Origin of the sequence: Pseudomonas turukhanskensis, assembly GCF_027922365.1 — a bacterium.
In the GTDB taxonomy this organism is placed as follows: Bacteria; Pseudomonadota; Gammaproteobacteria; order Pseudomonadales; family Pseudomonadaceae; genus Aquipseudomonas; species Aquipseudomonas turukhanskensis.
Genome location: NZ_BSFN01000010.1, coordinates 1 through 54,123, shown reverse-complemented (window position 1 = coordinate 54,123; position 54,123 = coordinate 1). Strand labels below are relative to the sequence as shown.

The 54,123-nt window shown below is 61.4% G+C and carries 47 protein-coding genes; 26 read left to right on the top strand and 21 right to left on the bottom strand.

Features of this window, described 5'->3' with window-relative positions; genetic code table 11:
* Window positions 1-172: 172 nt before the first annotated feature.
* From PKE98_RS16905 to PKE98_RS26950, 4 genes are all read right to left on the bottom strand, one after another.
* Window positions 173-2,248 carry a TonB-dependent copper receptor gene (locus PKE98_RS16905; protein WP_271196495.1) on the bottom strand — a complete coding sequence of 692 codons (2,076 nt, stop codon included), beginning with the start codon at window positions 2,246-2,248 and terminating at the stop codon, window positions 173-175.
* A 98-nt stretch (window positions 2,249-2,346) separates the two neighbouring features.
* Entirely contained in the window at window positions 2,347-2,739 is a 393-nt protein-coding gene (locus PKE98_RS16900) for a DUF2946 domain-containing protein (protein ID WP_309298762.1), read from the bottom strand.
* 154 nt (window positions 2,740-2,893) lie between these two features.
* The gene (locus PKE98_RS16895) at window positions 2,894-3,403 is read right to left on the bottom strand and encodes an MgtC/SapB family protein (protein ID WP_309298761.1); all 510 of its coding nucleotides are present in this window, start codon (window positions 3,401-3,403) and stop codon (window positions 2,894-2,896) included.
* A complete protein-coding gene (locus PKE98_RS26950) occupies window positions 3,400-3,552 on the bottom strand; it encodes a PSPA7_2676 family Cys-rich small protein (protein ID WP_309298760.1) in 153 nt (50 codons plus the stop codon). The genes PKE98_RS16895 and PKE98_RS26950 overlap by 4 nt, the downstream gene beginning before the upstream one ends.
* Window positions 3,553-3,778: 226 nt before the next feature.
* On the opposite strand from PKE98_RS26950, the gene PKE98_RS16890 reads away from it, so the two are divergent.
* Genes PKE98_RS16890 through PKE98_RS16875 form a run of 4 tightly spaced genes read left to right on the top strand, consistent with a single transcriptional unit; the run spans window position 3,779 to window position 5,278 of the window.
* A complete protein-coding gene (locus tag PKE98_RS16890) occupies window positions 3,779-3,997 on the top strand; it encodes a hypothetical protein (RefSeq protein ID WP_271196494.1) in 219 nt (72 codons plus the stop codon).
* Window positions 3,998-4,050: 53 nt separating this feature from the next.
* Complete coding sequence (locus tag PKE98_RS16885; protein WP_271196493.1) at window positions 4,051-4,653, top strand: NAD(P)H-binding protein; 603 nt, start codon at window positions 4,051-4,053, stop codon at window positions 4,651-4,653.
* Window positions 4,654-4,672: 19 nt separating this feature from the next.
* Entirely contained in the window at window positions 4,673-4,852 is a 180-nt protein-coding gene (locus PKE98_RS16880) for a hypothetical protein (RefSeq protein WP_271196492.1), read from the top strand.
* A 12-nt stretch (window positions 4,853-4,864) separates the two neighbouring features.
* The gene (locus tag PKE98_RS16875; protein WP_271196491.1) at window positions 4,865-5,278 is read left to right on the top strand and encodes a hypothetical protein; all 414 of its coding nucleotides are present in this window, start codon (window positions 4,865-4,867) and stop codon (window positions 5,276-5,278) included.
* A 127-nt stretch (window positions 5,279-5,405) separates the two neighbouring features.
* Here PKE98_RS16875 and PKE98_RS16870 read toward each other — a convergent pair whose 3' ends face one another.
* Complete coding sequence (locus PKE98_RS16870; protein ID WP_271196490.1) at window positions 5,406-7,907, bottom strand: glycogen/starch/alpha-glucan phosphorylase; 2,502 nt, start codon at window positions 7,905-7,907, stop codon at window positions 5,406-5,408.
* Window positions 7,908-7,993: 86 nt separating this feature from the next.
* A complete protein-coding gene (locus tag PKE98_RS16865; protein WP_271196489.1) occupies window positions 7,994-8,395 on the bottom strand; it encodes a DUF2513 domain-containing protein in 402 nt (133 codons plus the stop codon).
* Window positions 8,396-8,690: 295 nt separating this feature from the next.
* On the opposite strand from PKE98_RS16865, the gene PKE98_RS16860 reads away from it, so the two are divergent.
* Together PKE98_RS16860 and PKE98_RS16855 are read left to right on the top strand one after the other, a co-directional pair.
* Entirely contained in the window at window positions 8,691-9,002 is a 312-nt protein-coding gene (locus PKE98_RS16860) for a hypothetical protein (RefSeq protein WP_271196488.1), read from the top strand.
* Between the two features lie 194 nt (window positions 9,003-9,196).
* Complete coding sequence (locus PKE98_RS16855; protein WP_271196487.1) at window positions 9,197-9,562, top strand: DUF3509 domain-containing protein; 366 nt, start codon at window positions 9,197-9,199, stop codon at window positions 9,560-9,562.
* Between the two features lie 118 nt (window positions 9,563-9,680).
* On the opposite strand, the gene PKE98_RS16850 is transcribed toward PKE98_RS16855, so the two are convergent.
* The gene (locus tag PKE98_RS16850; RefSeq protein WP_271196486.1) at window positions 9,681-10,580 is read right to left on the bottom strand and encodes a LysR family transcriptional regulator; all 900 of its coding nucleotides are present in this window, start codon (window positions 10,578-10,580) and stop codon (window positions 9,681-9,683) included.
* 105 nt (window positions 10,581-10,685) lie between these two features.
* On the opposite strand from PKE98_RS16850, the gene PKE98_RS16845 reads away from it, so the two are divergent.
* The 8 genes from PKE98_RS16845 (at window position 10,686) to PKE98_RS16810 (ending at window position 21,883) form a co-directional block, all read left to right on the top strand.
* Entirely contained in the window at window positions 10,686-12,431 is a 1,746-nt protein-coding gene (locus PKE98_RS16845; protein WP_271196485.1) for an amidohydrolase, read from the top strand.
* Window positions 12,428-13,501 carry a C45 family autoproteolytic acyltransferase/hydrolase gene (locus tag PKE98_RS16840; RefSeq protein ID WP_271196484.1) on the top strand — a complete coding sequence of 358 codons (1,074 nt, stop codon included), beginning with the start codon at window positions 12,428-12,430 and terminating at the stop codon, window positions 13,499-13,501. The genes PKE98_RS16845 and PKE98_RS16840 overlap by 4 nt, the downstream gene beginning before the upstream one ends.
* Before the next feature lie 88 nt (window positions 13,502-13,589).
* Window positions 13,590-14,873 carry an MFS transporter gene (locus PKE98_RS16835; RefSeq protein ID WP_271196483.1) on the top strand — a complete coding sequence of 428 codons (1,284 nt, stop codon included), beginning with the start codon at window positions 13,590-13,592 and terminating at the stop codon, window positions 14,871-14,873.
* Between the two features lie 630 nt (window positions 14,874-15,503).
* The gene (locus PKE98_RS16830) at window positions 15,504-16,037 is read left to right on the top strand and encodes a DUF3087 family protein (RefSeq protein WP_271196482.1); all 534 of its coding nucleotides are present in this window, start codon (window positions 15,504-15,506) and stop codon (window positions 16,035-16,037) included.
* 116 nt (window positions 16,038-16,153) lie between these two features.
* Window positions 16,154-18,421 carry an ATP-binding protein gene (locus PKE98_RS16825; RefSeq protein WP_271196481.1) on the top strand — a complete coding sequence of 756 codons (2,268 nt, stop codon included), beginning with the start codon at window positions 16,154-16,156 and terminating at the stop codon, window positions 18,419-18,421.
* Complete coding sequence (locus PKE98_RS16820) at window positions 18,422-18,898, top strand: response regulator (RefSeq protein WP_271196480.1); 477 nt, start codon at window positions 18,422-18,424, stop codon at window positions 18,896-18,898.
* 23 nt (window positions 18,899-18,921) lie between these two features.
* Window positions 18,922-21,339 (top strand): response regulator, encoded by a 2,418-nt coding sequence (locus PKE98_RS16815; protein ID WP_271196479.1) that lies wholly within the window; start codon window positions 18,922-18,924, stop codon window positions 21,337-21,339.
* Window positions 21,332-21,883, top strand: coding sequence for a biliverdin-producing heme oxygenase (locus tag PKE98_RS16810; RefSeq protein ID WP_271196478.1), 552 nt, complete (start codon window positions 21,332-21,334; stop codon window positions 21,881-21,883). The genes PKE98_RS16815 and PKE98_RS16810 overlap by 8 nt, the downstream gene beginning before the upstream one ends.
* Window positions 21,884-21,950: 67 nt before the next feature.
* On the opposite strand, the gene PKE98_RS16805 is transcribed toward PKE98_RS16810, so the two are convergent.
* Genes PKE98_RS16805 through kaiC form a run of 4 tightly spaced genes read right to left on the bottom strand, consistent with a single transcriptional unit; the run spans window position 21,951 to window position 25,963 of the window.
* Window positions 21,951-23,576, bottom strand: coding sequence for a response regulator (locus PKE98_RS16805; RefSeq protein ID WP_271196477.1), 1,626 nt, complete (start codon window positions 23,574-23,576; stop codon window positions 21,951-21,953).
* A gap of 10 nt (window positions 23,577-23,586) precedes the next feature.
* On the bottom strand, window positions 23,587-23,922 hold the full coding sequence (locus PKE98_RS16800) for a circadian clock KaiB family protein (RefSeq protein ID WP_271196476.1): 336 nt from the start codon (window positions 23,920-23,922) through the stop codon (window positions 23,587-23,589).
* The gene (locus PKE98_RS16795) at window positions 23,919-24,266 is read right to left on the bottom strand and encodes a circadian clock KaiB family protein (RefSeq protein WP_271196475.1); all 348 of its coding nucleotides are present in this window, start codon (window positions 24,264-24,266) and stop codon (window positions 23,919-23,921) included. Before PKE98_RS16795 ends, PKE98_RS16800 begins: the two co-directional genes overlap by 4 nt.
* On the bottom strand, window positions 24,263-25,963 hold the full coding sequence (kaiC, locus tag PKE98_RS16790; protein ID WP_271196474.1) for a circadian clock protein KaiC: 1,701 nt from the start codon (window positions 25,961-25,963) through the stop codon (window positions 24,263-24,265). The genes PKE98_RS16795 and kaiC overlap by 4 nt, the downstream gene beginning before the upstream one ends.
* A gap of 429 nt (window positions 25,964-26,392) precedes the next feature.
* On the opposite strand from kaiC, the gene tla1 reads away from it, so the two are divergent.
* The 7 genes from tla1 to PKE98_RS16755 all read left to right on the top strand — a co-directional run bounded on the left by tla1 (window position 26,393) and on the right by PKE98_RS16755 (window position 33,117).
* Window positions 26,393-27,169, top strand: a complete 777-nt coding sequence (gene tla1, locus PKE98_RS16785) for a toxin Tle1 chaperone Tla1 (protein WP_271196473.1) — start codon at window positions 26,393-26,395, stop codon at window positions 27,167-27,169.
* Entirely contained in the window at window positions 27,166-27,693 is a 528-nt protein-coding gene (tli1a, locus tag PKE98_RS16780; RefSeq protein WP_271196472.1) for a Tli1a family immunity protein, read from the top strand. The genes tla1 and tli1a (PKE98_RS16780) overlap by 4 nt, the downstream gene beginning before the upstream one ends.
* Window positions 27,681-29,960, top strand: a complete 2,280-nt coding sequence (locus tag PKE98_RS16775) for a T6SS phospholipase effector Tle1-like catalytic domain-containing protein (RefSeq protein WP_271196471.1) — start codon at window positions 27,681-27,683, stop codon at window positions 29,958-29,960. The genes tli1a (PKE98_RS16780) and PKE98_RS16775 overlap by 13 nt, the downstream gene beginning before the upstream one ends.
* On the top strand, window positions 29,947-30,510 hold the full coding sequence (gene tli1a / locus PKE98_RS16770) for a Tli1a family immunity protein (protein WP_373877878.1): 564 nt from the start codon (window positions 29,947-29,949) through the stop codon (window positions 30,508-30,510). The genes PKE98_RS16775 and tli1a (PKE98_RS16770) overlap by 14 nt, the downstream gene beginning before the upstream one ends.
* 181 nt (window positions 30,511-30,691) lie before the next feature.
* The gene (locus tag PKE98_RS16765) at window positions 30,692-31,048 is read left to right on the top strand and encodes a hypothetical protein (RefSeq protein WP_271196470.1); all 357 of its coding nucleotides are present in this window, start codon (window positions 30,692-30,694) and stop codon (window positions 31,046-31,048) included.
* Between the two features lie 105 nt (window positions 31,049-31,153).
* Window positions 31,154-32,320 (top strand): zinc-dependent alcohol dehydrogenase, encoded by a 1,167-nt coding sequence (locus PKE98_RS16760; RefSeq protein ID WP_271196469.1) that lies wholly within the window; start codon window positions 31,154-31,156, stop codon window positions 32,318-32,320.
* An 11-nt stretch (window positions 32,321-32,331) separates the two neighbouring features.
* Window positions 32,332-33,117 carry an exodeoxyribonuclease III gene (locus tag PKE98_RS16755; protein WP_271196468.1) on the top strand — a complete coding sequence of 262 codons (786 nt, stop codon included), beginning with the start codon at window positions 32,332-32,334 and terminating at the stop codon, window positions 33,115-33,117.
* 78 nt (window positions 33,118-33,195) lie between these two features.
* Here the strand turns inward: PKE98_RS16755 and PKE98_RS16750 are convergent, their stop codons facing one another.
* Window positions 33,196-34,119, bottom strand: coding sequence for a pyridoxal-phosphate dependent enzyme (locus PKE98_RS16750; RefSeq protein WP_271196467.1), 924 nt, complete (start codon window positions 34,117-34,119; stop codon window positions 33,196-33,198).
* A gap of 247 nt (window positions 34,120-34,366) precedes the next feature.
* On the opposite strand from PKE98_RS16750, the gene PKE98_RS16745 reads away from it, so the two are divergent.
* Genes PKE98_RS16745 through PKE98_RS16730 form a run of 4 tightly spaced genes read left to right on the top strand, consistent with a single transcriptional unit; the run spans window position 34,367 to window position 40,697 of the window.
* The gene (locus tag PKE98_RS16745; protein WP_271196466.1) at window positions 34,367-35,530 is read left to right on the top strand and encodes an efflux RND transporter periplasmic adaptor subunit; all 1,164 of its coding nucleotides are present in this window, start codon (window positions 34,367-34,369) and stop codon (window positions 35,528-35,530) included.
* On the top strand, window positions 35,527-38,628 hold the full coding sequence (locus PKE98_RS16740) for a multidrug efflux RND transporter permease subunit (protein ID WP_271196465.1): 3,102 nt from the start codon (window positions 35,527-35,529) through the stop codon (window positions 38,626-38,628). The genes PKE98_RS16745 and PKE98_RS16740 overlap by 4 nt, the downstream gene beginning before the upstream one ends.
* A 16-nt stretch (window positions 38,629-38,644) precedes the next feature.
* Window positions 38,645-39,325, top strand: a complete 681-nt coding sequence (locus tag PKE98_RS16735; protein WP_271196464.1) for a heavy metal response regulator transcription factor — start codon at window positions 38,645-38,647, stop codon at window positions 39,323-39,325.
* The gene (locus tag PKE98_RS16730) at window positions 39,315-40,697 is read left to right on the top strand and encodes a heavy metal sensor histidine kinase (protein WP_271196463.1); all 1,383 of its coding nucleotides are present in this window, start codon (window positions 39,315-39,317) and stop codon (window positions 40,695-40,697) included. Before PKE98_RS16735 ends, PKE98_RS16730 begins: the two co-directional genes overlap by 11 nt.
* Before the next feature lie 137 nt (window positions 40,698-40,834).
* Here the strand turns inward: PKE98_RS16730 and PKE98_RS16725 are convergent, their stop codons facing one another.
* Genes PKE98_RS16725 through PKE98_RS16715 form a run of 3 tightly spaced genes read right to left on the bottom strand, consistent with a single transcriptional unit; the run spans window position 40,835 to window position 46,943 of the window.
* Window positions 40,835-44,506: a translocation/assembly module TamB domain-containing protein gene (locus tag PKE98_RS16725; protein ID WP_271196462.1), complete on the bottom strand. Its 3,672-nt coding sequence runs from the start codon at window positions 44,504-44,506 to the stop codon at window positions 40,835-40,837.
* On the bottom strand, window positions 44,503-46,233 hold the full coding sequence (locus PKE98_RS16720; protein ID WP_271196461.1) for an autotransporter assembly complex protein TamA: 1,731 nt from the start codon (window positions 46,231-46,233) through the stop codon (window positions 44,503-44,505). The genes PKE98_RS16725 and PKE98_RS16720 overlap by 4 nt, the downstream gene beginning before the upstream one ends.
* 56 nt (window positions 46,234-46,289) lie before the next feature.
* Window positions 46,290-46,943 (bottom strand): GNAT family N-acetyltransferase, encoded by a 654-nt coding sequence (locus tag PKE98_RS16715; protein WP_271196460.1) that lies wholly within the window; start codon window positions 46,941-46,943, stop codon window positions 46,290-46,292.
* 188 nt (window positions 46,944-47,131) lie between these two features.
* Between PKE98_RS16715 and xthA the strand changes: the two genes are divergently transcribed.
* Window positions 47,132-47,944 (top strand): exodeoxyribonuclease III, encoded by an 813-nt coding sequence (gene xthA, locus PKE98_RS16710; RefSeq protein ID WP_271196459.1) that lies wholly within the window; start codon window positions 47,132-47,134, stop codon window positions 47,942-47,944.
* A 15-nt stretch (window positions 47,945-47,959) separates the two neighbouring features.
* On the opposite strand, the gene PKE98_RS16705 is transcribed toward xthA, so the two are convergent.
* From PKE98_RS16705 to PKE98_RS16680, 6 genes are all read right to left on the bottom strand, one after another.
* Complete coding sequence (locus PKE98_RS16705) at window positions 47,960-48,694, bottom strand: proteasome-type protease (RefSeq protein WP_271196458.1); 735 nt, start codon at window positions 48,692-48,694, stop codon at window positions 47,960-47,962.
* 91 nt (window positions 48,695-48,785) lie between these two features.
* Window positions 48,786-49,586, bottom strand: a complete 801-nt coding sequence (locus PKE98_RS16700) for a transglutaminase family protein (protein ID WP_271196457.1) — start codon at window positions 49,584-49,586, stop codon at window positions 48,786-48,788.
* Window positions 49,583-50,533, bottom strand: coding sequence for an alpha-E domain-containing protein (locus PKE98_RS16695; RefSeq protein WP_271196456.1), 951 nt, complete (start codon window positions 50,531-50,533; stop codon window positions 49,583-49,585). Before PKE98_RS16695 ends, PKE98_RS16700 begins: the two co-directional genes overlap by 4 nt.
* Before the next feature lie 2 nt (window positions 50,534-50,535).
* On the bottom strand, window positions 50,536-51,945 hold the full coding sequence (locus PKE98_RS16690; protein WP_271196455.1) for a circularly permuted type 2 ATP-grasp protein: 1,410 nt from the start codon (window positions 51,943-51,945) through the stop codon (window positions 50,536-50,538).
* A gap of 378 nt (window positions 51,946-52,323) precedes the next feature.
* On the bottom strand, window positions 52,324-53,031 hold the full coding sequence (locus PKE98_RS16685) for a type 1 glutamine amidotransferase (RefSeq protein WP_271196454.1): 708 nt from the start codon (window positions 53,029-53,031) through the stop codon (window positions 52,324-52,326).
* 144 nt (window positions 53,032-53,175) lie between these two features.
* A complete protein-coding gene (locus PKE98_RS16680) occupies window positions 53,176-53,517 on the bottom strand; it encodes a ribonuclease E inhibitor RraB (RefSeq protein ID WP_271196453.1) in 342 nt (113 codons plus the stop codon).
* Between the last annotated feature and the right edge of the window lie 606 nt (window positions 53,518-54,123).

Sequence of the window (54,123 nt, the reverse complement as noted above, 5' to 3'; positions counted from 1 at the left end):
TCCCGGCGCAGGCCGGGATCCAGCATTCCGGGCATTACTTCGTTTTGGGCTGCATTACCAACTTGGGACTCTGGATCCCAGCCTTCGCCGGGATGACGGAGCTGGTTGGAAAAAAACCGTCATCCCGGCGCAGGCCGGGATCCAGAATCTTGAGCCTTGCTCCATTACCGGATCAAAAACTGAAATCCACTTTGGTCCACAACGTACGCCCAGGCTCATTGATCGCCACATCATCAGCCGGGTAACCAAACCCTGCATTACCCGCCAGGTTCAGGTGCTCCGCATAGGCCTTGTTAAACAGGTTGTCGACGCCCGTGCTGACTTTGAATTGCTTGCTGATGCGGTACGCCGCGTTCAGCGAGAACACACCAAACCCTGAACTTTCAGCAAAGTCTTGCCCCACCACATTGCCCTGCCCTTCGGCGATCCGCCCCTGCCTGGCCACTACCCGCCCCAGTGCGCCGGCACTAAAGACCTCACGCTCATAATTTAGGCCAAAGCGGGCTTCCAGCGGCGGCATTTGCGGCAGCGCCTGGCCATCGGAGCTGTTCTTGCCCCAGGCATAGGCCAGGGTGGCATCGGTTTTCCAGTTGCTGGTCAGTTGATACGCCACGCCCAGTTCACCGCCCATGATGCGCGCATCGATGTTCTGCACCTGTGTGCTCTCGCCCATCATGCCGGGGCTGTAGGTGAACAGCAGGTAGTCGCGCACCTGGCCGACGTACCCCGAGGCCCAGGCCTGCAGCTTATCGCCGCCGTACTGCACACCCACATCCAGCTGCGTGGTTTTCTCCGGCTTGGCGCCTTCAAAAGCATTGACGCTGCCACTCGGGCCATTGGTGGGGGAGAACAGCTCCCAGTAGTCAGGGAAGCGCTGGGCATGGCCAAGGCCGGCGTAAAGGGTGGTGGGCGAGTCAGCCAGGTCATATTCGTAACGCACAAACCCGCTGGGCAAGGTGTCGCCCCGGGTCTGGTCGGCGGTCGGGTTGGGCATGTTCATCATGCCGACGGTTTGTCGGTAGTCGGTGGCCTCGGCGCGGTCCAGGCGCGCGCCACTGATCAGGCGGGTGCGTTCGGCGGCGTTCCAGGTCAGCTCGGCAAAGGCGCCGTAATTGTGGAACAGCGCGTCTTTGCTCCAGGGGAATTGGTCTGCGTCGGTGTAGCGAGCGGTCATCATGTCGTAAGTGGAGCTGCGCTCGCGATGCTCGCTGCGCAGGGCATCAACGCCGGTGATGAGTTCCACATCCGTCCAGTTCCAGGTGGCCGCCAGCCGACCACCGAGGGTGCGGCGGTCGACGGCGGCGGCCATGGGCATCGGCATGCTGCTGGTGGGGTCCGGGGTGCGCAGACGGAAGTTGTCCATCACGTGATCGGCGTAGTTGTAGTACACCTGCCCTTCGATTTTGCTCAGCACATCGCCCAGGTTGCTCTTTTCGATACGCAGGCCAAGGCTTTCGCGTTTGAACTGACTGCCGTCCATGCCGCGCCCGGCATAGCGCGCCTGGCCATCGCCTTTGCCGGCGGTCAGCTCGATCAGGGTGTCGGCATCGGGCGTCCAGCCAAGCGCCACGTCGCTATTCCACTTGTCCCAGCGCGAGGGCACGGTGTCGTTGTTGCCGTCCTGGTAGTCATCGGAATGGCTCTGGTTGCCAACTAGACGCAGGTAGCCCTGGTCGCTGCCGATGGCGCCGTCGAGCACCTTGTCGAAGCGGCCGTTGGAGCCGGCCAGCACGCTGCCATTCAAGCGCCCACCCAACTTGGAAAACTGCTCCGGCTCACGTTCGAACAACACCGTACCGGCCGACGCACCGGGACCCCACAGCACGGTTTGCGGGCCTTTGATAACGGTGAGTTTGTCGAAGGTTTCCGGCGAGATATAGGACGTGGGCGCATCCATGCGTCCGGGGCAGGCGCCGATCATCAGGCCGCCGTTGGTGCGGATGTTCAGGCGCGAACCGAACATACCGCGCAGCACCGGGTCGCCATTGCTGCCGCCATTTCGCACCACGGAAAAACCGGGGATGGTTTTCAGGTAATCAGCACCGTCGCTGGCCGGCACGGGCTGGCGGGCGTCCTTGGGATTGGTGACCACAGTGAGCGGCGAACTTTGCTGCACCGCCGTGATGATAGCGGCCTGAAGAATATGGGCCGTGTGGTCTTCGGCGACCGTTTCGCTGGTTTCCTGGGCGCTAGCCAAGCCAGACAGCGGTGCCAGGGTGGCAAGCAGCCAGAAGGGTTTGAACGACATGGTGAAATCCTTGCGCAATACGTGAGCGTCAGAGATCCCTGGCGTTAACAGCCGGGGAAACAAGAAAGAAAGCGCGACCGAAACAGGTCGCTAGACGTTCAGACGAAGGGCGAAGCGCGAGGATTAAGCGAAGGCCAGCTATAGCGCGGCGGCGCTTGAGGCCACGTGTTGGCGACGTGGCGGGTGATGGCAGGCGCCGGAAAATAGCTGAGCGACCAACCGGCGCTATTGAGCGCCACGGCTAGGCCGAAGGACGAACATAGCGGGCAACTCATCTGGTCGATATGGGGTTGCTGCTGATCGGTGCCGCTGGCATCGATGGCCGGCCCTCCGTGACCAGCCAGGGTACAGGACCCACCACCCAGGCCACTTAAACTCATGCCGCTCATTTGCCCGTGGTGAATACCGCAGGCGAACAGACTGAACAGCACGCTGGCATACAGCAGCCAGGCGGTCAGCGAGCGGGAGCGTTGGGGGTGGGTCAGGGTCATGGGCAGCGACTTTAGCACCGTGCTTTACGACGCTCCAGAGCCGCTGCGCGCGGTTGATTGCCACAGCCACCAGCAAATCAAAAACGCCCAGCCCAGCCTCCCACCACCGAACCCTGCAGGAGGCTTCAGCCTCGACGGGAGTTAGCCAGAATGCCTAGTTCTCAGGCTCATCCGGCTCCTGATGCTCCTTGTCGAACCGACTGATCAGGTGCGGCACCAGGTTGAGAACGATCAAGCCAAACACCGTGCCCAAGAGCGCCGTGGCCTCACGTCCCAAACCGACGGTAATGCCAATGGCGCACGTCAGCCAGATGCCGGCGGCGGTGGTCAGGCCCTTCACTTCACTGGGCGAGCGTCCTTTGAGAATGGTGCCCGCGCAAAGAAACCCGATGCCTGCCACCACGCCCTGGATCACCCGGCTCATGGCGTCCTGCTCAGCACCCATCTGTTCAGCCGTCATTACAAACAACGCACTGCCCAGGGCCACCAGCATATGGGTACGAACACCGGCGGCCTTGCCGTGCTGTTCGCGCTCCCACCCCAGTAACCCGCCGAGCAGCGTGGCCAGGGCCATGCGCAGGGTAACTCGGGTGGTGTGGGCGATATCGTCGAGATCGGAAAACTCGCCAACTATTGTCGCGAGAATCGACTCCCACATGTTCAAGCAGCATCTCCAGAATCAACCGGCGTGTCCGGTAGGTAGCGGTGGGCGCCGCAGCGCGAACAGCACTGACATAGCAGCAGCTCGGTACCAAACAGCTCGTGCGTCGCCTGCATCCAGGTACAACCTTTCAAAAAGCACATAAAGGTCATCTCACTACCTCCCGCGGGTTCAGCCCGCACGTTCAGGTCTCCTAATTATCGACTGGGCAGTGTCTCGAATGGTTTAACGATTTTTTCGGTGTTGGCTGCAAATAGCCGCCAAAAAGCCGCTTGAAGCACTGAGATAGACGGCAGCGCCACTCAGCGAAAAAGCTGAACCCTTTGCCGCTGACAGGGGCCCAACTGAATAACTGTCACCGTTGGAGGACACCTCGAGATGAGCGGCAACTATCCCTTTGTGGTGCATTACCGGTTGCACGGCCAAGCCCACAGTGTGGAGGTGGAAAGTGCCAGCGAAGCCTTCACCCCAAGCCAGGCCCGTACCCATGTCGAATCGCTGCACACCTCGGTGAACAGCAGCGATATCACGGACATCAGCGTTAGCGCCGGGCAACAGGGCGGTCCGAGTGAGCCGGGGCACAAGCAAGCGTCCTGACAGCTGAAGGCCCAACTACCCAAACCAACCACAACCAAAACGAGTACGCCTAGATGAAAAATCTCGAAACTCCTGCCGTAAAACTCGCTGTGTATGGAGCTCAGAGCAGCGTTGGACACGCGTTGATGGTTGAAGCCCTGGCGCGTCAGTTCGAAACTACGCTGGTGCTGGACGATCTGAACGCAGTGGATGCCCGCCCCGGGCTCAGCACCGTTCAGGGCAATTTGTACGACGCCATCAGCGTCAGCCAGAGCATTGCCGGCAAGGACGCGGTGGTTTGTGTGCTGCCCACTGACAAGGCCGACACGCAGTTCCACCAGACCTTCAAAGCTGTCACCGCCCTGCTCGACGGCTTGCCAGTTGCCGGCGTGAAGCGGTTGTTATTAGTGGGTGACTTCGCCTGGCTGGATGCCGGCAGTGCTGGCCTGACCGAGCCGTTGCAACAGCTGCAAGACCGCCTGATCGCCAGCCCGGTGGTATGGACCCTGTTCGACGCCGTCTCCGGCGACACGGAACCCGGTTTGCTTGGCAGCTTTGCCAGTCAGGTAGTGGATGAGGTGTGCCATGCCGAGAACATGCACCAACGGATCCGCATTCATAGCCAAGCCAGCCCTGCTGCCCCGGCCGCTGATGTCGATGTAATGCCGCAGCCTTGAACGGCTGAAGGAGGACGTTATGCCACCGCAAAGCATCATCTTGCTATTGATTGGAACCTGGCTGCTGGTGGCAGCGGCCGCCTTGTGGGGGATGTTGCGCATCGCCCGTCGTCACCACGAACGCCATCATGCACGGCCAAGCAAACCGGCCATGCGTGCGGCACAGGCACGGCACAAGCCCGTGCATTTAGGCCATTGAGGATGCAGGTTGATGATGGACAGTGAGGCAGTTGGTACCCACGCATTTCTCGACGCATTTATGACGGCGTTACAGGAATGCGCGTTGCCGTTGTTCGAAGAAGCCAAAACCTACGCCAAGCAGGCCGGGCTTGAGGTGCGCCTGGAGTTGCACGGTGCCGAGAAAGCCAGCCCGGGGTTGTGTCTGCTGGTGGCCTACCCCGACGAATCCAGCTTCAACAGTTGCTGCATCACCGCTGAGCCCGAGCAGCAGAAAGTGCTGCACGAAGATTTTTACACCGAGAGCAACCAGCGCCGCGTACAGCGCGGAAAGTTGGCCTCTATCAATCAGATGGTGCTGCACTCGCGGCTGGCGGCGTTTTTTCAGACAGCGTTTGGCTTGCAGCCGGACTACATTGCCAAGCAGCATCCGGCCGGGTTTTGGTAGGGGCGCGCCCTCACCCCCAGCCCCTCTCCCGCACGCGGGAGAGGGGAGGAAAACCGCGGATTAGCTAAAAACACGGATCAAGCCCCCTCTCCCGCTTGCGGGAGAGGGTTGGGGTGAGGGCCGCCTGTCAGCCTTTCTTCTTCTCCGGCGGCATCGCCTTCCAGATATCCTCAGCGTATTCCCGGATCGTTCGATCCGAAGAAAACCACCCCGTACGCGCCGTATTGAGCACCGCCGAACGCCACCACTGGTTGGGGTTCTGCCACAGCTCATCGACCTTGCGTTGCGCGTCCCAATACGAATCGAAGTCCGCACACAGCATGTAGCGGTCATGGTGTACCAAGCCGTCAATCAGGCCGGTGTAACGCTCGGGGTCATCCGGCGAGAACACGCCCTTGCTGATTGCTTCCAACGCGCCATTAAGCCGTTCGGAATTCTTGATCACGTGAATGGTGTCGTAGTCGCCATTGCCCATGCGCACTTTCACTTCCTGGGCGGTCATGCCGAAGATAAACATATGCTCGGCGCCGATCAGTTGACTCATCTCCACGTTGGCACCATCCAGGGTGCCGATAGTCAGCGCGCCATTGAGCGCGAACTTCATATTGCTGGTGCCTGAGGCTTCCATACCGGCCGTGGAAATCTGCTCGGACAAATCCGCCGCCGGAATGATGGTTTCGGCCAGGCTCACGTTGTAGTTGGGAATAAACACAACTTTGAGCAAACCACGCACAGTGGGGTCATCGTTGATGGTGCGGCTGATGTCGTTGGCCAGTTTGATAATCAGCTTGGCCTGGTGGTAACTGGCAGCCGCCTTACCGGCAAAGATTTTCACCCGCGGCACCCAGTCGGTGGTCGGATCGTTGCGAATGGCCTGGTACAGCGCCACGGTGTGCAACAGGTTCAGCAGTTGACGTTTGTATTCGTGAATGCGTTTGACCTGCACATCGAAGATCGCTTCGGTGTTGAGGTCGATGTTCATGCGTTCTTTCACCAGCCGCGCCAATGCCGCTTTGCTGTGTTGGCGCTGGGCGATGAACTGTTTACGAAAGGCCGGTTTTTCCGCGAAGGGTTCGAGTTTGATCAGCGAGCTTTCCGGGCTGTCGAGCACGCCCTGGCCGATATTTTCGATCAGCAATTGGGTGAGCTGCGGGTTCACTTGGTACAGCCAGCGGCGGAAGGTAACGCCGTTGGTTTTGTTGCGGATGCGGTCGGGGTACAGGTTATGCAGGTCGCGGAAAACCGTCTCGCGCATCAGGTCGGTATGCAGCGCCGATACGCCGTTGATGCTGTGCGAACCCAGAAACGCCAGGTTACCCATGCGCACACGGCGGCCATGTTCTTCGTCGATCAGCGACACCGAACGCAGCAGCTCGAAGTCGTGAATGTCTTGCGCCCGCAGCGAGTCGATGTGGTAGGCGTTGATCAGGTAGATGATCTGCATATGGCGCGGCAGCAGGCGTTCCATCAACGACACCGGCCACGACTCCAATGCTTCCGGCAGCAGCGTGTGGTTGGTGTACGACAAGGTCGCCACGCTCAGCTCCCACGCGGCAAACCACTCAATACGGTACACATCCACCAACTGACGCATCAGCTCGGCGACGGCGATGGCCGGGTGCGTATCGTTGAGCTGGATAGCGACCTTTTCCGGCAGCGAATGGATATCGCCATGCAAGCGCATATGCCGGTGCAGCAGGTCTTGTAGCGAGGCCGAAACAAAGAAGTACTCCTGGCGCAGGCGCAGTTCCTGGCCGGCCTCGGTGCTATCGGCCGGGTACAACACGCGGGAAATACTTTCGGCCCGCACCACATCGGCCACAGCGCCCAAGTGGTCCCCGGCGTTGAAGCGTTCCAGTTGCAGGTCTTCCAGCGCCCTCGCCCGCCATAGCCGCAGCGTATTCACCCCGGCACGGCGCCAGCCGACTACCGGCGTGTCATAGGCAATGGCACGGATAATTTCGGTGGGCTGCCAGTGCTGACGCGGGACGTCGTTGCGCTCGGTGACGGTATTGACGCTGCCACCAAAGCCAATGTTGTAGCTCACCTCCGGGCGTTCGAACTCCCAAGGGTTGCCGAAGTCCAGCCAGGTTTCCGTGTGCTCGTGCTGCCAGCCATCGCTGATCACCTGTTTAAACAGGCCATGCTCATAGCGAATGCCGTAGCCGTGACCGGCAATATTCAGCGTGGCCATGCTTTCCATAAAGCAGGCGGCCAAGCGGCCAAGGCCGCCGTTGCCCAATGCAGCGTCGGGCTCCACTTCGCGGATACGTTCGATATCCACATCGAGCTCGGCCAATGCCGCCTTCGCGGTTTCCAGCAGCCCCAGGTTACTCAGGCAGTCCACCAGCAAGCGGCCGATCAAAAACTCCAGCGAAAGGTAATACACGCGTTTCTGCTGCTTGCGATCCACCCGCGCTTCGGACTCTTCCCAGTTGTCCACCAGGTGGTCGCGGGCGGCCAGGGCAATGGCCTCGAACCAGTCGTGGATATAGGCGTTGGCGGGGTCTTTACCGACTGCATATTTGAGCTTGGCGAGAATACTGTGCTTGAAGGCTTGCACGTCGGGGCTGGCGTGGGAGGTGGGCGCGTCTTTTTGCTTTGCAGCGGAGTTGGGTTCAGCGGACATGGGAAGCGTGCCTCGGTCAGATAAATTGAGCGCGAGCGGATGCAGCCCTGCCAGCAGCCCTCAGGCTGTCGGCAGGGCCGGATGAATCAATTAAAGACGGCGTCGTTCTGCGCGTGGCGCGAGACATTGAACGAGGCGCCACTGTCACTGGGGTACAGGGCCATGGTGGTCTTCAGGGCGTCGATGGTGATGCCGCCCAGGTGCTCGGTGAGAAATGCCTTCTTCAGCACCCAGAGGTTTTCATCGCGGATCAGGTCCAGCAGGTCGTGACCTGTCAGCGTGAGCGCCTTGCCGATACGCACCAACTCACCGCTCAGCGGTCGGTGGTCTGCGCATTCCACCAGACCAGCCTGCTCTAGCAAGTGCAGGTGATAACTGACGCTATCGCTGGAGTGGTTTTCGATTCGGTGGGGAAAAAAGTGGTGGCCTTTATCCAGGGCCTCAATGTCCAGCAGTATTTCCCTTACCAGTTCCCAATCTCTCTTCATTGCCTTGGCTCCTCGTCCCCTTTCCGTAAGTCCTTTGCCCAACCGAACAGCCTTCGCAGCGAGCAGATTTGCAGGGGACCGTTACCAATGACCGAAGCCAGTCGACCAACAAGGCTGCGCGCAATAACTGATGCTTGAGCGATTGGCTGACCGGCCCCCTACAGAATAGGTGTGCGTTTTACCCTGAGAGTTCAACAATTTTGCCGGGGAGATGACCGCCTGCCGAAAAACCTGAACTCTGCGCAAAAGCGCTGGTTCAGAACTGTTAACCATCGTCACGCAAAGGAGTTTTTACATGACCAATCCCGGTTACCTCCAACGCCTGCTTGCCGTCGCCGGCGGCATTTTGCTGATCAGGAAAGGCATGGCCGTAAAAGGCGTGATCGGCGCTGCGGATATCGTGCTCGGTTCGGTCGCCATTTATCGAGGGCTGGGCCGGGCCAGTCATGAATTGCCGCCTGCCTACCAGCTCAAGCATTTACCGGAAGTGGCCCAGCGTGTGCCGCGCAAGCCAGTGCGCCGCGGCTATCAACCGCAGGTTTTCGTACCGGACGAACTGGGGCCGGATTTGCCGGTTAAAACCCCTTTTCAGCAGCCTCTCAGTTAAGGGGCAGCTAGGGGGGGCTAGTCGGTAATTGCACTTTGCAAGGTTGCATTTTGCCCGATCATGCAAAGTGCACGACCGAAGCGGCGCCAAAAATATGTAACCTGTTGTTTTATATGCATTTTATATGTCGCGTGATGTTGGCATGCCATCTGCTCTATGTACTCCACCTGAAAAGAATCGATGGAGTACATGGAATGCAACTGGCCATAAAAGAATTCTTCGACGCCTTCCCACAACACACCGTCGCCATCAAACCGCGCCCGGATGGCAGCCTGCTGCTGACGCTGGTAAACGAAAGCGGCAAACCGTTGTGCAAAGCGATCAAAAGCGAAGAAATCCTCAGCCCCGTGCGCATGCAAACACTGATTCGCGAGTTGCACCGTGAGATCAAGATCGAAGCGGGCCTGCTGCGCTGGCGCGGTGATGAAGCGGCCTGGGTAGAGCGTGAATTGCCAACTTATGTAGAAGGGCCGATTCATGTGACCAAGGCCAAGACGTTGGCCCGTCGTTCCAACCAGGAACTGCGTCAGCGTCGGGTACAGAAAGCCGTGGCTTGCTGATACCGTTCTAGAATTTTAAAGATCGAGGCTTCGGCCTCGATTTTTTTGCTCGCGCTTCTGTAGGAGCCCGCTCGCTGGCAAACCCTGCAAAAGAAATTCGCCGCCTGATTGACCCCCCTTACGCCCAGTGCCCGCGCAGGTACTCGATAAACACCTTCACTTTTCGCGTATTGCGCCGGTGCGGCAGATACAGCAAGTGAATCCAGGGCCCGAACGCACTGGGCTCGCGCCACACCTCAGGCATCACCTCAACCAACTCGCCGCGCTGCAAATACGGCCCCGCGCTCCACTGGGGCACAAACTGCAGTCCCTGCCCGTCCAGCAAACACGCCAGCAAAAAATCGTAATTATCACTGGCCAGCCTTGGCTGCGGCTGCGCCAACCTTACCCGTTCCCCGCCCTGCTGCATCCACCAGAAGTGCCGATTCAACAACGGATGGCGAAAGATCAACCAGTCATGCTCAAGGTAATTATGCATCGTCACCTCGGACCCTTTGCGCGCGAGGTACGCCGGGCTTGCACACAACAGCAGATCGTTGGTGCGTAAGGGCTGAGCAATTACGCCCGGAAGATCAATCGGTCCATCACGCAAGGCCAGGTCATAGCCTCCGTCCACCAGGTCTTCATAAGTGTCGCTGAGCTCCACTTCCAGGTGCACCTGGGGGTGGTCGCGCATAAACCGGCAGCACACCCGGGCGAGAAACGCCGGCCCATAAGAAGGCGGCGCGGTAATGCGCAGGCTGCCGCGCAGTTCATATTGCAACTGCTCGACGCCCTCACCCGCCAACTGCAACTGCATCAACGCCTGCCGCGCGCCGTCAAGGTAGATATGCCCGGCTTCGGTCAGCGCCATACGCCGTGTGGTGCGCTCGAACAGGCGGGTGCCCAGCTCGGCCTCCAATTGCGCCACCGCCTTGGTCAATGCAGACGGGGTTTTGCCCACGTGTTCGGCAGCGCGGCTGAAGTTGCCGTGTTCGGCGGTGGCGACAAACAGGGTTAACGCGCTCAGCTTGTCCATCTATCTATTCCTGACAGGCACAGAAGTTGTGCGAACAGTGCCGTTTCTCCAGGCCCTGGCACTGGTTAGCCTGCGCGCAGACTAACAAAAACCCGGAGCACCACAATGAAACCCTTTGCTCGCCTGCTCGTCGCCAGCGCCATCACCTGTGCCTCATTGGAAACAATGGCGGCCGTCGACCTGATTCTGCACAACGCCAAGGTGTACACCGCCGACCCCGGCCAACCGCTGCAACAGGCCATCGCGGTGGAACACGGCAAGGTGCTGATGGTGGGCAGCAATGCGCAGGTGCTGGCGCTCAAGCAGCCGGGCACGCAGGTGATTGATCTGGGCGGCAAGGTGCTGATGCCGGGCTTTATCGACTCCCACGCCCACGTGGTGAAAGGCGGCTTGCAGATGCGCCAAGCCAACCTGGATAACCAGGACGTGCCCCTTAACGAACTCGAGCAGCGTCTGCGCCAGTGGCGCGACAACGGCAAGGCGCGGCTCGGTGCATTTCTCAGCGTGGGCGGCGTGCCCAGTGGCTATTGGAACCAGATCGCCGAGCTGGAACAGCGCTTCAATCAAGGCCAATGGGCGACCACCCCCATCCTGCTGGTCGGCGGCGATTACCACACCGGCTGGGCCAACCGCGCCATGCTGGCAAAAGCCGGTCTCGACGCCGCGCGCGTAAAAGCCCTGCAGGGCGAAGAACGCGCCACCATCGGCCATCATGACGACGGCCAGCCCAATGGTTTTCTTGTGGACGCCGGCTTGTACGCCGCGCAGGAGTTGCTGCCGCTGGCCAGCGATGAAGAACTGCTCGCCGCCGCCACAGGCGCCCAACAGCACTACCACGAGCTAGGCATTACCAGTTGGATGGAGCCGCTGGCCAACGAAAACCCTGGCGGCGCCATCCATAACGATTCGCTCGGCGTACTGCCGGCTTACAAAGCCCTTGCCGAGCAAGGCCAACTCAAGGCCCACGTGGCAGCCCTGCTGATGGCCGATTCCAACGCCACCCCGGCCGACCTCGACGAGCTGGACAAGGTCCGCCAGCAGTTCCAGCACATCCCCAACCTCACCCTGCCCGGCATCAAAGTGTTTGCCGATGGGGTGGCCGAGCACCCGGCGCAAAGCGCGGCGCTGCTGCAGCCGTACAAAAACTCCGGCAAGAACGGTGAACTGCTTTTTGACCCCCAAGGCTTTGCCAAACTGGTGGACGCCGCCGATGCCCGCGGCTGGCTGGTGCATGTGCATGCCATTGGCGATCGTGCCGTGCGTGAGTCGCTGAATGCCGTGGCGTTTGCCCGCAGCCATCGACAAAGCGGCATCGCCCATTCCATCACGCACCTGCAGCTGGTGAACCCCAAGGACTTCGAGCGCTTCAAAGCCCTCAACGTGATCGCCTCCATGCAGTTGTACTGGGCCGCTGCCGACGAACTGAGCGTGGACCTGGTGAAACCCTACATCGCCGCCATGGCCTACCAATTCATGTATCCGGCGCGTTCGTTGCTTAAGCATGGCGCCACCCTTGCCGGTGCCAGTGACTGGCCGATCACCACTGCCAACCCGTGGCAGGCGATTTACCAGGCGGTGAGCCGCAAGGGCCCCAAGGGCGTGCTGAATGCTGGCGAGGCCATCGACCGTGAGGTGATGTTCCAGGCCTACACGCTGAACGCGGCCAAGGTGCTGCGTCTGGAGGAACAAATCGGCTCACTGAAACCGGGCAAGCAGGCCGACCTGATTGTGCTCGACCGCGATGTGTTCAGCGTGCCGGAACACGACCTGCGCGACACCCGCGTGCTCTATACCTATTTCGCAGGCAAGCCGGTGTTTGCCCGCAGCGCCACCACAGGAAACCCGCAGTGAAACTTTCTACCTTCATCACCGACACCACCAACCCACAGCAGCGCGGCCAGCAGATTGGCCAACGCTGGGCCACGTCGATACAGCGTACCTGCGCGTTGTACCTGGACTTTTTCAATCAAGTGGATATCGACCCGCGGCGCGTGCAGCCCTTGGCCGAAGCCAGCCTGAGCGCCCTGCAAGGCTGGGCACCGGACCTGGCTGCCGAACTGGAAGCCACCGCTATCGGCGCTGGAGTGCCGCTGTGGCAACTCGCGGCGCTCAATGCCCGCACCGAAATCCTCGCCACCATGCCGGCGGCCAAGGGCGAATGCTCCACCGCCGTCTTTGCCCCGGCTGGCAGCGAGGCGCCTCGCACGGTGCAAACCTGGGACTGGCACGATGCACTGGTGCTCGAAGGCTTGTTGTTGCAGCTGAACAGTGCCAACGGCATGCAGGTAAAGCTGTTCACCGAGTTCGGCATGCTCGGCAAGATCGGCGTGAACAGCGCTGGCGTCGGCCTGCATTTCAATATCCTGCACCACGCCAGCGACAACGCCAGCGGCGGTGTGCCAGTGCACGCCATTGCCCGCTGCGTGCTGGAAGAAGCGCGCAGCGTGGGCGAAGCCATCGCCCTGGCCCGTTCGGCACGGGTGAGCGCCTCCACGGTGCTTACGGTGTTTTCGCGCACCGATACCGCGCCGCGAGCGGTCTGTATCGAACTGTCCCCAGCGGCGACCGCCGTGGTATTACCGGGCGGTGACGGCTGGCTGACCCACACCAACCATTTTCTCGACCCCGCACTTAGCCAAGGCGAACGCTCGGCCGATCTGGCCGACACCCACGCACGCCTGGCTCACGTTAACCATGCACGGGCCAGCATGGCCGTTGACGATCTGCGTGAACGGGCAACAGCCATGTGCGGCGCCGCTGGCGAACAGGCGCCGATCTGCTTCCACCCGGACCTCACCCAGGCGCCGACAGAACGCTGGGAAACACTGCTCACCGTCGGCATCGACACCGTCACCAGCGAGCTGCTTTACCACGCTGGCACTCCCATGGCTCTGGCCAGCCAGGGCTACCAGCGCTTCTGATTTCCGGACTACCTCAATCTCCTGCCAGGGGCGTCAATTGGCCTGCCCCTTGGCCCCGTACATTCCAAAAACAATATGGGCAGGCGTTATGACTAACCACTTACCTCCTTCGGCGCTGCGCACGTTCTTTGTGTCCGGCATGGGCACTGCATTGGAGTTTTATGACTTCGTGATTTATGGCGTGGCTGCTGCGCTGGTATTTCCCCAGGTGTTTTTCCCCGACCTGGACCGGCTGACCGCCACCCTGTTGGCCTTCGCCGCGTTTGGTGCTGGCTTCTTCGCCCGGCCATTGGGCGGCATGGTGTTTGGCCACTTCGGCGACAAACTCGGCCGCGAAAAAATGCTGGTCATCACCTTGCTGCTGATGGGCATGAGCACCCTGCTTATTGGTTGCCTGCCCAGCCACGCCAGCATCGGTGCGGCTGCGCCGGTATTGTTGGTGCTGCTGCGCCTGGTGCAAGGCTTCGCCGCCGGCGGCGAATGGGGCGGCGCGGCCTTGTTTGGCATCGAATCGGCGCCGGCCGGCAAGCGGGGGTTGTGGGGCAGTTTTACCAGTATGGGCATTGGTATAGGCGGTATTTTCGGCTCATTGGCCTTTGCCGTGGTGGGTTTGGCCTATGACGACAACCTCGTCGACTTCGCCTGGCGCATTCCGTTCTGGCTCGGCGGTGTGCTGGTACTTGTTGGGCTCTACGTGCGCGTGCAAAACAACGCGCAACGGCCCCTGTCAAAGAACCAGACCGTGCGCCTGCCGCTGCTCGCGGCAATAAGGTTGCGGCCGCGGCAAATGCTGCTGTGCACCGGCATTGCCTTTGGTTACGTAACCATCGCCTATATCGGCAGCACCTTCTTCCTCGCCTATGCCACCCAGCTCGGCTACGCCAGCACCCAGGCGCTGCTATTCGATATCAGCCTGTCGGTGGCCATCGTGATCAGCGCGCCGTTGTTCGCCACCCTTTCCGACCGCGTTGGCCGGCGCCGGGTGATGATTGCCGGGGCGATCTTTATGGCGGCAGGGTTCTTCGCCTTTTTCGCCTTGGTGGGCCAGCACAGCCTGCCACTGGCCTGCTCCGGTTATGTGCTGGTGGGCGCGTTGATGGGCGCGACGCAAGGGCCGATACCGGCGTTTTTGGCTGAGCAGTTTCCGCAGCATATGCGTTACTCGGGGATGTCCGCGGCCTACCAGATTGGCGCGGCGCTGGGGGGTGGCACAGCGTCGAGCGCCGCCACGGCCATTCTTATTGCCAGCGGCAATAATCCGCTGGGAGTGGCGGTATATGGCAGTGTGGCGCTGGCGATTGTGGCGCTGTGCTCTTATGGGCTTCGCGAGACGGCGCATATGTCGTTGGCGGAGTTGGATGGCAGTAATTAAGGTCGGCGTTTGTCACTCAAGTCTGGGTCCCTGCCTTCGCAGGGACGACGGAGGTTTTTTCATCGCTCACCGTCATCCCCGCGCAGGCGGGGATGCAGAATCCTGAAGCAAACCCTGCCCTCCAATCCACCAGTTGATGGACCGAGTCAGCGTACGCGTCGTTGGCCAAGTGGAACGCCAGTTTCTAATGCCTGCGTCCGCCACGAAAGTCTGGGTCCCTGCCTTCGCAGGGACGACGGAGGTTTTTTCATCGCTCACCGTCATTCCGCGCAGGCGGGGATGCAGAATCCTGAAGCAAACCCCGCCCTCCAATCCACCCGCGTCCGCCACGAAAGTCTGGGTCCCTGCCTTCGCAGGGACGACGGAGGTTTTTTCATCGCTCACCGTCATTCCGCGCAGGCGGGGATGCAGAATCCTGAAGCAAACCCTGCCCTCCAATCCACCCGCGTCCGCCACGAAAGTCTGGGTCCCTGCCTTCGCAGGGACGACGGAGGTTTTTCATCGTTCACCGTCATCCCCGCGTAGGCGGGGATCCAGAGTCCCGAAGCAAAGCCCAGCGCTCCAAAACCACCGCCCGCTCGCGATAGGTAATAATGCGCCCCACGCATCCCCTGCCAGAGTCGCCCTCCCATGTTCGAAATCCAGCCGCAAAACCCCGAAACCTACCGCCAGCAAACCCGCCGCAGCACCCTGGTCATTGCCGTGATCTTTATCGCCCTGGCCATGCTGCTTTCCAGCCTGGCGGTGATGCTGTTCGGCACCCCGGGCGGCGATAACTTCCGTTGGAATGCCGGCGGCGTGGCGCTGGCCGTGGTGGTGCTGGCGGCCCTGTTCAAACTCAAGCTGTGGTCGCAACCCTGGATGAGCGCGGCGGTATACGGCTGGCAACTCAAACGCGCGCTGATGAGCATCACCAATGTGATGCACCAGGTCGAGGCCGGGGTAAAAGCCCGGCAGCCCGAGGCCATGAAGCTGCTGCGTTTCTATCACCAGGGCATCACCCAGATGTACCAACTGGATGCCAACACCAGCTCTCTGAGCCAGATGACGCACGAAATTGATGCCCATAAAGAGGCGATGCTGGCCGAGGGCCTGGAAACCGACCAGTCACGCCTTCACCCTCAGTGGTTGGTAGCGGTAAAGGCGCTGCCGAGGGCAAAATAAGCCGCTTGTCTTGGCGTTAAAAATTTCTGAAACCATTTTTCGCACCCACAGCTCTCATCAGGTGCCAAGCCGTATTGCCAGCCCATTTAACGGGGCTTGGCCTGAAAGGACGCAGTATGACCACCCTCGCCCCCGACTCGCTGACCGCCGCCGTAGAGCGCTGCGCTGACGAACCGATCCATATCCCTGGCGGCATTCAGCCCCACGGCTTTCTGATCGTGGCGGGCGAGGCTGACCTCAAGGTGCAACAGGTCAGTGCCAACGTGCGCGACTGGCTGGGCCTTGAACCCGAGGGTCTGCTGGGCCTGGCACTCACGGAGCTGATTGGCGAACCCGAGTTGCCGGCACGGCTGGCCGGCTTGTCTGCTGAAGACCCCAATCCCTTCCATCTCGGCGACGTGCGTTTTACCCAGGGCAGCGCCGAGCAGGTATTTGCCCTGATGGGCCATCGCCACGACCAGCAACTGATTCTCGAATTCGAGCGTGCCAGTAACCCTGGCGAGGCGTACGGCATTCTCTATCCGCTGATGCGCACCTTTGTTGCCGAGTTGCACGCAGCCAAAGACTTGCAGGCCATCTGCGAACTGGCCGTGAACGAGCTCAGCCGCATTACCGGCTTTGGCCGAGTGAAAGCCTACCGTTTCGATGATGCCGGCAACGGCGATGTGCTGGCTGAACATGCCGAGCCCGGCTACGCCAGTTACCTGGGTCATCAGTTCCCCGCCTCGGATATTCCGGCCCAGGCCCGCGCCCTGTATTGCAAAAACCTGATTCGCCTGATTCCCGATGCCAACTACGTGCCTGCGCCATTGGTGCCAGTGCTCAACCCGGTGAGCCAGCAGCCGCTGGACCTGGGCTTTGCCTCGCTGCGCAGTGTGTCGCCGGTGCACCTGCACTACATGCGTAATATGGGCACGCTGGCTTCGATGTCAGTGTCCATTGTGGTACGCGACCGGCTCTGGGGCTTGATTTCCTGCCACGACCACCAGCCCCGTCACCTCAGTCACAAAACCCGCACCACCTGCGAGTTGCTGGCACGCATTCTGGCCCTGCAGATCGATGCCACCGAGGCCGGGTTGCAAGCGCAGCGCAAGCTGGAGCTGCGTCACCTCACTGTGCGCCTGCTGGCCGGCATGGCCGACTACGACAGCGTGACCGAAGGTTTTAAAAACCTGCCCGAGGTGGTGCTGGCCTTTGCCCAGGCTCAGGGCGCCGCCGTGGTGACCGCCGACACCTGCGTGCGGGTCGGCGATGCGCCCGAAGATGCCCAGGTGCTGGAACTGGCCAATTGGCTCGGCAACCAGACTAACGGCCCGCTTTTTACCAGCGACAACCTCAGCCGCGACGTGCCCCACCTGCCGGAACTCGCCGCCCACAGCGCCGGCGTAATGGCGGTGTCGATTTCCAAACTGCATGCCCACTACCTCATCTGGTTCCGTCATGAGCGGGTTAAAACCGTGAACTGGGCCGGCCAGCCGAAAAAAGAACTCGACCAGGTCAGCGGCGCTCTGTCGCCGCGCAACAGTTTTGACACTTGGCGCGAAGTGGTCCGCGGCCACAGCGCGCCGTGGGACACCGCCGAATGTGAAGGCGCGCTGGAGCTGCGCAACGCGGTGCTCGGTATCGTGCTGCGCAAGGCCGAGGAGATGGCGCAACTGGCGGGCGAGCTGCGCGAGAGCAATAAAGAGCTCGAATCGTTTTCCTACAGCGTTTCCCACGATTTGCGCGCCCCGCTGCGCCATATCGCCGGCTACACCGAATTACTCGGCGAACTGGAAGGCCAACAACTGAGCGAGCGCGGCAAGCGATTCCTGATGAACATCAGTGAGGCCGCACGGTTTGCCGGCGTGCTGGTGGATAATTTGCTGAGCTTTTCGCAGATGGGGCGCGCGGCGCTGCATGTGTCCGATGTCGACCTCGGCGCGCTGGTGGCCTCCATCCGCGAAGAAATGCGCCCGGACTACGATCAGCGCGACGTCGAATGGCGCGTGGCGCCACTGCCAGTTGTGGTGGCGGATGCCTCGTTTATTCATTTGGTGCTGCGCAACCTGGTCAGCAACGCGCTCAAATACACCAGCCGCCGCGAACACGCCATTATCGAAATGGGCGCGCACCAGGATGCCGACGAAACCGTCTTTTTTGTTCGCGACAACGGCGTAGGCTTCGACATGCAGTACGCCAGCAAACTGTTCGGCGTTTTCCAACGCCTGCACCGCATGGAAGAGTTCGAAGGCACCGGCATTGGCCTGGCCACTGTGCGACGCATAATCGAACGCCATGGCGGCCGGGTATGGGCCGATGGTCGGATCGACCAGGGCGCTACGTTTTTCTTCGCCCTACCCCGTTTGACATACACCACTCCACTTGAAGACCGGAACACCTAAATGCTCAAACCCATCCTTCTCGTTGAAGACAACCCCAACGACCTGGAACTGACCCTGGTGGCGCTTGAGCGCAGCCAACTGGCCAACGACGTCGTGATCAAACGCGACGGCGCCGAGGCCCTGGATTACCTGCTGCGCCGTGGCGAGCACGCCGACCGCGCCGATGGCAACCCGGCCGTGCTGCTGCTGGATTTGAAACTGCCGAAAGTCGACGGCCTGGAAGTACTCAAGACCGTGCGCGAAACCCCGGCACTGCGCAGCATTCCGGTGGTGATGCTGACCTCCTCGCGCGAGGAACCCGACCTTACACGCGCCTATGAAATGGGCGTGAACGCCTACGTGGTCAAGCCAGTCGAATTCAAGGACTTCGTCGCCGCCATTTCTGATCTCGGCATCTTCTGGGCCGTACTCAATGAGCCGCCACCTGGCTCGCTGCGCCTCAAACGCACGCGCAAAAACGACGACACGCACGACTGACAGACTCGCCGACAGGAAGGTTAATGCCCGCGTCAAATCACATCAGCCTGCTGCTTATCGAGGACAGCCCGCACGATGCCGAGCTCGCCCAACTGGCGCTGGAGCGCGCCGGTTACCAGCTCGATGTCGAATTGGTCTACGACCACTACGGCGTGGTGGAAGCCCTGCAACGGCGCGAGTTCGACCTGATACTGGCCGACTTCGTGCTGCCGGGTTTCTCGGGCGGTCTGGCCTTGCAGGAAGCGCAACGCCTGGCGCCGAAAACCCCGTTTATCTTTCTGTCCGGCATCTACGGCGAAGAAAACGCCGTCAATATGATGCGTGCCGGCGCCGTTGATTATGTACTCAAGCAAAACCTGTCGCTGCTGCCCAAAGCGGTCAACCGGGCCATGGCCGAAGTCAACGAGCGGCGCCGTCGCCAGCAAGCCGAGCAGGCCCTGCAGGAAATCGGCGCGCGCGCGCGTCTGGCCGTGGAAGCGGCGGGCCTGGGCATGTGGGACTACGAGCCGGCGAGCGGCCAACTGCGCTGCGACCAACGCTACCGCGCCATGTGCGGCCTGGACGGCGATGAAGCCCTGGACATGAGCGTGTTCGAGCGCCTCTGCCACCGCGACGACTTGCCTGTACTGCGCGCCAGCATCGAAGCCGTCACCCACGACCCCAGCCACCCCGATTTCGCCACGCCTTACCGCATCACCTTGCCCGACGGTCGTGAACGTTGGCTGGAAATGCGCGGCCAGGCGTTTTTCGACCAGGGCCGTTGCACCCGGTTTGTCGGCGTGGTGATGGACATTACCGAGCAACGCGCCGCCACCGAAGCGTTGAAACAGATGAACGAAACCCTGGGCGAGCGCGTACAGGAACGCACGCGCGAGCGCGACCGCACCTGGGAGTTGTCGCGCGACTTGCTCGCCGTCACCGGTTTCGATTCCACCACCCTGGCCGTAAACCCGGCGTGGTACAGCATTCTTGGCTGGAAACAGGACGACCTGCTCGGCCTGCCGCTGGTTGCCATCACCCACCCCGACGATGTGCGCAGCAGCCGCGTGGCCATGGCCACTGTGCGCCGCGGCCAGGTAGCCGACCGTTTCGTCAACCGCCTGCGCCACCGTGATGGCAGCTACCGCTGGATCGCCTGGAGCGCCGTGCCGGATGCCAGTCGCGCTTACGTGGCCGGCCGCGATATCAGCCAGGAAATCGCCAACATCGACAAACTGGCCGACGCCAACACCGCTTTGCGCAAGCAGATTCAGGAGCGCGAAAACGTCGAAGCCACGCTACGGCAGATGCAGCGCCTTGAAGCCGTGGGCCAACTCACGGCCGGGGTGGCCCACGATTTCAACAACCTGCTGACGGTGATTCTCACCAGCACCATGTTTTTGCAGCGCGACCTGGAACGCGGCAATGTGCCGGCCGAAACCAGCCTGCGGCGGGTAAACCATATCCGCACCGCCGGCGAGCGCGGCGCCACCCTCACCGCCCAACTGCTGGCCTTCGCCCGTCGTCAGCAACTGGCACCCGCGCCGCTGAACCTCAACGAAACCCTCGACAACCTGCACACCCTGCTCAAGAGCACCCTGGGCGGGCGCATCAGCGTGGCCATTCAAGCGCAGGCCGATCTCTGGCACGCGCTGGTCGACCCCACGCAGATCGACATGATCATCCTCAACCTGGCCATCAATGCCCGCGATGCCATGAAAGATGGCGGCCAACTGGTGCTGGCCACTGCCAACGTCAGCATCAGCCAGCCGGCACAAAGCGCCGAAGAGCCGGGCCCCGGCGATTACGTCATGCTCTCGGTGTCCGACACCGGTACCGGCATGAGCGCCGAAGTGCTGCAAAAAGCCTTCGAACCCTTCTTCACCACCAAGGAAGTGGGCAAAGGCTCGGGCCTGGGGTTGGCACAGGTGTTCGGCTTTGCCAAGCAGTCCGGCGGCGGCGCGCGGATATTTACCGAAGTTGGCGTGGGCACCACCGTGCAGGTGTACCTGCCACGTACCGAGCCCAAGCCCGAAAATGGCAGCAACGATACCAGCGACCACGACAACGAACTGCTCAGCGGCGACTACCGCATTCTGCTGGTGGACGATGACGCCGCCGTACGCGACGTAACCGCGCAAATGTTGCAGCGCCTCGGGTTCCAAGTAGTAGAAGCAGACTCCGGCGCCCGTGCCCTGCAACTGCTGGCCACACTGGAAGTGGACCTGCTGCTGGCTGACTTCGCCATGCCCGGCATGAATGGCGGCGAACTGGCGCGGGTGGTGGCGGTGCAGCAGCCGCAACTGCCCATCGTATTTATAAGCGGCTACGCCGAACTTGACTCGGTCGGTCTGGGCGACAGCCCGGTGATTCAAAAACCCTTTACCGAGGAACAGCTGGTGCGCAAACTCCTGCAAGCCCTGCGGGCGGTAGTTCCCAAAGCGGCGCCCAAACATGGATAGCCTGCGCGCACGCTTGCGCCGAATGGGCGCCGACCTGCACCAACAGGTCGACGACGCCTACTCGCAACTGGGCCTGGAAACCGCAGAAGGGTACCGCCATTTTCTCCAAGCCCACGCCGCCGCTCTGTTCAGCCTGGAGCCTTGCCTGGAGCAGAGCGGCGTGGCCGAGCTGCTCGAAGACTGGCCCGAACGCCGTCGCAGCGAGGCCTTGCGCGCCGACTTGCAGGCCATGAACTGCGAGCCTTGCACATCCTTGGCCATGGCGCCGAACGCCAGCGCGGCGTGGTGCTGGGGCGCGTTGTACGTACTGGAAGGCTCACGCCTGGGCGGCAAACTGCTGGCCCGCCAACTGCAAGCCGCTCAACCCGGCGCGCCAATGCGCTACCTCGACCACGCCGCCGACCAAAGCCTGTGGCCACGCTTTTTACAGCGCCTAGAAAGCCAAGCCCAGGGCAGTGACGAAGGCGAATTGAAGCGTGGGGTTGAGGAGGCGTTCGGGGTGTTTATTCGCGCGGCGCAGGGGCAAATGGCTGGGGTTGTTTGACCCAACAAGCTTCGCGACGCCGAGTTCGCCAAGCACGCCAGCTACGCCAAAAAGCATCGCGTTTGATCTACCCGAATTGCTCGAGCATTTCGCTCAATCGGTCGATGGTGAACGGTTTGCGCAGCACCGTGGCACCGCTGCCGACGGCGGCTTGCAGTTGAGCGCTGTCGGAAAAGCCGCTGATAAATATCAGGGGCAAGTCGGGGTGTTTTTCCTTTAGCAGTTTGGCGACTTCAGCACCGTTCAGGTGGGGCATTGCGAAGTCGAGCAGCACGATATCCGGCAGTTGCACGTCTATCAGCTTCAGCCCCGCCAGGCCGCTTTCCGCTTCGCGTACCTGGTGGCCGAGCACTTCCAGCATATCGCTCACCACTCGGCGGACGTCGTGGTCGTCGTCAATCAGCATCACCCGCTTTCCGTTTTGCTGCAGCGCGGGGGGAACGGCAATGGCCAGGTGTTCAGCGTGTTCGCCTTCCTGGGTATAGGGAATGCTAAGAAACACTTGCGTGCCGGCCCCTGGCGCCGATACCAGCTGCACCCAGCCATTGGATTGCTCGACGATGCTTTGCACCTGCGCCAGCCCCAGCCCGGTACCGGCGCCGATACCTTTGGTGGAGAAAAAGGCGTTGAAGGCTTTCAAGCGCACTTCTTCGCTCATGCCCACCCCGGTGTCGGCAATGCACACCTGCATCAGGCCATGGGGCGCGCCCTCAGCCGGCTGCGGGTGATGTTGAGTGGTGATATTCAAGGTGCCGCCGGTGGGCATGGCGTCGCGGGCATTGAGGGCCAGGTTGAGGATGGCCAGCTCAAGCTGTGTGGGGTCGCTAAGCACCAACTGGTCGCTGGGTTCCAGGTTGAGCTTGATGCGCACCGTGGTGCCGATGGTGCGCACCAGCAGATCGGTCATGTCGCGAATCACGGTATTGACGCGCAGCGGTTGCAGTTCCAGCTTCTGCGAGCGGGAAAAGGCCAGCAATTGCGCAGTGAGCTTGGCGCCACGGTCGGCGGCTTTCAGACCCGCTTCGGTCCATTTCACCACTTTTTCAGAGTTGGGCCGGCGGGCGATCAGGTCCAGGCTGCCTTTGATGCCTTGCAGCAGGTTGTTGAAGTCGTGTGCCAGGCCGCCGGTGAGCTGGCCTACCGCTTCCATTTTCTGCGCCTGGCTTAACCGGGCTTCGAGCAGACGCTGTTCGGTGAGGTCGGTCACCACGCCACAGATAATGGGCTCTTCGCTGCTGTCCAGGGCCAGGGCGCGGAAGGACAGGTAGGCGGGAAACAGCTGGTCGTCTTCGGAGCGCAGGTCGAATTCGGCGCGCACCGCTTCCTCGGCGCTGTCGGCCAGGAACTGACGAAAGCGTTCGCGCTCGGCGGTGGCGATAAATTCGCTGAAATCGCGGGCCACCACACGCTCCAGTGGCCGGTGCACGATTTCACCCAGGCGCTCGTTGCCGTAGAGCACAAAACCGTCGAGCGACAAGGTAACGGCGCCCTCCTGCATCTGCTCGATCAGCGTGCGGTAAGGGCGGTCGGCGCTTTCCAGGGTGTAGACACTGACGCCCTCCCCGGTTTCGATAAACAGCGCGTCCACCGCGCCGGTGCGAATCGCTTCAAGGGTTTCGTCGGCCTCACGAAGCTTCTCAGTGAGTGCCTGAATATATTGCTCGTCGGTTAATCCGGGTGCGCGTTCGATCATAAGCGGGCCCTCACTCGATACCCAGTGCGCTTCGCAACGTCGCGGTGTCGGACAGGTCTCCGATCAGCAACCGCGTGGGCAAGGGTTTGAGTTTCATCAGTGTGGGCACCGCAATAATTTGCGCATCGCGCGCGGCGCCCGGGTTCTGATAGATGTCGATGACTTCCAGCGTATAGGCGCCGGCCATCTCGCTATCGCACAGGCTGCGCAGGTTCTGTATGGCCCGGGTAGAACGAGTGGTATTGCCGGATACATACAAACGCAGCTCACATATCTCCACTGGGGTGCTTCCACCGTCGGCTGACGGTGTGGATGACTGTTGCGTTTCGGGCGGCAGGTGGCTCAATTGTTTGGCTCTGGGCGAATATCCAGCCCGACCAGTACTTTGTCGGTGTTGGATAAATCGCCAATTATTTTCACCAGCGGCGTAGGCAGGTGCCGCACCAAGGTCGGTAAGGCGAGTATCTGATCGCCTGCCGCCAGTTGAGGAGTTACGCGCAAATCAATCACTTCAATGCTGTACACCCCAGCGAGGTATTCCTCACAAATGCGCTGCAAATTACGCAGTGCGGTGACGGATTTTGGAGTTTGCCCGGCGATGTATAACCGCAGGGCGTAATGGCCAGGCTGGCCAATGGCACTCGGGTTGATCGGTTGCGCATCGGGGTTGGGCGTATCGGTGACGGTCATTCGGCTACTCCTCGTGCCAGGGCCAATTGCTGACGAATGTCGTCGTCACTTTGCAATTGGCGGCTCTCATCAACGTCCAGCAGCGACTCTTCCTGCTCCTGGGCGTCCAATGCGGCGCGCATTTCGGCGATCTTGCGTTCCAGTTCGTTGCGGTTTTTCTGCTTCTCGCGCTTGCGCTGCTCGATCAGTTGCTTGCGTAGCACGGCTTCACTGCGTTCGCGTGCTTCCTGGTTCAAGCGGGCAGAACCGGTGAGCACGCCGTGGGGGCCGATGTAGGGTGAGACCAACGTGATGCCGCGTTGATCGATGTGGTATTCGCGCACCTGGTTTGAGTGCCCCATGCCACGGGCCTTGAGCACATACAGCAGACGGTTGTATTCGCCGTCAGCCTCGACACTGGACAGCGAAACCCAGGTATCCATCAATGAAGAAATGGCCCGGTCCAGCTCCCCACGAATGGTTTTTGCATCGCTGAGGCTGGTGAACACGGCGGTAATGTTGCGCTGTTTCAACAAGTCGACCAGGCGCAGCAAGGTGGCATGCACTTCCGATTGCGGACCGTGGAAGGCCGAGATCGGGTCGATGATGACGGTGTGCGGTTGGAACTCGGTGATTTCCCGGTACATGCGCGCCAAGTGCACTTCCAGGCCGTAGAGGCTCGGGCGCGCCGACTCCACTCGCAGAAGATCCTGGTCGATATAGCCTTTAAGTTTGAGGCCCACCGAACCGAGGTTGCGCAACAGCTGGCTCTCGGCTTCTTCAAAAGAGAACATCAGGCAGCGCTCGCCACGCTGGCAGGTTGCCTGGACAAAACTGGCGGCAAACGTGGTTTTACCGGTGCCCGCCAACCCCGAGACCAGCACACTGGAACCTCGGTAATAGCCGCCCTTGTCGAGCATGCGGTCGAGGCCAATGATGCCGGTCGGCACAATGTCTTCCAGTGCCTGATGGTCAAGCCCAGCGGCGGTGATGGGCATCACCGTGAGCCCTTGCTCGTCGATAAAGAAGGGGTATTCGTTGGTGCCGTGGGACGAGCCGCGGTACTTGATAACCCGCAGCCGGCGGGTCGTGATCTGGTCGGCCACACGGTTGTCCAGCAGGATCACGCAATCGGACACGTATTCCTCAATGCCAAAGCGGGTCAGCAGGCCTTCGCCGCGCTCGCCTGTCACCACGGCCGTCACGCCGCGTTCTTTCAGCCAGTAGAACAACCGCCGCAATTCGGCGCGCAGCACGGCGGCATCCTTGAAGCTGGAGAAGAGCGCTTCGATGGTGTCGAGCACCACGCGCTTGGCGCCAATGCTGTCGATTGCATAGCCCAGTCGCACAAACAGACCTTCGAGGTCGTACTCGCCGGTCTCTTCGATTTCGCTGCTATCGACATACACGTGGTCAATGGCCAGCAGCTTCTGGTCCACCAGAGCTTGCAGGTTGTAGTCCAGGGAGCCGACGTTTTCGATCAGGTCCTGGGTGCGTTCTTCAAAGCTCATGAACACGCCGGGCTCACCGTGCTGGGTGGCGCCGTTAACCAGAAAACTCATGCCGAACAGGGTTTTGCCGCAGCCGGCAAAGCCACAAATAAGGGTGGGCCGCCCCTGCGGCAGGCCGCCCAACGTAATTTCGTCGAAACCGGTAATACCGGTGGCCACTTTCTTCAGTGTGGCGGTTTGCGCAGTGGCAGATGGCGTCTCGGCCAATTCAGGTCACCTTTGGCAATATGAGTGATGGTTGCAGCCGTCTGGCTTGCAGCCCCTAAGCTCTGGGACTGCAAGGTTTTGAAAAAGGTCATTTTTTCATAGCGCTTTGATGGCATTGGATAACGACTGGCCAATGCTCGGTCTCCGTTTACAAAGCGCTAATGCCGGTGAAATCGTAAGGATTTTCCAGATCAGTCCGGACGCTTCGTTCGAACCGTCCGGCTGCACTGCGTGGCGTTCGCGAGCTCTACTGCGCCGCACGAATCAAGGACGTATTCCTCCCCTCCCCCTTGGCTCGACGCCGCCAACCTGGCGGCGATTATTTGCGCCCAGCGCCGAGGTTTGCATGCCGAACGAACAAGCCCTTCTTTCCCCTTCATTTCTTATGACATGCCAGCGGCAATGCTCCGCCGCCAGGGAGGTACACGCATGACGCCTGTGCCAATCAGCCCCTGGTTCGACCTCTTACAGCAAGACTGCGCTCACACGCCGGGCACTCAGCTGTTTTTTATCCTTGACCAGGCCTGCTGCCCCGTTCCGCTGTGGCGCAACATCACCAGCGTGATTTCCCCGCAGGCCGTTCACTCGTTGTTTACGGGTTTACCTGAAGCCCACCTGATCGACCTGGCACCCTTGTTGATTGAGGTCGACCTGAACGAGCCCCTGCAGCGGCTTTGGTTCGAAAACCTGCTTACCACGGTGGACCCCCGTTCAGGCGTGCTCGCCCTGCATTCACCCTGGCCTTTTCGCGACCTGTGCCAATTTTTCGGGCACTGCATGGAGGCTCGTTTCGGCGGTGCTGTCGGGCTCTTTCGCTACTACGACCCGCGAATTTTCCCCCCACTGATGCGCGATGTGCTTGAACCCGAACAACGGCAACGGCTACTGCGGCCCGCTATCAGCTGGTGCTGGCTTGACCGCGATGGCATGCCGCAACGCCTGGCAGGTCTGGCCGAGCCGCCAGAGTTCGTGGACAAGCAGGACCCGTTCGAACTTACTGACCCGCAGTTGGAAACCCTGGGCTGCGTGGCTGACGCCACTGCCGCCTTGAGGACGTTCGTCGATGGGGTGCCCGATTGCGAGTCTGAACAGACCTTCCAACGCTGCTACGCCGCCATGCTGGAGGCCACGCGCATAGGGTTGATTGTTGACAGCCAGCGTCAGGCCTTCGCACTGGAGCAACTGAGCAAGGGAGAGCCGGTATGAACGCTGACACTCGGGGATTTGCCGGCGTTGTCGGCGCGGCAGTGGCCTGCGTGCTAAGCGCGTTTTTTTGTAAAACGGCCCAGGCTGGCGCGCTGTATGGCATCAACCATACGCATTGGGCAATCAACCGCTTTAGCGTGGATGGGCAACCGGCCTATGACGTGGTCGGGCCGTATCAGCGCGGGGGCGGCGGATGGGGATATTCGCCGCCGGCGCGGTGGGTGCCGGGGATGACAGTGCGGGTGGATTGGGAGACGGGGGTGGCGTATGCCGATGACAATCCAGGATTCGCCGATTGGCCCAAATACTTGGAGTGGAAAAAGTGGCTGGACGCTCAAAAGCGTCACCTTAGCAAGCTAGTGCCGGTGCCGAACTACACCGGCCAGAAAGTATGCGGCCTGACCGTTCATTTTCTGCCCTGTGATGAACTTCAGGTCACCACGTCCTGCCTCGCCTACGGCAGCTCCGACTACCCGATAAAAACCGCGCTGCACCTGCCGGAGCCAACCTCATGCCCACAGTGACTCGCTCGCCGGTTTGGTATCCGCCGCAGTTTCCTGAGGGAGGCCGCCTGCCCAGGCGTGCCGCACAGGTCGAAAAAAACTATCGGATGCATGACCAAATGAAAGTCGACTACCACGATTCCTTGTGTATCGCGGCGGGCCGGCGCGTATTGAAACCCTGTTGTGAAACCGTGCACGTCAGTTTGTTTTTCGATGGTACCGGCAACAATCTTTTCAACGATCTCTACCGCTCTGCAGTGCCCCACCCCACCAATATTGCCCGGTTGTTTCGCGCCACCATCGGCAATGGCTATGCCGGCGGCGCAGCGGGCGCCAAAGGGCTCACTGACCCACCCGGCACCGGGCTTAACAACTACTTCAAGTACTACATGCCAGGCGTGGGCACGCCCTTTCCGGAAGTTGGTGATCTGGACTACACCGCCACAGGCTTGGCGTTTGCCCGGTACGGCGAAGAGCGGATCAATTGGGGGTTGCTGATGGTGCTGGATGCACTGCGCCAACTGCTGGAGCTGCCAAGGCTGGACGATGCCACGCTGTTGAGATCGGTTAGGGCCATGGGCGAAATAGCAGGTATGCAAGGCCGTACTCGGCGCCGTAACGAATTCAATCGTCAGTTGCATGCCATGGCGGCGCCCCTGCGTATCGCCCTCCGGCAGCCCTCGCAGGGAAGGCCCAAACTCGTGGGCCTTCGCTTGTATGTGTATGGGTTTTCACGCGGTGCCGCCGGGGCCCGGGCGTTTGTGAAGTGGCTGCACGAGTTGCTAAACCATGAAGACCCAACCCAGCCCGCGATTGTGCTCGATGGGCATCGCCTGCCGGTTCAGGTGCAATACCTGGGGCTGCTGGACACCGTGGCTTCCGTGGGGATAGCCGATCCGATACCAGGGGCCGATGGCCATATGAGCTGGGCGGACAACACGCAGCAACTCCCCGGCGGTAACGCTCTAGTCAAACGTTGTTTGCACCTGGTGTCAGCCCATGAGCAGCGATTGTGCTTCCCGTTGGACTCGATTCGCCGTGAAACGGGTGGGTATCCGGTTAACAGTCAGGAAGTGATTTATCCGGGCATGCACTCGGATATTGGCGGAGGGTATCCGCCTGGGGACCAAGGGAAAGCAGTCGGAGAGAGTGATGGACTGCTGCTTTCTCAAATCACCTTGCACGAGTTGTATTCGGACGCTTTTTCTAACGGCGCCCCCTTGAAAGTTCCAAAGGAAGCTATACCGAGTCGCTTAAGTCATGAGCTTTGGAGGACTATGGAGTTTGATATGACGGAATCATTTCGTGTTGCCAAAGCTTTGACGGACCGCTTCAACGCCTGGCGCCACGTAACGCTAGGTCTTCCCAAAGCGCTCGAACCCCTCCCACAAAGCGAAACCGAGCACTACCAACCCATCCTCGCCACCGACACGCTTGAGCAAGCACACAAACACCAACTCGGCTGGCTCACCGCCTGGCGTATCGACCGCTACGCCTTCGCCAGCCTGGAACAAACGCCGTTCTATCGTCGGGCATCCGATACCCACAGCGACCCCATAGCCCTGGCTCAAGCCAGGGAAGCGCGCAAGAACGCGCAGAAAAAGGTCGAGCAGGATCGTAAAAGCTATGCCTACGCGGCGCAGCGCGGGGTTGTCGAACCCAAAGTGCCAGACCCGGGCGTCAAGGATTTCGATCCAGACCTGGGCAAAACCCAACTGCGTGAAGCGGCTCTTGAATTCGGCAAAGATTTTCGCAACGCCAACCATCTGCGTTTTGTTGTCGATCGCCTGATACCCGCCTATATGCCGCCCATTAACGTGTACGAGGTGATCCATGTCGATGCCGGTGTTGAATGCCTGCATATGAAGGCGGCAGGTCGAGCGCGGGTCGGCCAGCTCTTTCCACCACCGTACGGCTTTTACAACCACATAGACGACAACCACCGCGGGCGGGTGGACGAAACGCTTAACGCCAACCAGCCAATAGGCCAGCTCCGCGCCTTGTTCGACGATCAGGTACACGACTCCCGTGCCTGGTTTTTCTACTCGTGGGGGCGCGAGCCTATGGGCAGTTACTTCCGTGAGCGAATGGTGTTTTTTGGCGAACCCAACCGGCGCGAGCTGGCAATAAACGATCAACAGCAGCGGGCATTACTGGCCGCTCACCTGCTGCCAGCACCACCGCCGGTTATGACACCCGAGCGGCTAGCCCAAATACAGGAAGAGTCGGAAGAGCGCTTTCGCCTCTATCGCGCCTCACTGGTGGAGGGTGCAAATGAATCCGCTTAACTGCCGGTGGATCTTCCGGGGTCCGATACGTAAGGGCGCTGTATCGTTATGGGCACTATGCACAGCAGCGCTAATGCTCTCATCAAATCCAGCAACCGCCGGGGCGCTCTATGGCATCAACCATACGCATTGGGCAATCAACCGCTTTAGCGCGGATGGGCAACCAACCTTCGATGTGATCGGCCCCTATCAACGTGGCGGCGGTGGATGGGGCTTCTCCGCGCCGACACGCTGGACGCCGGGGATGACTGTACGAGTGGATTGGGAAACGGGTGTGGCTTACCCAGATGGCTTTCCAGGTTATGCAGATGACGCCAAGTACGAGACGTGGGCAAAAAAGATTCGCATGCAAAAACGCCAACTTTCCAAACAAGTCTCCCTCCCCGACTACACCCACCAGAAAACCTGCGGCCTGACCGTGCATTTTCTGCCCTGCGACGACATCCAGGTCACCACCTCCTGCTACGCCTACGGGCACCCCGACTACCCCATCAAAACCCCGCTGCATTTGCCGGAGCCCACTGTCTGCCCCGGCACCGCCTCGCGCTGATTGCAAAAAAACACATGCAGATTGCATGCAGCACACAAGGCCACCATGCAGTTTGCAAATGCCACTCTGATATCAAACAAACGTAAATTATTGATTTACATAACATTATCACCAGAACAAAATCTGGCACGTCGGCTGCTCTGTTGTTTGCATCTCAAAAAACAAAATGGAGCGAAAGACCATGCAACTGGCGATCAACTATCTGTTTCAATCCTTCCCCGATCAGGAAGTAGCCGTTACTCCACGCCCGGACGGCACGCTGGTGTTGCGCCTGCAATGCGGTGAGCAACAGATCACCAAGGTGATCGCCAGTGAAGCGGTATTCAGCGAAGTGAAAATCAAGGATGTGGTGCGCGATATACAGCGCGATATGAAGCTGGCCTCGGGCGAGCTCTGCTGGAAAGGCGCCGGCGCGCAGTGGGTGTGGCAACGCCTGCCCACGTATGAAGGCCCGATTCATGTCACCAAAGCCAAGCGTCTTTCCCAGCGTCCGCTGGCGCATATGCGCCCGCATCTGAACGCTGCCATGTCGGCTTGAGCCTAACGCTCGACATCCCCGGTTTACCCTCCCAGCGACAAACTTGCCCGGCGCTTTGGCGCCGGGATTTTTTTGGCTGGCCGCCCCCTCGTTGGAGCACTCCCCATGCGCGCACTCACCTACCACGGCAGCCACAACGTTCAAGTCGATACCGTTGACGATCCCGTGATTCAGGAGCCGGACGATCTTATTTTGCGGGTCACCGCCACCGCCATTTGCGGTTCGGACCTGCACCTGTATCGCGGCAAGATTCCGCAGGTTAAACACGGCGACGTGTTTGGCCATGAGTTTATGGGCGTGGTCGAGGCCGTGGGCAGCGAGGTGACCGCAGTGGCGGTTGGCGACCGTGTGGTGGTGCCGTTTGTGATTGCCTGTGGCAGCTGCTTTTTCTGCGAGATGAACCTGCAGGCCGCTTGCGAAACCACCAACCCGGGACGCGGCGCCATTCTAAATAAAAAGCAGATTCCTTCGGGTGCGGCCCTGTTTGGCTACAGCCACCTGTATGGCGGCCTGCCCGGCGGCCAAGCGGAATTTGTGCGGGTGCCCAAGGCCAACGTTGGCCCGTTCAAGATCCCCGACGAGCTGGACGATGAGCGTGTGCTGTTTCTCTCCGACATCTTGCCCACCGGTTACCAGGCGGTAATCAATGCTGGCGTAAAGGCCGGTAGCACCCTGGCTATTTTTGGTGCCGGGCCCGTAGGCCTGATGGCGGCGGCGTGCGCCCGTATGCTTGGCGCAGATCAAATTTTCATGGTGGACCAGCACCCCTATCGCCTGGAGTACGCGCAGCGCACCTACGGCGTAATTCCAATCAATTTCAGCGAAGTGGATGACCCGGCAGAGGCCATCATCGAGCAGACCGTGGGTTCGCGTGGCGTAGACGCGGTGATCGACGCCGTCGGCTTCGAAGCTAAAGGCAGCACCACCGAAACCGTGCTCACTGCACTGAAACTTGAGGCCAGCAGTGGCGCCGCATTACGCCAGTGCATCGCCGCCGTACGCCGGGGCGGCACTGTGAGCGTGCCGGGTGTGTATGCCGGTTTTATTCACGGTTTTCTGTTTGGCGATGCGTTCGATAAAGGCATCACCTTCAAGATGGGCCAGACCCATGTACACGGGTTGTTGCCGACCTTGCTCGAACATATTCAGGCTGGCGAACTGCACCCGGAAATTATCATCAGCCACCGCTTGCGCCTTGCCGATGCCGCGGAGGGCTACAAGCTGTTCGACAAGGCCGACGATGAGTGCCGTAAAGTCATTCTGCGGCCCTGAGGTGCGCGCCTGTGGCCAACCTGCGTATCGCGACTTACAACATCAACGGTATCCAAAGCCGCCTCCCTGCCCTGCTCGATTGGCTGGAGCGCGAGGCGCCGGATATCGTCTGCCTGCAAGAGCTCAAGGCGGCCCACAACAAATTCCCTGCCAGCGCCATTCGCGAGGCGGGGTACGGGGTGGTATGGAAAGGCCAGCCTGCCTGGAATGGCGTGGCCATTCTGGCCAAAGGAATGGAACCGCTGCAGGTGCGCGATGAGTTGCCCGGCGATGCCCACGACACCCAGAGCCGCTATATAGAGGCCGCCGCCCATGGTGTGCTGGTGGGGTGTTTGTATCTGCCTAATGGCAACCCACAGCCGGGGCCCAAGTTCCAGTACAAGCTGGCCTGGTTCGAACGCTTGCTGAGTCATGCCCAAGGGCTGTACGACAGCGGCCACCCGGTGGTGCTGGCCGGTGATTACAACGTGGTGCCCACCGACTTCGATATCTACAACCCCAAGTCCTGGCTCAAGGACGCCTTGCTGCAACCCGAAAGCCGCGAGTGCTACCAGCGCCTGCTGGCCCAGGGTTGGACCGACGCCCTGCGGGCGCATTTCCCCGAGGAGCAGGTGTTTACCTTCTGGGACTATTTTCGCCAGCACTGGCAGCGCAACTCCGGGCTGCGCATTGATCACTTGTTGCTGAGCAAAGGGCTGAAGAAGAAGCTGGTGAATGCCGGGGTGGATCGCTGGGTACGCGATCAGGAACACGCCAGCGACCATGCGCCAACGTGGATTGAGCTCAAACCTGTGTAGCCGCTGCTTCGCGCCCCCCTGCGATCGCGCACCAATCACAGCGGCAGCGGCGGGTTCGAGCTCTACCTTTCACCGGGCTCAGCTTGCCTGTTTACGCCACTGCTGAATCTGCTCAAGCGTGGCCGTAGCGCCGCCACACACCACCACCAGCGGGCGCTGGAAATCGGCGGTCAGAGCCCTGTCTGCGCTGTACAGCATTGCCAGCGCGGCACCACAGGCCGGCTCCACCAGAACACGATGGTCGTGCAGAAACTGCTCGCAGGCTTGCAGCGCTTGCAAGTCGGTGACGGTCGCGCAGCGGATGGCGTGGGTTTGGGTGAGGGCAAAGGCATTTTTGCAAACGGCTTTGGCGCCGAGCGAGGTGGCAATGCTGGTGATGGCGGGCAACTCAATACGTTGGCCAGCGGCCACTGATTGCGCCAGCGAGTCGGCGCCGAGTGTTTCCACGGCCAGCACGGGCAACCGGCCCAGGCCATTGCGCTCAAGACCGGCGATCACGCCAGACAAAAGACCGCCGCCGCCGACCGCGACAATCACTGAATCGAAATCGACACCTGCGTTTACCACTTCATCGATCAGGCTGCCGTGGCCGGCCCACATATCGGCGTTGTCGAAGGGGTGGATAAACGCGGTGCTGTCGTCCAGCAGCGACTGTGCCCGTGCGTTGGCTTCCATCCACGACGCGCCGTGCACGATCACCTCGGCGCCTTCCTGCTCAATCAGCGCCTTGGCGCGTGCCGTGGTGGTTTCCGGCACCACCACGGTAACGGGGATATTCAGCTGGCGGCCGGCATAGGCCGCAGCGATGCCGGCGTTACCGCCCGAGGAGGACACAAAGCGGGTTTTGCCCTGGGCCGCGTAGGCTTCGCACACCGCGCCAATACCACGAATCTTGAACGAACCGACCGGTTGCAAGGCCTCCATTTTGAGCCACACGGTTTTACCGGTGTGCAGGCTGAGGGGACGCGATTGCAGCAAGGGGGTTGGGAGATGCAGCGGCATGAATAACCTCGGACAAAGAAACAAGGGCCGCAGGATAACTGCCCCGCGTGCGTAGGGCGAATATCCGCATCGCGGATATCCGCCGTCTCGCGCCTAAGCATTTCCGAACCCGCGGATATCGCCTGAAGCGATGTTCGCCCTCCCTCGAAACTGACATTCCGGTCATTTAGCCGTCACCCTCACGACCGCCTTGTTCGGTTATAACGGCAGGCTAGCTTTTCCCTATTTCCCGTCCTGGCGTTTCGGCATGCGCACTCGCAGCAAACTTGTAGTTTTCGTTCTGGCCCTGGTGGTAATCGCCGTGGCGGCAAAGAGCTTTATGCCAAAAACGGCGGCGGGCAAAACTGCTGGCCCAGTGGGCATTCCCGTGCATGTAGTGGCGGTCAAACAGCAGGATGTGCCGCGCTTTATCAGTGGCATCGGCACCGTGCTGTCGCTGCACAGCGTGGTGGTGCGTCCGCAAATCGATGGCGTACTGACCCAGCTGCTGGTCAAGGAGGGCCAATGGGTGAAAGCCGGCGACCTGATGGCGCAGATCGATGACCGCGCCATTCGCGCCAGCCTCGACCAGGCCAAGGCGCAACTAGGCCAGGCGCAGGCCCAGTTGCACGTGGCCGAGGTCGACCTCAAGCGCTACAAAGTGCTGAGCGTGGACGATGGCGTGTCCAAGCAAACCCTCGACCAGCAGCAAGCCCTGTACGACCAGCTCAAGGCCACGGTGCAAGGCAACCAGGCCTCGATTGCCGCCGCGCAGGTGCAGCTGTCCTATACCCAGATCCGCTCGCCGGTGGCCGGCCGCGTGGGGATTCGCACCGTCGACCCCGGCAATTTTTTGCGGGTCAGCGATGCCCAGGGCCTGTTCAGCGTGACGCAGATGGACCCGATTGCCGTGGAGTTCTCCCTGCCGCAAAACCTGCTACCGACCTTGCAGCAATTGCTTAATGCGCCCGCTCCAGCGCTGGTCAATGCCTACCTCAGTGATCATGAACAAAGCGGCAGCTTGCTGGCCCAGGGGCAATTGCGCCTGATCGACAACCAGGTCAGCGCCACCACCGGCACGCTACGGGCCAAGGCCGAGTTTGCCAATGCCGCGCAAACGCTGTGGCCGGGCCAACTGGTGACGGTGAAGGTGCAAACGGCCATCGACAAGGACGCCCTGGTCGTACCGCCGCAAGTGGTGCAGCGTGGGCTGGAGCAGTATTTCGTGTACCGGGTAAACGGCGACGCGGTGCAAAGCGTGCCGGTGAAACTGCTGTATCAGGACAGCGAGCTGAACATTATCCAGGGCGTGCAGCCGGCGGATATACAAGCCGGCACGGTACTGGTTCGCGATGGCCAGTCGCGGTTGAAACCCGGCGCGAAAATCGAAGTGCTGAGTGACGAACCCACCACCACACCGGTGCAGCCATGAAGGGCCGTGGCTCGGTGTCGGCCTGGTGTGTCGACCACCCTGTCGCCACCTTGCTGCTGACCTTTGCCCTGGTGTTGCTTGGCGCCATTGCCTTTCCCCGCTTGCCGCTGGCACCGCTGCCGGAGGCCGAATTCCCGACCATTCAGGTGAGCGCGCAGTTGCCCGGTGCCAGCCCGGACACCATGGCTTCGTCTGTGGCCACGCCTCTGGAGGTGCAGTTCAGCGCCATCCCCGGCATGACCCAGATGACCTCTACCAGCGCCCTGGGCTCAACCACCCTGATTCTGCAATTCACCCTGGACAAGAGCATCGACGCCGCCGCCCAGGAAGTGCAGGCAGCCATCAACACGGCCGCCGGCAAACTGCCGCAAGACATGCCCAGCCTGCCCACCTGGCGCAAGGTGAACCCGGCTGACAGCCCGGTGCTTATCCTGACCGTCAGCTCCAACCAGATGCCCGGCACCGAACTCAGCGACCAGGCCGAAACCATCCTCGCCCGCCAGCTCAGCCAGATCGATGGCGTGGGCCTGATCAATATCACCGGCCAGCAGCGCCCGGCCATTCGCGTGCAGGCCTCACCCGACAAGCTTGCGGCCCTGGGCCTTACCCTGGCCGATCTGCGCACGGCGTTGCAGCAAACCAGCCTTAACCTGGCCAAGGGTGCGCTGTATGGGCAGTCGAGCATCTCTACCATCTCCACCAACGACCAGCTGTTCCACCCCGAGGAATACGGCCAGCTGATCGTTTCGTACAAGGACGGCGCGCCGGTGCGCCTGCACGATGTAGCGCGGGTGGTCGATGGCTCGGAAAACGCCTATGTGCAGGCCTGGTCCAATGATCAGCCGGGGCTCAACCTGGTGATTTTCCGCCAGCCCGGCGCCAACATTGTGGAAACCGTGGACCGCATCCAGTCCGAGCTGCCGCGCTTGCAGGCCATGCTCTCGGCCTCAGTGAACGTGTCGGTGCTCAACGACCGTACGCAAACCATCCGCGCCTCCTTGCATGAGGTGGAAATCACCCTGCTGATTGCGGTGTGTCTGGTGGTGGCGGTGATGGCGCTGTTTCTGCGGCAGTGGTCGGCCACGCTGATCGTCACCAGCGTGCTGGCAGTGTCGATCATCGCCAGCTTTGCCTTGATGTATGTGATGGGTTTTAGCCTCAATAACCTCACACTGGTGGCCATCGTGGTGGCCGTGGGCTTTGTGGTGGACGATGCCATTGTGGTGGTGGAGAACATCCACCGGCACCTGGAGGCCGGCGACGGCATGCGAGAGGCGGCCATCAAGGGCGCTGGCGAAATCGGCTTTACCGTGGTGTCCATCAGCTTCTCGCTGATAGCGGCCTTTATTCCGCTGCTGTTTATGGGCGGTGTGGTCGGCCGGCTGTTCAAGGAATTCGCCCTGACCGCCACCTCGACCATTCTGATTTCAGTGGTGGTTTCCCTCACCCTGGCGCCTACGCTGGCGGCCATGGTTATGCGCGTGCAGCACCACGGCGGCGAGCCGCGCAAAGGGTTTGGCGATTGGCTGCTGGCCCGTTACGACCACGGCCTGCGCCGGGCGCTGAACCATCAGCGCCTGATGCTCGGCCTGTTCTGCGCCAGCCTGGCCCTGGCGATTGTTGGCTACGTGTTTATTCCCAAGGGTTTTTTCCCGGTGCAGGACACCGGCTTCGTGCTCGGCACCACCGAGGCAGCAGCGGATATTTCGTACCCCGATATGCTGGCCAAGCACCAGGAGCTGGCCAGGATCGTCGCGGCCGACCCGGCCGTAAGTGTGTTCTCCCATGCGGTGGGCGTAACCGGCAGCAACCAGACCATCGCCAACGGCCGCTTCTGGATCACCCTCAAACCGCGGGGTGACCGCGACGTGACAGCCAGCGAATTTATCGACCGCATTCGCCCGAAACTGATGACCGTGCCGGGCATTGTGCTGTACCTGCGCGCCGGGCAGGACATCAACCTCAGCGCCGGCCCCAGCCGCAGCCAGTACCAGTACACACTGAAAAGCAACGATGGCCCGAGCCTCAATCTGTGGACCCAGCGCCTGACCGAAAAGCTGCGCGGCAACCCGGCCTTTCGCGATATGTCCAACGACCTGCAACTGGGCGGCAGCATCACCCATATCAGTATCGACCGCAGCGCCGCCGCCCGGTTTGGCCTGACCACCAGCGACGTCGACCAGGCGTTGTATGACGCCTTCGGCCAGCGGCAGATCAGCGAATTCCAGACCGAGACCAACCAGTACAAGGTGATTCTCGAGCTTAACGAGCAACAGCGCGGCAAGGCCGAAAGCCTGAATTTCTTTTACCTGCGCTCGCCGCTGACCAACGAGATGGTGCCGCTATCGGCGCTGGCCAAGGTGGATGCCCCCACCAGCGGGCCGCTGTCCATTGCCCATGACGGCATGTTCCCGGCAGCCAACCTGTCCTTCAACCTGGCACCGGGCGTGGCCCTGGGCGATGCGGTACGCGAGCTGAATCAGGCCAAGCTGGATATCGGCATGCCGGCGGAAATCACCGGCAACTTCCAGGGCGCGGCGCAGGCGTTTCAGAGTTCCCTGGCCAGCCAGCCGTGGCTGATTCTGGCGGCGCTGGTGGCGGTGTACATCATTCTGGGTGTGCTCTATGAGAGCTTTGTGCACCCGCTGACCATCATTTCCACCCTACCCTCGGCCGGGCTGGGGGCGTTGATCATGCTGTGGCTGTGCGGCCAGGATTTTTCGATCATGGCGCTCATCGGCCTGGTGCTGCTGATTGGTATCGTCAAGAAGAACGGCATTCTGATGATCGACTTCGCCCTCGAAGCCCAGCGCGAACGCGGGCTTTCCCCCGAAGAGGCGATTTACCAGGCCTGTATCACAAGGTTCCGCCCGATCATCATGACCACCCTCGCCGCCCTGCTCGGCGCCCTGCCCCTGATGCTGGGTTTTGGCGCCGGCGCCGAGCTGCGCCAGCCGCTGGGTATCGCTGTGGTTGGGGGCTTGCTGGTGAGCCAGGCGCTGACGCTGTTCACCACGCCGGTCATATACTTGGCGCTTGAGCGGTGGTTCCACCAACGCCAGAGCGCGTTGCAAGCCGCCACCGAGCATAGAGCGTGAAAAACCGAGACTGGCCATGCGCATTCTGATTATCGAAGACGAAGAAAAAACCGCCGACTACCTGCACCGTGGCCTCACCGAACAAGGCTATGCCGTGGACGTGGCCCGTGACGGCATCGAAGGCCTGCACCTGGCGCTGGAAAACGAGTACGCGGTGATCGTGCTGGATGTAATGCTGCCGGGCCTCGATGGGTTTGGCGTACTGCGCGCGCTGCGGGCACGCAAGCAAACCCCGGTGATCATGCTCACCGCCCGTGAGCGCGTGGAAGACCGCATTCGCGGCCTGCGTGAAGGCGCTGATGATTACCTGGGCAAACCCTTTTCCTTTCTTGAGCTGGTGGCCCGCCTGCAAGCCCTGACCCGTCGCAGTGGCAGCGGCCATGAACCGGTGCAAATCAGCATCGCCGATCTGGCCGTGGACCTGATCAGCCGCAAGGCGACCCGCAGCGGCCAGCGCCTGGACCTGACCGCCAAGGAATTTTCCCTGCTCAGTGCCCTGGCCCGTCACCAGGGCGAAATCCTGTCGAAAACCGCCCTGGCAGAAATGGTCTGGGACGTGAATTTCGACAGCGACGCCAATGTGGTGGAAGTGGCCATCAAGCGGCTGCGCGCCAAGCTCGACGGCCCCTTTCCCGGCAAGTTGCTGCACACCATTCGCGGCATGGGCTATGTGCTGGAGAGCCGCCATGGCGAGTGAGCTTCGCAACGCGAGCACATCCATCGCCCTGCGCATGAGCCTGCTGTTTACCCTGGTGGCCTTGCTGGTGTTTCTGCTGATTGGCGGCGCCCTGTACCAGCAGGTGGACAAGGGCATGAACATGCTGCCCGAAGCGGAACTGGACGCCCGCTACAGCGTGCTGGAGTCGGCCATCGACCGCTTTGGTACCGACGAGCATTGGGTCAAGATCACCAACAAACTCAGGCTGCTGAGCGAAGAAGACAAGCGCATCCGCTTCTGGATGGTCAGTGGTGACCCGCATTTCGAGTTCGGCAATCCGGACGCTACCGTCCGCAAATTTGCCGCCGGCCCGCTGGGTATTCGCGACCTGGAAGTCGACGACCGTGCCTATCCGCAAAAAGTGCTGGTAAGCCAGTTCCAGGCCAAAGATGGCCGCCCGCCGCTGCGGTTTCTGATTGCTATCGACACCGAAACCTTCTGGCAAACCCAGCACCATTTATTGATCGCGCTGATCAGCCTTGCCGTGGTCGGCGTGATGCTGGCTTCCGCATTGGGTTACTGGGTGGCGCGGGTGGGGTTGCGGCCGCTGATCAAGCTGTCCGATGAAGCCGAAAAGCTGACGCCGCCGCGGTTGTCCGGCCGCTTGCAGCTGTCGGCATTGCCGCCCGAACTGCAGCAGTTTGCCAGCGCCTTCAACACCACCCTCGGGCGTGTGGAGCAGGCTTATACGCGCCTGGAATCTTTTAACGCCGACGTCGCCCACGAGCTGCGCTCCCCGCTCACCAACTTGATTGGCCAAACCCAGGTGGCGCTTACCCGTGGCCGCTCGGCTGAGCATTATTTCGAGGTGCTGCAATCCAACCTTGAAGAATTGGAACGACTGCGCTCGATCATCAACGACATGCTGTTTCTGGCCCGCGCCGACCAGGGCGACAAGGCTACGCAATTGACCAGCACCTCGTTGGCCTGCGAGGTGGCCACGGCGGTGGACTACCTGGACTTTATTCTTGAAGACGCGGGCGTTCAGGTGCAGGTGCATGGCGATGCCCAAGTGCTGATTGAACGCGCGCATTTTCGCCGGGCGCTGATCAACCTGCTCAACAACGCCGTGCAACACACGGCGGCCGGGCAAACCATCAATGTGCATATCAGCCGCCTGGAGCAGCGGGTAAGCATCGGCGTGGCCAATCCGGGCGAGGTAATTGTGGGTGAGCATTTGCCGCGGCTGTTCGAGCGGTTTTACCGGGTGGATGCGGCGCGCACCAACAGTGGCGCCAACCATGGCCTGGGGTTGGCGATTGTGAAAGCCATTGCCTTGATGCACGGCGGCGAGGTGTTTGTGGATAGCCGCGATGGCATCAATACATTTGGCATGTACCTGCCGGCCTGAACGCCGACCACCTCGTAGGGTGTGCTCGCACACCGAGCGATTTGCGCGTGTGCCCCGTGGTGCGCAGAGCACACCCTAAAAAGCCCTACCTCGACCTAGGGTGTGCTCCGCGCACCGTTGCGTACGCCTGGCAATCTTCAGAAATCGCGCTTGTAGAAAATATCCAGCGAACTAGCCAACCCGCTCGCGGCCTCCACATACACCTTCTTGGTCAACGCGTAGCGCAGCGCAATCGTGCTGGCCGGCTCGAATACGCCTACGCCGTAACGCAGGCTCAGTTTCTCGGACAGGTTGCCGCTGGCGACCACGCTGGTCTTGTCGCCGGTGCCGCCAGTGTCCAGCTGGAAGTCGCTGATACCCAAACGCTGAGCCATCGCCCCGGTGACCCCGGAGCTGCCCATCAGGCCCAAGCCCAGCGCCGCTTCGGCGAGCATATTGTTGTCGCCCGCGCCGCTGCTGGCCGGCCGCCCGAGCACCAGGTAGGACAGCGCTTGCTGCTGGCTCATGGCAGGTTCGGAAAACACGGTGGTGGTGGGTTGCTCGGCATTGCCGCTGATGCGCAAACCGGCGGTTACGCTGTCGACCTGGCGGACGGCTTCCACGTCGAGGTATGGCTGGGCCACGGGCCCGGCAAACAACAGCCGCGCACGGCGCAAGGTCAGGCGCTGGCCGTAGGCCCGGTAGCGGCCCTTGTTCAGGTTCAGCTCACCGCGGGTATCGAGGTTGTCGCCCATATGCAGTCGCCCGGCGAGTTCAGCACTTAGGCCAAAACCGTTGAAGGTCAGCGGCGGCTGGCCTTCAGGGGCGCCGACGCGAATGTCGATATCCATGGCCACCGCCTGCCCCTGCCGCGCATCGGGGTCGTGGCTGCCGGCAACCTGAGCGTCTTCGGACACCTGGACAGTGGACGGTGGCAATTGGCGAATCTCGATCTTGCCACGGGGCACCTGCACCTGGCCTTTCACCGACAACTGCTGCTCGGCCAGGCGCAGGTTGAGGTCGGGGTGTACTTCCAGCGTGGCGTAGGGTTCAACCACCACCGGTAGCCGGCTGCCCCGCAGTTGCACGTCGGCGTCCAGGCCATAAGCCCAGCCCAGCGTGCCCTTCAGGCTGCCCTCGCCTGCTTCGCCGCTGTGCCAGTTGCTGGTCAGTTGCAGACGCTCGCCAGTGATCAAGGCTTCAGCCTGTAACCCTTGGACGCTCACCGGCAGTTCGCTGCCGGACACCTCGCCGTCCTGCACGATCAGGCGGCCGTTGATGTGCGGCGCCAGTAATCCGCCCGACACTGTGCCGCTGCCGTTCAGGTGCCCCCCAATACGTTCCACCATGGGCACGAAAGGCCGCGCCAGGCTCAGGTCCAGCCCCGCCAGTTCGAACGAGCCGGACAGTGGTTTGTTGGCAGGACGCGGGTCCAGCTGGGTGTTCAAGGTGAGCTGGCCGAGTTGCGGGCCGTGGAAGTCCAGCTGCGAGTCGATACGCTGTGGGCGCAATTGGCTGGCGAGACTGAAGCGGTCGTAAGGCAGGTCCAGCCATTGGCCTTGCTCACGTACCCGCAGGGTGCCGCTGCCCAGGTCCAGGCGGATATCGCCATTGGGGCCGCTGGCCGGCAAGTCGAGTTTGATATCGGCGTTGAGGTTACCTTGCCAGGCGAAATCGGCCGGCCACCATTGCGCCAGGGTTTGCATCGGAAAGTCCCGCAGGCGCCAGCGCAAGCGCGGCTCCGGAAGCAGACGCTGGTCATCGCCGCACAGGCTCGCGACCCCGCTCTGCCAGCAATGGGCGCCGAGGTTGAGTTGCCCGTCTGCCAAGCGCTGCAACGGTGCCGCCTGCTGCAGGCGCCATTGCTGCCCGGCGCTGTGCACCTCGCCACTGCTGATGCGCCCGCGCCAGTCAAAGTTCGGCGCCAGGGTGCCGTCGGCGGCCAGGGCCAGTTTGAGTTTGCTGCCATCGAGGTCCAGGCTCAGCCGTTGCTGCTGGCGGTTGCCGTTGCCTTGCAGGTGCAGGCGGCCGAGGTCGGTGTCGCCGCTATGAATGCCGCTGCCGGTCAGCTCAAGCGTGCCGCGTTGCTGGCCGTCCAGTTTGGCCGCCAGCACCAGGCTGGCCAGCGTCTGTTGCTGATAGGCCAGTTGCGTGCCTTGCAGATTCAGTTGCCCTTGCGGCGCTTGCAGGCTGCCGGCCAGGTCGAGGCGGCCGCTGAGCTGGCCACTGAGCTGCGGCCATAGCTGACCCAGACGCGGCATGGCAATGCTCAGTTGCCCGGCCAGGCGCTGGTCGAGGCTGCCCTGCCCTTGCACGCGGTTGTCGCCCAGGCGCACATCGAGTTTGTCCACTTGCCAGCGCTGGCCTGCGCCAGCCGCATGCACTTGCAAAACCGCGGGCTGACCACGCAGTCGACCGTTAAGGTCCAGGTCGGCATCAAGCTTGAGCTGCTCGCGATATTGGCCCTGGCTGCGCAAGCTGCCGCCGAGGGTGCCGGGCAGCTCGGCGAGCCAGTAGGCGGGGTTGAGCTGGCTGAGTTGCAGGCGACTGTCCCAGCGAATGCCGTCGGCAAAGCCGATGGTGGCCTGCCCTTCGGCCTTGCCCTGCCCGGCTTGCAGCAACAGGCTGACCAGGTGCACTTGCGCCAGGTCGCCACTGACCGGGCTGCTTAGGCTGAAGGCACCCGCCGGGCCATTAAGGTCGGCAGCGAAGTGGCCGAGGTAACTGCCGGCCTGGTAATGCACCTGCCCGACCAGGCGCTGCAGGCTGACAGCCGGTTCTTCTACGCCCGGCAGCAAACGCCGCCAGGGGAAATCCAGCCAGGTAAATTGGGCATCGGCAGTAAAGCTGTCGGCCCAGGCCAACTGGCCGCTGAGTGTGATGTGCTGCTCGGCCTCGGCTTGCACAGTGAGCGCCTGGATGTCGGCCCCGCTGGCAGTCACCCGTCCGGCCAGCGTCAGCGGAATATCACCGCCCTCGGCCGCCAACCCGGCGCGGCCGTTGACCTGATAGCCCGCGTCCAACGTGCCCGCTGCGCTGAGTTCGATGGCATTGAGCGCCGGCACATCGGCAGCGGCGACAAAGTGCTCGGCACGGACGGTCGCCTGCGCCGGCACCCCTTCAGCCAGTGGCTGCACGCTGCCTTGCACATGAGCATTCAGGTAGCCGCTGCTTTGCCCCTGCACAGCAAGGCTTTCAAGCAGCTCACCCTGCACGTCTACGGCCAGTGACCAGGGCTGCGAATCCGGAGCCGGTAACTGCACCGAGCCTTGCACCTGCAGCGGCCACTGACCATTGGGGTCGAGGGTGCCGTGCACATCCAGTACCACACCGTTGCTGCTGCCTTGCAGCCGTTCGATCGCCAGCCCCTCGACGCCCCAGTGCGCCACCAATTGCAACTGACTGGCCTCTTCGCCGCCGTTGTAGACGATGCGGCCGAGCTGGATATCGCCCAATTGCAGCGCCAGGGGCAGCTTCAGATCTGGCAGCGTCAGTGGTTCATCGTTACTGCTGGTGCTGTCGGCCAATTGCAGCGTGAGCGCCTGGGCGTGCACCTGATCCAGGCACAACGTCAGCTTGAGCAAGCACGCCGGCGACCAGGCGAACTGCACCTGAGTCAATGCCACGTGATCGCCCTGTTGCTCCCACACCAGGCTGTCGGCGCTCCAACTGCTGCCCAAGCGGCCGGCAAACGCTTGCACCTGCAAGCCGGGCACCTGCGCCAATAACAAACGGCTGCCGCGCTCGGTGCCCAGCAGCAGTGCCACGGCAACAACCAGGCTGACCAGCAACGCCAGCCCGGCCAACGCCCCGCGTTTAAGCCAGCTCATAGCTCCGGCCCCATGGAAAAGTGCAGGCGGAAGCCACCGTCATCATCCAGCGCGCGGGCCAGGTCCAGCCGCAGCGGACCCACCGGCGAGATCCAGCGAATGCCCATGCCGACGCCGGTTTTCAAGGTGGGAATTTCCAGGGTCTGGAAGGCATTGCCCTGGTCGACAAACGCGGCCCAGCGCCAACGTTCGGCAAAGGAATATTGATACTCCACACTGCCGGCCACCAGGTAGCGGCCACCAATGCGGTCACCCTCGTTGTTTTCCGGCGACAGCGATTGGTAGTCGTAGCCACGCACACTCTGGTCACCACCGGCAAAAAACCGCAGCGATGGCGGTACGGCTTTGTAGTCGTCGGTGGCGCTGCCGCCAAATTGCACGCGGCCAAGGAAACGGTGTTTGTCCCACAGGGTGGTCAAGCCTTTGGCCAACATGGTGCCGTACAACAGGTTGCTGTCGGAGATCAGCCCGTCCTTGGCCACCGAGGCCTCGAACTGCAGGCGGTAGCCGTTGGCCGGGTCAATGGCGTTGTCGCTGTCCAGATAGGAATAGCTGATGCCGGGCATCAGCAAGGTGCTCAGGCCGTTGTCGCTGCCCAGGCGATATTCCTCACGCTGCAACTTGAGCGAGAGCACTTGCTGCCAGCCGCTGTCGAGCTTGCTGTGCCACTCGGGGCCGACGGTGAGCAGGCGGCTAAGGCTGTCGGTGTCGGCCAGTTGTTCGTACTGATAACCGCCGGCCCAGCGAGTTTTGTTGGTCAACGGCGGGTTACCGGGAATGTCGTACCACAGGCCGACGTTTTGCCGCGGCGCCGACAACTCCATTTCGGTGCCGTAGCTATCGCCCTGGGGGTTGGCCCAATGGCGGGTCCAGTTGAATTTCGCCCGCGGCCCCACGTCGGTGGAGAAGCCCAGGCCTACGCCCATGGTGCGGGGCTTGCGGGTGGTCAGGTCGACCTTTACCGGCACTTGCTCGCCGCTGGCCTGGGTAGGTGCGGCATCCACCCGTACGCTCTCGAAATAGCCGCTGCCTTGCAGGTTCTGGTACAGCTGGGCGATCAGATCGGAGTCGTAAGCGGTGCCCGGCTTGAACGGCATCATGCGTTCGAGCAGTTGTTTATCGAAGGTCTGGTCGCCACTGAACTGGCTGGGGCCGAAGTAATAGCGCGGGCCGCTGGCGTAAATCAGCTCAACGTCAGCCACGCCGGCCACCGGGTCGATGGCCAGGCGCTGGCTGGTAAAACGCCCGCTGAAAAAACCGTAGCGCGAGGCCTGATTCTGGATCAGGCGTTTGGCATCTTCGTAGTGGCCGTGGTTAAGCACGGCGCCGGCGGTGAGCTGGGCGCTTTTGGGCACCCGAAAGGCGGCTAGCTGGGCGGCGGGGCCGTCGATACGGACGGTGACGTTGCGCAGGTGCACCGGCTCGCCCGGCTCGATGCGAATGATCAGACGCGGGCCCTTGTCGTTGCGGTCGACCTCGCTGTCGATACGCGCCTGGTAATAGCCCAGCGCTTCCACGGCCTTGCGCGCCTGCACCACGGCACCGCGGCTAAAACGTTGCAGCGCCGCTTCGTCGCGCTCGCCGAGGTCGCCTACGTAGCCGGTGACGTTGGCCTTGAGCGGTGCATTGGCCGGTTTGATACGCACGCTGAGCTGAGTTTGCGCCAGGGCTGTGGTCGTAGTGAGCAACAGCGCCAACGCCAGCCCGATCGTTGGGTAAACAGTCATGGGCCGGATGCTAACACGGCTAACGCACCCTTCCAGAGCAGCCAGCCGCGTTTCGCTCAGGCGCTGGCGCGCGTCACCTGTTCGGGATTGGCGTGGAAAAACACATGTTCACGGACGGGCCCCACCGCCACCTCGCCAATTTCCTCGTAACCCTGGCGTTTGTAGAACTCCAGATAGCGCGGGTTGCCGGTATCCAGCACCACGCCAAGGGACGTCTCGTCTTCGGCGCACCAGTTATGCAGCGCCTCAAGCAATTGCTCGCCCAGGTGCTTGCCCTGGAACTCGGGGTGCACACCCAGCAGCGGCAGCACGTGGTACTGGCCCGGCGGCAGGCAAGCCAGCACCGCGTCGTGGTATTGCAGATAGCGTTTGGTGCAGCGCAGGCCGGTGGTGAGCAGCATGCGCAAACGCCAGCCCCAGCTTTCGGTGATATCCAGACGCCGCTGCGGGGGTGCGATCAGGGCCAGGGCCACCAGCCGGTCGTTGATAACCAGGCCAATGGCCGGCAGGTCTTCGAGAAAATGCCGCTGCACCAGTTCACGCACCGTGGCGCGTACACGCTGGTCGTAGCCGGGGCGTTCGGATTCAAACAGGTAGCCGAACGTCGGCTCGTGGCGGTAGGCGTGGTACAGCAGGGAGCGGGCTTCACGAACATAGCTGCTGTCGAGTAAGCGCACTTGAGCAGCGGGAATGGCAAAGGACGTCGGCATGCACGGTTACCTCGGTTAGCCTGCCTGGTGCCAGCGCACCGGTGGCGTGGGCTCAGGCGGTTTTTATTGTTATAGATGCCGCCCCAACGTTAGCAGTCAGCACCGGTTGCTGCCACACGCGGGTGGTCGCACGCACGGGCATCGGCTAGCATCGCAGGCCTTCTCGTTTGTTTAGGACCCCGCCGCCCATGAAGATCGTTTCCTTCAACATCAACGGCCTGCGCGCCCGCCCCCATCAATTGGCGGCGCTGATCGAAAAACACCAGCCGGATGTGATCGGTCTGCAGGAAACCAAAGTGGCGGACGAACAATTCCCTTTTGCCGAGATCCAGGCCCTGGGCTACCAGGTGCACTGGCACGGGCAGAAAGGCCATTACGGCGTGGCGCTGCTTTCGCGCCAGGCCCCGCTGGAACTGCACAAAGGCTTTCCTGGTGATGAAGACGATGCCCAGCGGCGGTTTATCTACGGCACCTTCGCCGATGAGAATGGCCAACCGGTGACGGTCATGAACGGCTATTTCCCCCAGGGCGAAAGCCGCGACCACCCGACCAAATTCCCCGCCAAGCAGCGCTTCTACGCCGACCTGCAAACCCTGCTCACCACCCAATTCAACCCCGAGCAGGCGCTGGTGGTGATGGGCGATATCAATATTTCGCCCGAGGATTGCGACATCGGCATTGGCGAAGAAAACCGCAAGCGCTGGCTGAAGACCGGCAAATGCAGCTTTTTACCCGAAGAGCGCGAATGGCTGGCCTCCCTGAAAAGCTGGGGCCTGGTCGACAGCTTCCGTCACCTGCACCCCGAAGTGAACGACCGTTTCAGCTGGTTCGACTATCGCAGCCGCGGCTTTGAAGACGAGCCCAAGCGCGGCCTGCGTATCGACGTGATTCTGGCCACAGCGCCCCTGCAAGGGCGCATTAAAGATGCCGGCATCGACTACGACCTGCGCGGCATGGAGAAGCCTTCGGACCACGCGCCGATCTGGGTTGAGTTGAGCTAAACCCTGGTTCGCGTACTAGACCGAATACTCCGGCGGCAACGGCGGCAACTGGTCCAGCAACTGGCTTAAGCCCACGGACCATTGCTCGCGCACGCCCTCAAAATACGGGTCGTTCTCCAGCACCCGAAACCCGGCCGGTACCTGCAGGCTTCCGGCCTTGTACACCAACACATCCAGTGGAAAGCCCACCGACAGGTTACTGCGAATGGTCGAGTCGAAGGACACCAGCGCGCAGCGCAGGGCCTTGTCCAGGTCGGTGTGGTAATTCAGCGCGCGGTCGAGAATCGGCTTGCCGTATTTGCTTTCGCCAATCTGGAAATACGGGGTGTCGTCGGTGGCCGAAATACAGTTGCCCAGCGGGTAGATGTTGTAGAGCTCCGGCTCCTGCCCGGCGATCTGCCCACCGACCAGAAACGAACAACTCAAATCCACACCGGCGGCCATGGGCGAATTGGCATCGCGCGCCATCACCTCGCGCATGGTGTCGCCCACCAGCGTGGTGGCGTTGTAGAGGTTGACCACGTTGTTGAGGTGCACGCCGTCATGGCTCAAGCGTGTGCGCAACAGGTTGATCACCGCTTGCGAGGTGGCCAGGTTGCCGGCGGTTTGCAGCACGATCAGGCGCTCGCCTGGCACGGCAAACACGTGCAGCTTGCGGAAGGTGGCGATATGGTCGACCCCGGCATTGGTGCGGGAGTCGGAAACGAACACCAGGCCATCGGCCAGGTTCAGGGCTACGCAATAGGTCATGTTGGCTTCCAATCCACAGAGACAAGGACGCCCGAACCAGCGCAGCCGGTTCGGGCGTTAGGGTGTTGACCATGCCAGTCACGGTTTGGTTTTACTGTTGTTGCACCTGCACACGGGTCGGCGACACTTCGACGTGGGCATGCATCTGCTCCACCCCGCCACCCCGGCGCATACCGCGTACCGGGCAGGCGTCCAGATAATCCAGGCCGACCGCCAACTTCAAATGCCGCTCGGCGCGGGTCAGGCAGTTGGTCACATCAAAGCTATACCAGGCGCCGTCCAGCCAGGCTTCGGCCCAGGCATGGCTAGCCAGGTGGTCGCTGCTGTCGGTGTACAGGTAGCCCGACACATAACGCGCCGGCACGCCGAGGCTGCGGGCACAGGCGATAAAGGCGTGGGTCTGGTCCTGGCACACGCCCTTGCCACTGGCGAACGCTTCGGCAGCGCTGGTTTTCACGTCGGTAACGTCCGGCTGGTAGCGGATATGGGCGTTGAGGCGGTTCATCAAATCGATCATGCACGAGCGATCACGGCGGCTGGCGCATTCGGTTTGAGCGAACTCGCGCAGGGCCTGGTCGGCCTCGGTCAACCGGGTGGTGCGCAGAAAGGGCAGCGGCGACTGGTCTTCGTGCTCGCACTCGCGCTGCTCATCGATTTCCACCTGGCCACGGGCACCAAGAATGATGCTTTCGTGCGGCTCGTCCATCGTCAGCACGTGGAGGATATTGCCGTACGGGTCCACCTGAGCGCGCACCGGGCGCGGCAGGTTCAGCTCCCAACTGATCACCTGCTGGCGCTCGCTGTCGTGGGGCGTCATGCGCAGGTACTGGATGCTGTTACGCACCTGATCTTCGTAGTGATAGGTGGTGTCATGGCTGATTGAGAGTCTCATGCGACCTCCAGGTAAGACGTTTGAATGGCTTGGCCTAGCTGGCGCACCAGCAGGATGAAATCGGTGAGCCAGCCGTGCAGGCCTTCATCGAGTACTTCATTAATGCTGGTGTAGCGCAGGCGCGCTTCCAGCTCGGCAGCCAGGCGCTGGGCCGGGCGGCCGTTTTCGCCAGGCAGGCTGGCGAGCATCAGGTTCAGTTCGTCCATGCACGAGCGCAGCGAACGCGGCACTTCGGCGCGCAGCAGCAACAGTTCGGCCACCTTGCGAGTGTTGGGCGAGCCACGGTAGATCTCGGCGAATGCCTCGAACGAGGACAGCGCCCGTAGCAAGGCGGTCCACTGGTAGTAACTGCGGGCCGGACGACCATCGTTTTCGTCGATGTCTTCGCCGAGCATTTCGTAGCGGGCATCGAGCAGGCGCAGGGTGTTATCGGCGCGCTCGATAAAGGTGCCCAGGCGAATAAAGCGATACGGGTCGCCGCGCATGATGGTGCCGAAGGTGGCGCCGCGGAACAGGTGGTTACGCTCCTTGGCCCACTCGCAGAAGCGGCTGATGCCGTAGCGGCCCAGCCCCTGTTCGGCGATACCGCGCACTTCCAGCCAGGTGGCATTGATGTTTTCCCACATGTCGGCAGTAATGCGCCCACGCACGGCATGGGCGTTGGTACGCGCCGCTTGCAGGCAGCAATAGATGCTCGCCGGGTTGTTCGCATCCAGGGCAAAAAAATGCAGCATGCGCTCGGCATGCAGCGGGCCGTGACGCTCCAGGTATTCGTCCAAGGTGCCGGTGATCAACAGCGGCAAGGCCAGTTCTTCCAGGCCATTGCCGCGCCCGTCCTGCGGCATCAGCGACAGCGAATAACTTACTTCCAGCATGCGCGCGAGGTTCTCGGCGCGCTCCAGATAACGGGACATCCAGTACAGGTCAGAGGCAGTGCGGCTCAGCATAATTAGTCCTCCACCACCCAGGTGTCTTTGGTGCCACCGCCTTGCGACGAGTTCACCACCAGCGAGCCTTCTCGCAGCGCCACGCGGGTCAAACCGCCGGGCACCACACGGGTGTCTTTGCCGGAGAGCACAAAGGGGCGCAAATCGATATGGCGCGGGGCGATGCCGTTTTCCACAAAGGTCGGGCACGTGGACAGGCACAGGGTCGGTTGGGCGATATACGCCTCGGGGCGCGCGATAAGCCGGGCGCGGAAATTTTCGATTTCCGCCTTGCTCGCCGCCGGCCCGACCAACATGCCGTAGCCACCAGAACCTTGGGTTTCCTTGACCACCAGGTGTTCAAGGTTAGCCAGCACATGTTGCAGTTCGACTGCCTTGCGGCATTGGAAGGTCGGCACGTTTTTCAGGATCGGTTCTTCATCGAGGTAGAAGCGAATCATCTCGCCGACATAGGGGTAAATGGATTTGTCGTCCGCCACCCCGGTGCCGATGGCATTGGCCAGCACCACATTGCCGCTGCGATAGGTCGACAGCAGGCCCGGTACGCCGAGCATCGAATCGGGGTTGAAGGCCAACGGGTCGAGGAAGGCATCGTCCAGGCGCCGGTAAATGACATCCACCGGCTTGGCGCCGGCGGTGGTGCGCATAAACACCTTGTCGTCGCGCACAAACAGATCCGCGCCCTCCACCAATTCCACACCCATCTCGCGAGCGAGAAAGGCGTGCTCGAAGTAGGCGCTGTTGTAACGGCCAGGCGTCAGCACCACCACCGTAGGGTTATCCAGGGGGCTTGAGCTTTTCAGGGTGTCGAGCAACAGGCTCGGGTAGTGGTCGATGGGCAAGACGCGTTGCGCGGCAAACAGCTCCGGGAACAAGCGCATCATCATCTTGCGGTCTTCGAGCATATAGCTCACGCCGCTGGGGGTACGCAGATTGTCTTCGAGTACGTAGTAACTGCCATCGCCATCGCGCACCAGGTCGACCCCGGAGATATGCGCATACAGGTCACGGTGCAGGTTCAGGCCCTGCATCGCCAGCTGATACCCCTCGTTGGCCAGCACCTGCTCGGCCGGAATGATGCCGGCCTTGATAATGCGCTGGTCGTGGTAAAGGTCAGCAAGAAACATATTCAGCGCCTGCACCCGCTGGATGCAGCCACGCTCCACCACCCGCCACTCACTGGCCGGAATGCTGCGCGGAATGATATCGAAGGGAATAAGCCGCTCGGTGCCCTGATCGTCGCCGTACAGGGTGAAGGTGATACCGGCGCGGTGGAACAGCAGATCTGCTTCGCGGCGGCGTTGCGCCAGTAACTCATCCGGGGTATCCGCCAGCCAGCGGGCGAATTCCCGGTAATGCGGACGGCATTCGCCATTCGCCAGGTACATCTCGTCATAAAAGGTGCGGGTCATGCCGTACTCCTTGTCACCCGGACGTGCATAGCTATTGCAAAGCCCGAGCCATCCGTCTTATTCGTTATAAATCAAACACTTATAAATAAGACCCAAACCATGCGCACCAATATCGCGCATTCTCCTGACCGCTGTATGCGGCCGCGCCCTGTTGCGCGGCAACGGCTGGTCTGGCCGCAAGCGAAACGCCTGGGCAGCCTGTCTCCCTATGACCAGCATAGTTCGGGTTGATTTCAACAGAATGTGCGGGCTCCGAATTGTTGCAACGAGCGCTGTCAATCGATCCCCGCAGAGCGAACATCCGCGCGCCGATATCCGCCGGTGCGGTCTGTGAATCGGCGGATATCGCCATGGCGATATTCGCCCTACGCCACTGTTTTAAGAAAAAGCCAACTCCAGCCACCGCCGATAAAACCCCTCGGCCACCTGGTTCAACGCCGCCACCTTACTGGGCAGGTCATCCAGCATCTTGCCCATCGACTGTTGGCTGGGCTGGGTCTCATCAAGCAGATGCGCCCAATCGGTAAGCCAAAGGCGCACCAGGTCCTCGGTCATTTCCGGGTGGCCTTGCAGGCCCAGCACTTTGTCGTCCCAGGCAAATGCCTGGTTCGGGCACCATGGGCTGGACAACAAGCGCTGCGCCCCCGGCGGAATGTCGAAGGTATCGCCATGCCACTGGTAAATCGGGAACTCATCCGGCAGGTGCTGCAACCACGCATTGCCCTGCGCCTGGCTGGCCTGCCACAGCGGCTGCCAGCCAATTTCCCGGTACGGCATCCGGTGCACCGCCGCACCCAGGGCCTTGGCCAACAACTGGCCGCCCAGGCAATGGCCGAGCAACGGAATGTCGCGGGCAATAAAATGCCGCAGCGCAGCGATTTCAGTGTCTAGCCACGGCAACGGATCATTCGCGCTCATAGGCCCGCCCATGATCGCCACGGCTTTGGGGCTGTCTAGGTCGTACCCGTCAAGCTCGCCAAGGTCCACACGCAGTACGGTGAAATCCAACTGCCGCTCATCCAGCACCCGCGCCAAATGGCCGGCTGGGCAATAGTCGACATGGGTGAGTATCAGAATTTCGCTCATCACTGAACCGCCTCTTATTTTCCACCTCAAGAGGCAAAGGCCGTGCCGAGGTCGAGTCAGTTCCGTGGAAAAAGAGCTAGAGAGCACCGGCCAGCCTGATGGCCAGCCGGTGCGTCCGGGGTGTAGCGTCGGTGAGTTAACGGACTAAACGCGCAACCCTTTGAGTTCCTGCGTAACACCCCAGCCGTCCAGAACGCCACCCAACGGGGCGACCATGGACTCCAGGTCATGTTCAAACGCACCAATACCGTCATAGGTGGCGTACATCACCTTGCTGATCAACACGTGCCAGGCGCCGTCATCGCGCACGCTCACCTGAGCATTGAGAACCTCACTGCGAAAATTTTTCGCCACCAGGCGGGCCCGCTCCTCGTCGGGGAAAATGGCGTAGAACTCGATTGGGTGGATGCGGGCGAAATCAAAACCGCCCTCCTTCATCCGGCGCAGAACATTACTGCTGATGTCGTTTGTGCTTGCTGTGCCCATGATGCGACCCCCTCACATGCGATGGATGGATTGACCGCTTTCCCATTGCTGCTGCCAGCTGACTGCGCTGGCGTCGCGACAGACCGAAGGTCTGTCACCTGAGGCTTGCTGCATTTGCGTGCTGCGACATAGAGCGATTGAAGTGCAGGCGCCAGGAACGGGCGCCTTTCTTCAGCGTAGTGCCATTACGGTGATTGTGCAGGTTTGGTTACAGAGGTTTTTTTGACTGAATCAGATCAACAGCCCTTCTGGGTCTTTTGGTTTTCTGCGTTACGGCGTGTGCTTGGGGGTTGTTTCGCGCCTTACGCGCGAGTTTCTTTTTCCAGTCGTCGGAATGCCGCACCATAAAAAAGAAACCAAAAAATCTTGCCCCTACCTGGGGTCTACGCTTCGCTCCGACTCCCCTCGCTACGTCGCCGCTCCAGGGGCGGGTAGATCAAAATCAAAAGCCCCTCACCCCAGCCCTCTCCCGCACGCGGGAGAGGGGGCCGCTTTCGTAGGAGCCAGCTTGAACTGGTCAAGTAATAGTGGACACCAGTTAAGGTTTCACGCCGCGAGCTTTTCCCTCGTAACTGGAGATTGATATCCGTTGTAGCTGTGGAGCCT

What these genes read in the sequence shown, in the direction of transcription:
- PKE98_RS16905 (WP_271196495.1), bottom strand. Translation starts at nt 2,248, where the DNA reads ATGTCGTTCAAACCCTTCTGGCTGCTTGCCACCCTGGCACCGCTGTCT.
- PKE98_RS16900 (WP_309298762.1), bottom strand. Translation starts at nt 2,739, where the DNA reads ATGACCCTGACCCACCCCCAACGCTCCCGCTCGCTGACCGCCTGGCTG.
- PKE98_RS26950 (WP_309298760.1), bottom strand. Translation starts at nt 3,552, where the DNA reads ATGACCTTTATGTGCTTTTTGAAAGGTTGTACCTGGATGCAGGCGACG.
- PKE98_RS16890 (WP_271196494.1), top strand. Translation starts at nt 3,779, where the DNA reads ATGAGCGGCAACTATCCCTTTGTGGTGCATTACCGGTTGCACGGCCAA.
- PKE98_RS16885 (WP_271196493.1), top strand. Translation starts at nt 4,051, where the DNA reads ATGAAAAATCTCGAAACTCCTGCCGTAAAACTCGCTGTGTATGGAGCT.
- PKE98_RS16880 (WP_271196492.1), top strand. Translation starts at nt 4,673, where the DNA reads ATGCCACCGCAAAGCATCATCTTGCTATTGATTGGAACCTGGCTGCTG.
- PKE98_RS16875 (WP_271196491.1), top strand. Translation starts at nt 4,865, where the DNA reads ATGATGGACAGTGAGGCAGTTGGTACCCACGCATTTCTCGACGCATTT.
- PKE98_RS16870 (WP_271196490.1), bottom strand. Translation starts at nt 7,907, where the DNA reads ATGTCCGCTGAACCCAACTCCGCTGCAAAGCAAAAAGACGCGCCCACC.
- PKE98_RS16865 (WP_271196489.1), bottom strand. Translation starts at nt 8,395, where the DNA reads ATGAAGAGAGATTGGGAACTGGTAAGGGAAATACTGCTGGACATTGAG.
- PKE98_RS16860 (WP_271196488.1), top strand. Translation starts at nt 8,691, where the DNA reads ATGACCAATCCCGGTTACCTCCAACGCCTGCTTGCCGTCGCCGGCGGC.
- PKE98_RS16855 (WP_271196487.1), top strand. Translation starts at nt 9,197, where the DNA reads ATGCAACTGGCCATAAAAGAATTCTTCGACGCCTTCCCACAACACACC.
- PKE98_RS16850 (WP_271196486.1), bottom strand. Translation starts at nt 10,580, where the DNA reads ATGGACAAGCTGAGCGCGTTAACCCTGTTTGTCGCCACCGCCGAACAC.
- PKE98_RS16845 (WP_271196485.1), top strand. Translation starts at nt 10,686, where the DNA reads ATGAAACCCTTTGCTCGCCTGCTCGTCGCCAGCGCCATCACCTGTGCC.
- PKE98_RS16835 (WP_271196483.1), top strand. Translation starts at nt 13,590, where the DNA reads ATGACTAACCACTTACCTCCTTCGGCGCTGCGCACGTTCTTTGTGTCC.
- PKE98_RS16830 (WP_271196482.1), top strand. Translation starts at nt 15,504, where the DNA reads ATGTTCGAAATCCAGCCGCAAAACCCCGAAACCTACCGCCAGCAAACC.
- PKE98_RS16825 (WP_271196481.1), top strand. Translation starts at nt 16,154, where the DNA reads ATGACCACCCTCGCCCCCGACTCGCTGACCGCCGCCGTAGAGCGCTGC.
- PKE98_RS16820 (WP_271196480.1), top strand. Translation starts at nt 18,422, where the DNA reads ATGCTCAAACCCATCCTTCTCGTTGAAGACAACCCCAACGACCTGGAA.
- PKE98_RS16815 (WP_271196479.1), top strand. Translation starts at nt 18,922, where the DNA reads ATGCCCGCGTCAAATCACATCAGCCTGCTGCTTATCGAGGACAGCCCG.
- PKE98_RS16810 (WP_271196478.1), top strand. Translation starts at nt 21,332, where the DNA reads ATGGATAGCCTGCGCGCACGCTTGCGCCGAATGGGCGCCGACCTGCAC.
- PKE98_RS16805 (WP_271196477.1), bottom strand. Translation starts at nt 23,576, where the DNA reads ATGATCGAACGCGCACCCGGATTAACCGACGAGCAATATATTCAGGCA.
- PKE98_RS16795 (WP_271196475.1), bottom strand. Translation starts at nt 24,266, where the DNA reads ATGACCGTCACCGATACGCCCAACCCCGATGCGCAACCGATCAACCCG.
- tla1 (WP_271196473.1), top strand. Translation starts at nt 26,393, where the DNA reads ATGACGCCTGTGCCAATCAGCCCCTGGTTCGACCTCTTACAGCAAGAC.
- tli1a (WP_271196472.1), top strand. Translation starts at nt 27,166, where the DNA reads ATGAACGCTGACACTCGGGGATTTGCCGGCGTTGTCGGCGCGGCAGTG.
- PKE98_RS16775 (WP_271196471.1), top strand. Translation starts at nt 27,681, where the DNA reads ATGCCCACAGTGACTCGCTCGCCGGTTTGGTATCCGCCGCAGTTTCCT.
- tli1a (WP_373877878.1), top strand. Translation starts at nt 29,947, where the DNA reads ATGAATCCGCTTAACTGCCGGTGGATCTTCCGGGGTCCGATACGTAAG.
- PKE98_RS16765 (WP_271196470.1), top strand. Translation starts at nt 30,692, where the DNA reads ATGCAACTGGCGATCAACTATCTGTTTCAATCCTTCCCCGATCAGGAA.
- PKE98_RS16760 (WP_271196469.1), top strand. Translation starts at nt 31,154, where the DNA reads ATGCGCGCACTCACCTACCACGGCAGCCACAACGTTCAAGTCGATACC.
- PKE98_RS16750 (WP_271196467.1), bottom strand. Translation starts at nt 34,119, where the DNA reads ATGCCGCTGCATCTCCCAACCCCCTTGCTGCAATCGCGTCCCCTCAGC.
- PKE98_RS16745 (WP_271196466.1), top strand. Translation starts at nt 34,367, where the DNA reads ATGCGCACTCGCAGCAAACTTGTAGTTTTCGTTCTGGCCCTGGTGGTA.
- PKE98_RS16740 (WP_271196465.1), top strand. Translation starts at nt 35,527, where the DNA reads ATGAAGGGCCGTGGCTCGGTGTCGGCCTGGTGTGTCGACCACCCTGTC.
- PKE98_RS16735 (WP_271196464.1), top strand. Translation starts at nt 38,645, where the DNA reads ATGCGCATTCTGATTATCGAAGACGAAGAAAAAACCGCCGACTACCTG.
- PKE98_RS16730 (WP_271196463.1), top strand. Translation starts at nt 39,315, where the DNA reads ATGGCGAGTGAGCTTCGCAACGCGAGCACATCCATCGCCCTGCGCATG.
- PKE98_RS16725 (WP_271196462.1), bottom strand. Translation starts at nt 44,506, where the DNA reads ATGAGCTGGCTTAAACGCGGGGCGTTGGCCGGGCTGGCGTTGCTGGTC.
- PKE98_RS16720 (WP_271196461.1), bottom strand. Translation starts at nt 46,233, where the DNA reads ATGACTGTTTACCCAACGATCGGGCTGGCGTTGGCGCTGTTGCTCACT.
- PKE98_RS16715 (WP_271196460.1), bottom strand. Translation starts at nt 46,943, where the DNA reads ATGCCGACGTCCTTTGCCATTCCCGCTGCTCAAGTGCGCTTACTCGAC.
- xthA (WP_271196459.1), top strand. Translation starts at nt 47,132, where the DNA reads ATGAAGATCGTTTCCTTCAACATCAACGGCCTGCGCGCCCGCCCCCAT.
- PKE98_RS16705 (WP_271196458.1), bottom strand. Translation starts at nt 48,694, where the DNA reads ATGACCTATTGCGTAGCCCTGAACCTGGCCGATGGCCTGGTGTTCGTT.
- PKE98_RS16700 (WP_271196457.1), bottom strand. Translation starts at nt 49,586, where the DNA reads ATGAGACTCTCAATCAGCCATGACACCACCTATCACTACGAAGATCAG.
- PKE98_RS16695 (WP_271196456.1), bottom strand. Translation starts at nt 50,533, where the DNA reads ATGCTGAGCCGCACTGCCTCTGACCTGTACTGGATGTCCCGTTATCTG.
- PKE98_RS16690 (WP_271196455.1), bottom strand. Translation starts at nt 51,945, where the DNA reads ATGACCCGCACCTTTTATGACGAGATGTACCTGGCGAATGGCGAATGC.
- PKE98_RS16685 (WP_271196454.1), bottom strand. Translation starts at nt 53,031, where the DNA reads ATGAGCGAAATTCTGATACTCACCCATGTCGACTATTGCCCAGCCGGC.
- PKE98_RS16680 (WP_271196453.1), bottom strand. Translation starts at nt 53,517, where the DNA reads ATGGGCACAGCAAGCACAAACGACATCAGCAGTAATGTTCTGCGCCGG.